This window comes from Pseudomonas sp. 22490, from assembly GCF_052044465.1.
GTDB lineage: Bacteria > Pseudomonadota > Gammaproteobacteria > Pseudomonadales > Pseudomonadaceae > Pseudomonas > Pseudomonas aeruginosa.
In genome coordinates, this window is sequence record NZ_JBQENS010000039.1 from 1 (window position 1) to 53,729 (window position 53,729).

Consider the following 53,729-nt stretch of genomic DNA (forward strand, 5'->3'; position numbering starts at 1 on the left):
CAATGTCATCAACTTTGGAAATTATCCATAAATATCATATAATTAGCGCTCAAATCAGTGCATGGGAGAAGCCCTTTTGACTACCTATACCGCATCGCTTGACACCGCCAGCCAAACCCTGGCTTGAAAATTGTACAAAAAATAACCAGCCCGCTCGATTGTCCCGCCTTCATCGCCGCCCACCGCCAGAATCCTCAAGACTTTACCCGCCGACGCCAGCTCACCTTCAAGAACCTCGTCCTGTTCCTGCTCAATCAGCCGCGCACGGCCCTGCAAACCGAACTCGATCAGTTCTATCGCGTACTCAATCAGGCGTCGACTGAGACGCAAATGGTCACTGCGCAGGCCTTCTGCAAAGCGCGCAAAAAGCTCAACCCCGAGGTATTTGAAAGTCTCAATCGCCTCCTGCAGCAACAAATTGACTGCTTCGGGCTGCGTCAGAAGTGGCGTGGGCTGAGGGTGCTCGCGGTGGATGGCTCGACCGTGCATTTACCCCTGGAGTCGACCATGGCGACCTTCTTTGGCAGTCACTCTGGCTTTCCCATGGCTCGCTTGTCCACACTCTACGAAGTCGCTGACGGTCAAACCTTGCATAGCCTGATCGTGCCCCTGACAGTCGGTGAGCGCGACTGTGCCCATCTGCACCTTGAGCACCTGCCGGCTGACAGCCTGACGCTGTTTGACCGTGGTTACCCTGGGCACTGGTTATTCGCGCTGTTCGCGCAGCAACAGCGGCACTTTCTGATGCGCCTGCCCTGTGGCTATAACGCCCAGGTCAAAGCGTTTCTACACTCTGGCCAAGTTGAAGACACACAGCTTTTCGTGGCCAACCATCCTGAAGCACGTCTGTTCTGCTCCGAGGCTGGCGTTGATCCTGCCAGCCAGATCGAGCTGAGACTGATCCGGGTCGAGTTGGCCAACGGCGAAAGCGAAGTATTGCTGACCTCGCTGCTGGATCGAGAAGCCTTTCCCGCTGAGGTGTTTGCCGAGCTTTACCACCGCCGCTGGGGCATCGAAACCGACTTCCGTCGCCTCAAACAAACCCTGACGCTGGACAACTTCAGCGGCCGCAGCGTGACCGCTGTAAAGCAGGACTTTCATGCCGCTCAACTGTTGAAGAACCTGGCGCTGTTGATGCAGCACCTGCTACAGCCGGTCATCGAACAGCGCCACAAAGGTCGCAAGCTGCGATGGAAAGTCAACTTCACCCAAGGCGTGTCACGGCTCAAAAATACCCTGGTCGAGCTGCTGGTGCGGCACTGTGCTCAGGGGCTGAGCAATGTGCTGGCCTTGATGGCTAAAAGCCTCAGTGCCGTACGCTCAGGCCGTAGCTTTGCGCGCCAACGCAAACGCGCAGCCAGCCGAGGTTGTGAGGGCTACAAACCGACGCGCTGAAGAAACACCACCGCCCAACCTCCGTGCAAAAAAAGCTGGCCACAAGCGGTCGGCATAGGCTCGTCCGGAGGACGAGAAATCTCGCCTAGACAGCCGGAACAGACGATGATCACATCACCGCCAGCCCAGCTAGACCGCCTGATTGAGCGGCAGAGGCCTGGTCATCGCCCGACGGCCATGGCGGCTGGCTGCTTCGGGGGGCTTGCCTTGGGCAGGGCTGCAGCTTAGGTTGATGACATTGAGTTGCACGCTACCCCTTCACCTATGACGAGATAGAGTCAGTGATGGATTCAAAGATTAGGGAAGTCCTATTCCCTAGGTATGAGCGATACCACGATACATGAGTGAGCCCAGCAACTCGATTCACCAGTGATAGCCAAGGATCGGGAGAGAGAACTCTAACTGGACGAGTTCTCACTGAGCATGCGGGCGGGCGGTCAGATCAACTCCCAGAGCTCGCATTACTGCCAGCATGGTTTTCAATGTAGGGTTCCCGCGCTCACTAAACGATTTGTAAAGCTGCTCCCTGGCCAAACCCGTTTCCTTGGCCAACTCCGTCATCCCCTTGGCGCGGGCCACGACTCCCATAGCCTTAGCGATATAGGCGGTGTCTCCAGTATCCAAAGCGTCTGCGATGAACAGAGCCATGGCCTCCGGGCTATCCAGCGCTTGCGCGGGGTCATAATCATAAATTTGCTCGGTCATTGCGGCCTCCACTCATTTGCCAGGCGTTTCGCCATTTCTATATCCCTGGCCTGGCTGCTCTTGTCTCCACCACATAGCAGGATGACGATTTCCGTCCCGCGCTGCTGGAAGTACACCCGATAGCCTGGGCCATAGTGAATCCTCAACTCGCTCACACCCTGGCCGACTGGTGACACATCGCCGGGTAGTCCATTCGCCAATCGGAAGATACGGGCGGCGATCACGGCCTTTGCCCGCCGATCCTTTAGCTTGCTTTCCCATGCCATGAAAGTGGCGGTTTGTTTGACTTCAACCATGGATCAACTGTGACTTATAAATCACAAACAGTCAATCGCTCGCAGCCTTAGCACACGCTTTGTTCCAAATTCTGTTGGCTCCCCTTGAAGCACAATCCTTCGGATAGGCAAAATAAATCCCCTCCCCTGTTGCCGAGTATTTCCTGCTGAAGCATGGCGATTGGCCTGCCATTGTGTGCCCCATCATCAAAGGGGGCCTCAATGACCAGGCAGTTGACCACTCTCACGCTGTGCCTGCTGCTCGCCAGCTGCACGACCCACAAGGCTGAGCCGGCCAGGCCCGCCTTCGACAGCAGCCGCAATCCAGACCTGCTCTCACCGGACCTGTACCCGAATGGCGTACAACCGGAGAAGGAGCCCGTCGTGCGCTACGGGCGCTACACCCTGGTCAGCACCCAGCCGGACGCTGGCCAGCGCGACCTGATGGCACAGATCATCGACGTGACCATCCCGTCGAGCATGAACCCGAGTGTCAAGGATGCCATGCAGTACGTGATGAGCCGCTCGGGTTACTCGCTGTGCCCGGCAGAGGCCGGTCATGTGAACATCCTCTACACCCGGCCGCTGCCGGCGGCTCAGTACAAGCTCGGCCCCATGACCCTGCGCAACACCCTCCAGGTCCTCTCCGGTCCAGCCTGGCAGGTTAAGGTCGACGAAGTGGCGCGGCAGGTCTGCTTCGTGCTTCGCCCGGGCTATCAACTTCCCCCGGCGCCGAGGCCGAAACCAGTCCAGCAACTGTATGCGAAGCCCGCTGCCCCAACTCCAGCGGCGGTAGCGCAACCCTCCTCCACGGAGAAAGTCAGCACGCTGGAGTCGCCCGTCGTGGTCGCCTCGGTGCCAACGCCGGCGCCGATCACAACCAGCCCCGCTCCGACCAAGAAGCCTGAATCCACCACTGTGTTCCCCCCAGCAGCACCGGCCAAGGATGGCCACCCCTCTTCTCCTCCCGCGGCTTTGGCACCGATCAAGCCCTTGGCTTCCGCCGTGAAGTCCATGCCGCCCACTCCGGCCGTGGCTTCCGCCCCTCCGGTCAAGGTGCTCACGCCGGCGGAGCCGAGCCGGCAGTTGGCACAGTCCTGGTCAGCCGAGACGGGATCAACCCTGCGCGACACCTTGGAAGCCTGGGCCAAGCGCGCACGCTGGACGGTCCGCTGGGAGCCGCAGGATCTCAACTATCCGATCGAAGCTCCCCTGAGCTTCCACGGCTCCTTCGAGGACGCGGTATCCGAGCTGTTCCCGCTGTATGACGCTGCCGAACGGCCCTTCCTGGTGAACGCCAGCCGGCCGCAGTCCCTGATCATCATCAAGGAGCGCAAGAACTGATGCGTGCCCCCCTGAAGAACCTCTTGCCTTGCCTCCTGATCCCCGCGCTGGCCAGTTGTTCGGTCACACGGGTGAACGAGTCGGCGGATCGTGTCGAAGCTACGGCAGATTCCGCGTCGACGATCGCAGCACAGATGCGCAACACCCGACCGGATCGCCGCGATACGGTGGTGTTCTCCGACAAACCCTGGGTCAGCACGAAACCCCTGAGCGTTTCGCACACTTTGTCCAGTGACTGCATCGTGACGTGGCGCCCTGCAGGCGCAGCGTCGCTGCAGGAGGCCGCCCAGGAAGTCATCAACCAATGCCACCTGGCGGTCAGTATCACGCCCGACGCGCTGAACCCGGCCGCTTTTGCCCTGCAACCTCAGCAGCGCGCGAGCAACGCCCCGCCGCCCATCCAAGGCGGCCAGGACATGGCCACCATGCTGTTTCCTGCCTCCGTCGCCAACGGCATGTCCCTAGGTGCCGGCGGCAGCATCGGGTCGAGCTTCGGGTCCTACGGCCCGCGGTCTCTGTACAACATCAAATGGAACGGCAAGGTCAGCGGGTTCCTCGATCTCATCGCCGCCCGCGCCGGCGTGTCCTGGCGCTACAACCCAACCGAGAAACGGGTCGAGTTCTACTACCTGGACACTCGGACCTTCCGCATCTACGCCTTTGACGACGTCAACACGGTGGACTCCACCGTGCGTTCCGGTATGACGACGGCCGCCGGCATCAGCGGGGACGGCTCCGGATCCACCGGACAGAATGGCAGCTCCGGCATCAGCGGCGACTCCGGCAGCAAGCAGACCACCAGTTCGGAGCTGAAGACATCGATCCTCAGCGACATCGAGAACAGCATCAACTCGATGCTGACGCCGAGCATGGGACGCATGTCGCTGTCGCGTGCCACGGGCACCCTGACCGTCACCGACCGACCAGAGGTCCTCAACCGCGTCCAGCAGCTGGTCAACCGGGAGAACGAGAGCATCACCAAGCAGGTGCTGCTGAACGTCAACGTGCTCTCGGTCGCCCTGACCGACAAGGATCAACTGGGGATCGACTGGAACCTGGTCTACAAGTCGCTCAACAACAAGTGGGGCATCGGCCTGAAGAACACCATGCCGGGCATCGACCAAAGTGCGATCTCCGGCTCCGTGAGCATCCTGGATACCGCCAACAGCGCCTGGGCAGGATCCAAGGCCATGGTCCAGGCGCTGGCCCAGCAGGGCCGTGTCTCGACCGTCCGCTCCCCGTCCGTGACCACGCTCAACCTTCAGTCGGCGCCGATCCAGATCGGCCGCTACGACAGCTACCTGGCCTCCAGCCAGATCTCCAACGTCGCCCAGGTCGGCAGTACCACCTCGCTGATCCCGGGCGCCGTGACCAGCGGCTACAACATGAGCCTGCTGCCGTTCGTGATGGAAAGCGGCGAGATGCTGCTGAAGATCAACATCAACATGACCTCCCGCCCTACATTTGAAATGCAGACCAGCGGGGACTCCAAAGCCCAGTTCCCTAGCTACGACATCCAGCTGTTCGACCAGAAGGTACGCCTGCGCAGCGGTGAGACCTTGGTGCTCTCCGGCTTCGACCAGACCACCGAGGACACCAACAAGGTCGGCACCGGCGACGCCGGATTCTTCGGCCTTGGCGGCGGGCTGACCCGCAATACCAAACGCGAGGTCATCGTGGTGCTGATCACCCCCGTCGTGCTGGGCTGAACCATGGAGAAGCCTGACATCGGTAGCCGTGGACCAGACGTCTCGATCCTGAGCTACCACGGCAACAAGTTCGTCAGCGGCCTGTTCTGGCGGCCGCTATCCAGCCAGCGGCAGTACATGAAGGAAGCGCGCAAGCTGGGCAAGGAAGAGCATCTGGACATCGTTGCCATCCGCCATTCGCCGACAGTGATCCAGGCCGGCTTCGTTTCGAAGTCGCAAGGCGCAGTCAAGGGCATGTACTCCCTGGCCTCGGCGCTTTCAGGCCAGTTCGAAGGCGACTTCCTGGCCTGCTGGAAGGTCGACGAGGACCGCTACGCACTGGTCGCCACGCTCGATGGCGCGATCGTCCCCGGCCAGGACCTGGTCACCACCTTCGACGAAGCCAGGGACCGGATCAGGAAGCTCTCTACGCGCGGCGTGCTTCGAAACGCACAGGTCTTCGTTCCCGAAGGATTCGAATTCCCCGTCAAGGACTTCGACATCGAGGAACTGCTCGCGCCGAAGCGCCTGCGGCGCGACTACCGCCTCCGGCAACTCACCTTCGGCTTGTCCGCCAGGGAGTGGACGGCAGTGGCCCTGCTCGGTTGCTTGGTAGGCGGGTCGCTAACCGCCTACTACCTATGGAATGCCCACCAGCAAGAGCTCGCCAGACAAGCCGCGCTCCTCGAGGAGCAGAGGCGCCTCGCCGAGCTGGCCGAGAAGAATGCCCAGGCCAAGCAGCCGCTGGACCTGGCGTCATTGCAGAAGCCCTGGACGCTCATGCCTGACCTCGAGGACATGCTACGCGCCTGTAGCAAGGCAACGGGGGTACTGTCGCTGTCGATCCAGGGCTGGCTCTTCGAATCCAGCAAGTGCGACGGCAGGGTCCTGGTCGCCACCTACCACCGTACCGGCAACAGCACGGCAGCCGACCTGACAGCGGCCAGCCAGCACCTGTTCGCCGACCGCCCCGCCTTCGTTATCGACAACGGCAACACCGCGGCCCTGAAGGTCGACCTGAAAGTCGCCATCGGTAGCGATGAGCCGCTGCAGCCAGCCGACGACGCGCTGCAGGCGCTCACCAGCCATCTGTACCGTCAGGGTGTCGAGCCCAAGCTGTCGATCAGCCAGGAGACAACTCCGCCCCTTCCTGGCGCGGAAGCAGCGACGGAGCAGCAAGTGGTGTTGCCTTCCTGGAAGAAATTCACCTTCAGCGCCCAGACCAGGCTCCCGGCAGACCTGACCTTCCAGGGGCTGCCCGCCGCCGGGGTCCGCATCACCAACCTCGAAACCACGCTCAAGGACAGCCAGTTGGACTGGACTGTCACAGGAGAAATCTATGCGAACTGAGCCGATCGGCATGGCCGTGGCCGTGCTCTTCCTCCTCGCGTCCGGCCAGGCCTGCGCCGGCACCGTTGGCGAACTGGCGGAGATCCAGGCCCAGGCCATCCTCACCGAGGCCAAGGTGCGTCTGGCCACGGCGCAGCGGCAACTGGAGGGCAAAGGCGAAACCGGCCAGATCGTCAGCGCCCAGGGGCAGACGTTCGCCATGCCGGTGCCGGCGGCGCCGCCGACGATCACGCAGCCGGTTCCGCCGGTGGTGCGGACCATCTACGGCGCCGGCGGCAAGATGACTGCCACATTCTTGTTCCCGGGCGGGTACGAGATTGACGCCGCCAGCGGCGCGGAGCTGCCGGGCAACTACCGCGTCGAGTCGATCTCCCTGGACCAGGTCGTACTCACCGACAAGGACGGCAACCGCGTGCCCGTGGGCTTCTCCAGCGTTGCCCCCACCCAAGCCGCCTCCTCGGCCCAAGGCGCCTCCGTTCCGCCGGCGCTGCCCGGGGCGGTACCGCAGCCGTTCATCCAGTAGGTACCGCCATGACGAACCTTCAAATTGCCGCGCTTGCACAGCCCTCCATGGTGACCCAACTGCTCACCGCCGACGGTGGCGAGTGGGAGGTCTCGAAACACCTGCAAGAGATCATGGCCCTGGCCGCCGACGGCACGCTCTATCTATCGGAGAGCCACCAGAACGACATTCACGTTCTGTCGTTCATCGACCGTCTCGATCGCCGTGGCTTCCGATACCAGCTCAACCTCACCGACCTGCAGACCATTCACCAGCTCTACCGCGCCGTCGCCATGGACGGCCTGGTCGATAGCGATGGCCAGCGCGCCACCCAGATGCAGGAGCGCGTGGTCAAGATCATTCGTAAGGCCACTGAGCTGCGCGCCAGTGACGTGCATTTCGTCGTGAGTCCCGCCGGCACCGGCAGCAAGATCCGTTTCCGCGTCGACGGCCTGCTGAAGACCGTCGAGCAGTACCGCAGCCAGGAACTGCACGAACTTTGCGCAACCATCTACCAGTCCATGTGCGACGTGGCCGAGCCGCTTTTCAAGCCACAACTTGACCAGGACGCGCGGATGAGCCAGGCCTTCGTCGAGAAGCTGAACCTGTTCGGCGCCCGGATCGCGACCCGCCCGCGCGCCGGTGGGTTCCTGATGATCCTGCGGCTGCTCTACGACGATACCGGCCTCGACAGCCTGGAGCAGCTCGGCTACCTGCCCGAGCAGAACGCGCTGTTCGATCGCATGATGCGCATGCCTTACGGCATCAACATCCTGTCCGGCCCCACCGGGTCAGGGAAGTCGATGACCTTGAAGGTCACCATGGAAGGACTCGATAAGCTGCATGGCGGATCCAAGCATATCCTGACCATCGAGGATCCACCGGAATACCGCATTCGCGGCGAAGGCATCAACCAGACCCCACTGGTCTATGACGCCACTGACCCAGACGCAGAACGCCAGGCCTGGGCCGCAGGCATCGCCAACGGCATGCGCCTGGATCCGGACTACATGATGATCGGCGAAGTGCGCGACCTCTTCGCCGCTGTCGCCGCCTTCCGTGGCGCGATGACCGGGCACGGCCTGTGGTCGACCCTGCACACCAATAGCGCGATCGGCATTGTCCAGCGCCTCAAGGACCTGGGTGTCGACCCCGGCTTGCTGTTCGATCCGGCCCTGCTGACCGGTCTGATCAACCAGAGCCTGCTGCCCAAGCTCTGCCCCCACTGCAAAGTGCGCTTCCAAGACCACCAAGACCAGCTCGCGCCCGATCTGGTCGAACGGGTCCAGCGCTTGACCGATGTTTCCCAGGTGTACGTCAAGGGGCCTGGCTGCCAGGCCTGCCGTGGCTCCGGAGTCAACGGCCGCTCGATCGTCGCCGAGGTGGTGCTGCCCACCCTGGCCTTCATGCGTGTGTTCGCCAAAGGCGGCCCAGCCGAGGCACGCAACTACTGGGTCAAGACCATGCAGGGCATCACCAAGCACGCCCACGCCATCCGCCGCATCAACGAGGGCATGTTCGACCCGCAGATAGTCGAGGATTTCATTGGGCCACTCGACTTCGATGAGCATCTGCTCGACGACAGCTTCTACTCGCAGGAGGCGTGCTGATGGGGGGCTTCTGGGAGCAGTTGCAGTTCGCCTTCTACAGCAAGCAGTTCGGCCGCAAGGAACGCCTGCAGTTCTACGAAAGCATGTCCACCCTGCTCGAAAACGGGGTCCCGTTGAAGGACGCTGTGGCAGAGGTGCACAAGATCTTCGCTCATGAGGGACAGCATCCGTTTCATCCGGTGGCCATCGCCAGTCGCGAAGCGCTGATGGGGCTGTCCAACGGCAAGCGTCTGGCCACCGCCATGGCGCTCTATCTGCCCGCCCAGGAGCGAGCGCTGATCGAGGCCGGCGAGATGAGCGGCAACCTGGTTCAGGCCATGGGCGATGCCGTCTCCCTGGTCGAGGCCCAGGCCAGGATCCGCGCCACCATCTGGCAGGCGCTGCTCTATCCCTCGGCGCTGTCCGCCATGATGGTGTTCCTGCTGTGCATCGTGGCCTATCGCATGGTCCCCAGCCTGGCCAGGCTCTCCGATCCAGTCACGTGGACCGGCCCGCTCGCCACGCTCAACGCCATTGCCAGCTTCGTCACAGGACCTGGTATCTACGTTCTGGTCGCCGTCATCACCCTCACGGTGGTGGTCATCGTCACGTTACCGACCTACCGCTGGAAAGGCCGGGTCTGGCTGGACCGGATGCTGCCGCCCTGGTCCATCTACCGCATGCTCCAGGGCACCACCTTCCTGCTGAACATGGCCGTCATGCTCAACGCCGGCATACGCCCCTACGACAGCCTGGCCAGCATGATCAAGATCTCCCCGCCCTGGCTGAAGCAGCGCTTGGAAGCTGCCCGCTACGGCGTGGGCCTGGGCCAGAACCTGGGAGTCGCCCTTCGCAGCGCCGGTCACGATTTCCCCGACCGACAGGCCATCCAGTACCTGTGCATCCTCGCCAACCGGGGAGGCTTCTCCGAAGCTCTGGTCAAGTTCAGCCGCCGCTGGCAGGAGACCAGCCTCAAGCAGATCGAGCTGGCCGCCGGGCTGGTGAAGAACTTCGCCCTGATCTTCATCGGCGCGCTGATGATCCTGGTCCTGCTCGGCGCCTACCAGGCACAGCAGCTCATCCAATCCATGAACCACTGAAACCTCACCAAGGAGCGCTCCATGAGCACTACGCAACGCACCTCCCGTCCGACGCAGGGCGGTTTCGTTTCCATCGAGATGATCATCGTGCTGATCATCATCGCCATCGGGGTCGGCCTGGGCCTGGCCGCAGCGGCTGGGATGTTCAGTTCGTCCAACGCCAACGAGGAACAGCGCAACATCAGCGTCATTGCGGCCAACGCACGTGCCCTGAAGACCTCTTCGGGCTACGGCTCCAGCGGTACCAACCTGATCCCGAGCCTGATCGCAATCAACGGCGTGCCGAAGAACATGAGTGTCTCCTCCGGCGTCGTCTACAACGTCTACGGCGGATCGGTCACTGTCTCGTCCACCGGCATGGGCTTCTCGATCACCACCAGCAAGCTGCCCAAGGATGCCTGTATCACCCTGGGCACCAAAATCGCGAAGAACACCTTCGAGCAGACCAAGATCAACAGCGGCACCGCTATCACTGGTGAGGTCACCACTGCGGCTGCGACCCAGGCCTGCAGCAGCGATAGCAACAGCATTACCTGGACCTACAGTTCGTGAGTGTGAACCCGATCATTCAGGCTCAGTTCGTCGACCTTTACCTCGGTGAAGGCTTCGCCGACGTGAAGGGCCTGGCCGGCGTCGGCGCGCGCCGAGTCGAGGTGCCTCGCGAGTGGGAGTCGCACGCCCAGGAACTGCTCCAGCTCTGCAGGCAAACGCTGGAGGAGCTGCAGGATCCCGAGTTCGCCATCGTCGTCGACGGTGTGCTGCTGCGCGTCACCCAACTGGAAGATGCTTTCAACGGCGGGAGTGTCTTCGTGCTGCGCCGGTCGACAGCCCAAGTTCGAAGCTTCGAGGATATCGGCTATCCGAGCGAGGTGGTCGCTACGCTCCTGAACCCGCAACTGCAGGGCTTGATCCTGTTCTGTGGCGATATGGCGACCGGCAAGACCAGCTCCGCCGCCTCGCTGATTCTCGCCCGACTGCAGACCCTGGGCGGGGTTGGCTTCACAGTCGAGGATCCACAAGAAACCAATCTCAGCGGCCAACATGGACTCGGCCGCTGTATCCAAGTCAGAACCTCACGACGCTCGGGAGGCTACAGCGAAGCCCTGTTGCGCACCCTGCGTACCGGAGCCGACCTGATATTGATCGGCGAGATCCGCGACGAAGACACCGCCTATCAGGCTTGCAAAGCTTCGCTGAACGGCAACCTGGTCATATCGACCATCCACGCCAAGAACTGCCCGCAAGCCATCGAACGGCTGATCACCCTGGCCAAACCCCTCGCGTCCAATGCCTACGACGTCGTGGCTGAAGGCATTCAGGCCGTGATCTGCCAGGAGTTGGTAAGTGATGGCGGCGCTCGAAGACTGCACGCAGAACCGTTGCTTTTCACCGGAGTGGACTCCGTCGCCATGCGCGATAAGATCCGCCGGCAGCAGATTCATCTACTTGAGGACGATGTGAATCGCCAGGCTCGCAAAAGCCTGTGGGAGCCTATCTATGAATAACCTCAAGCTCAGCCGCGGCTTTATCTCAATTGAATTAATGATCGCCTTGATCGTTATCGCCATCGCGACTACCGGCGGGATTTCAGTCTTGATGAGCTATCTAGACGGCCTGAATGAACAGCACGCGGCCCAGCAGCAACAGCAGGTGGCCAAGGCAGCGGAGAAGTACCTGAAGGACAACTTCAGCACGGTTCTGGCCAGCGCCGGCGCCACGGCCCCGGCGGTGATCACCGTCCCGATGTTGCGCAACACCCGTTACCTGCCCGCAGGCTTCCGCGACACCAACATCTACGGCCAGCAATACCAGGTACTGGCCCGCAAGCCGGCGGCCAACCAGCTCGAAACGCTGATCGTGACCACGGGTGGACAGGTAGCTTCCGAACTCTCGATCCGCCGGATCGCGCAGCTCATGGGAGCCACCGGGGGCTACATCTCGAAAACCAACACCAGTGTCGCCCAGGGCGCCGCCTGGCAGGTGGCCTTGAGCAATTTCGGTAGCGCTCCCGGCGCTGGACACCTGGCGACGGCGCTGTTCTTCCAGGACGGCGCCATTGCCAACGAGTACCTCTACCGCAATGCCGTCCCGGGTCATCCCGAGCTCAACCGGATGAACACGGCATTGAATATGGGCGGCAACAATATCGCCGCAGCCGGAGCGGTCACCGCCAGCGGAAACATCACGACCAGCGCGGACATCAGCGCGCGCAACGTGACAGCCACTGGCACGGTGAAAGCCGGCACTGCTGACGTCGCCGGCGAGACGTACACCGGAGGCTGGTTCAGGACCCGCGGTAACTCAGGTTGGTACAACGAACGGTGGGACGGTGGCTGGTATATGAGTGACAGCACATGGGTCAGGTCGTGGATGAACAAGAACGTTTATACCGGCGGAGAATTGAGAGGGGGAAAGCTCAGCTCCGAAGGTAGAACGACCGTCGGCGAGTACCTTCAGATCAATGGTTTGGCGGCAGAAAATGCAGGATGCGCCCCCAATGGCCTGGTAGGCAGAGACAACAGCGGCCCCCTATTCTGCACCGATGGGCTGTGGAAACGGCCCAGTGGCGTGAATATCGCCACCCCTGTGGTGCTGGCACAGTATCCCGCCGATAACCGACCCCGCACCCACTGCCAAGCGGTATCCAGGGACGCGCTGATCAATGGCTCCGGCCCCGGCGTTCTGCGCCTGGAAGTCGATGGCGTGATCGTTGGTCAAGCGCGCTCCACCGCTGGGCGAAACGCTGACGTAGTTGAAGACGCCTCGATCTCCGCCATGGTGAAAGCCGGACACCGGTTCTGCCTTTACAGCACCGTTGTGCTCGCAGGATTCGGCAACTCCGCCGGCATGCGTGTGACGGCCACCTACCTCAACTAGGGAGTCCTCCAGATATCATGCCGCTGCTCTGGATTGCCCTATTGCTCACCCTGCTCACCGGAACCTGGCTGAGTGTACAAAGCGACCACGCGACCTCGAGCGCCGAACTGGCCGAGGTCGATACCCTGGCCAGGAGCTTGCTGCTCTACCGCTCCAGGCTGGCGGAGTACGCACACGCCAACCCCGGTTTCAGCGGTTCGCCGGCGGACTCCGCTCTTGGTTTACCGGCCTGGTTCCGCAAGCCAGCGCGGCTTCAGGGCTACATCGCCGCCGACACCAGCTACGCCTTCATCGCCTCGCCGCCGGCAGGGCTGGCGGCAGCCGTGGATGCCGGTACGGAATCCGACCTAGTTGGTGTCAGGCGCAACGGCCAGTTAGTCACGCGCCGCCTCGGAGCCACTGCCATTGCGCTCCCTGCGCCCATCCCCGAGGGCGCGGTGGTCGCGGTCAAATAACCTCCAGAGGCCAGTAAACCCCGGCGCTGCTTGATAAACCAGCCTTCTGAACACATAATGCCATCAACTTTGATTTCACCCCGCTGGCTACTGACGGTCATCAGTAGCGCCCTGGTGATGCAGGTTCGCCTCATCTCCAAACCGTAAGCACGCTACAACACCGGGTGGGGCGTGCGGATCTGGTTGAGAATTCTCCCTGTGTCTCCCTGTTCTTTTGCTTGTCATGCAGCCGTCAACTCGTGTCGAGCGAGTTTAAAGGCACATAGGGTTCTCAAGAGGTTCGGTGTTTCCTCGATTTAAGGGTCGTACTGGTGTTACGGCCCCTCCTTTTCCCCTCTCCATGGGTAGCCTGATGCTCCTGCTCCAGGGGCATCAGGCTACCCATCGGGATCCTTCTCCCTGCCGGTGGCCCGCCGGTGATACGCAGGGCTCCCTTTGTACGCGGATGCGTGCCTACTGTTTGCTGGCCAAGCCACGATAATGGCCGGGTGATGGGATCGAGACGATCAATGCCCAGGGATCGACGATTCAACCACAGGTGGCTCACTTGACTCCCCTTCCAGACACGGCTGGGGAAACCTTTGACAGGGTTTCTACCAGCCGCGCTCTTCCGCCCTCGCTCTCCGCCCGCTGTATCCTGCATCCGCTCCCCCTCCTGCTTGACCTTGACACTTTCGCCCCCTGCTTCGATGATGAACGCGTGATCTGCTGACGTTGTCAGCGACATGCCCCCATGCAGCTCGGATCCGAAATGCTGCAGCACAGCCCACCGTGTTGATCCAACCCAAGACCGCATAGCTTCTGGTAGCGCGGTCGGTCGGCCTCGGTCGATAGAAGCTCCCTTCCGCAACCCAGCGGGGAATCCACTTCCCCGCCAGGGCCAGTGTTTTCTCCGCACCCTCAACCTGCAGGAGAAACACCATGTCCAAGCAATCCACCAGCTTCGAAATCGGCTTTGCCCTCGGCAGTGTTGTGCGTGAGTTCCGCAGAGCGCTCAGGCGCCCTCCGGTCGTAGTGCAAGCACAAGCGCCGGTTGCGTTGAGCGTCCAGCGCATCGATCCTGCCTTCCTGGCCGGCCCGACCGCTGGCGAGCTAGAACACATCAGCGACATCCCAGCCATCGTCCGGCTGAAGAATGTCAACCTGAATGACTGGTATCTAGCCAATACGCGCGAGGTGCAAAAGCCCAAGCGCGCACGCAAACCCAAGCCGGCCAAGGCGACCGCCAAAGCTGAAACGCCAGTCAGGAAGGAGCTCAAGATGGGTTCCCTCGACCATTTGATTGCACCCAACTCCGAAAGCGAAATGGGGAGGCCCCCTCTCCAGTTAGAGTCCCTGAACGATCATGAGATTGCTCTTTTGCCAGCACCTCCTGGTAGCGCAGTCTCTTGGGAACTCCATCGGCGTACTCAGGAGCAATACCACCAACGCTGGCAGGACTACTTGTCCACCATGACGGATGAACAAGTAGCTGCTCTCGGCCGCTAATAGCCACTGCTACCACCCCCAACCCTGCCGGGAACCATCCCGCAGGGTGGTTTTCCGGCATTTTTCGAGGAAAACCATGGGTTCCGCAAAACTTTCCGCAATCGCAGAAGATCTACGCAAGATTGGAACCACGGCGGTAGCCGCTGGTTTGATCGGTATTTTTCTCGGCGAGCATCGCATCCTGACTGCCCTTGCGCTGTCGGTAGGTGTGGTAATCTGGTCTACAGGTATCTACCTGACTCAGGAGGAATCTTGAGATGAGCCAAACGACTTTCGGCGTGATCATGCTGACCGCCTTGCTTGTAGTGTGCTTGTCGATGGCGGCCTGGGCCGATTGGCCCAACCTCAAGCGCAAGCTTACGAAGTTTAACCATCGGCACCGCCCGCACTGACCTCAAGCCCCTCCGTGTGAGGGGCTTTTTCATTCGCGGGGGCTTGACAACTGCAACAGGCCTTTTCATTCTTTGCACCGTGAGCTGCTGACGTTGTCGGCAATCCTCCCCCAGTAGTCATGATCTGAAAGACTACGACACGGATTTCCGTGTAGATCGAACCCAAGATCGCACCAGCTTCCGGTAGCGCGATCAATCAACCACAGGTTGATGGAAGCCCTCTCCCTCAGATTTACCTCCCAATACCGACCCATGCGGGGAATACTTTTCCCTGACGGGCAAGGTGTTTCTCCGCTTTCGCTTACGAAACTGGAGAACCATCATGAGCAACAACACCCAAGCCCAAGAAGCCAAATATTTCGACCTGCACACCACCGGTATCGGCTACCTCAATCGCATCCGCGAAGTACCGATCCGCCGAGGTGAACCGTTCCTCGCCGCTACTGTTGCTGCCCTCCATGGCGCGGCAGACAGCGTGGAATACTCCTACATCGATTGCAAAGTGGTCGGCGCCCAAGCTGAAAAGCTTGTCCGCCGTTGCAAGGAAGCAGTCGAGGCCGAGAAGAAGGTGCTGATTTCTTTCCGTATCGGCGACATCTGGGCGGATCCCTTCACCTACGAGAAAGGCGAGAAAAAAGGCCAGTCCGGCGCAAGCCTCAAAGGCCGGCTGCTCTTCATCTCCTGGATCAAAGTGGATGGCACCACCGTCTACGATGCGAAGGAAGAAGCTGAGAAAGCCCAGCAAGGCCAAGGCGAACCGCAAGGTGAACCCGCAGCCCCCGCTGAGCACGCTGAACAAGCCGCTGCTTGAGCACGGCTTGATCGAATACCGGCCCTCATCCCGAGGGCCTTTCACTACCTACGCTATGCGCCACTCTTCATCGCATACCCACCCGGGGGGCACCATCTCCCCCAGGGCGTGGTGTTCTCCATTATCTGGAGATCATCATGAGCAATATCCAAATCGTAGATCTGCCCGCCCTGCCGGAAGTAGAGGAGGTTAGCCTCAGCGACGTCGAGGACGAGCTGCTGCTCAGCAGTCAGTTCTGCAACTTCGCCTGGCTGTTCCTAGCCAGCAACAATGCCCAGGTATCTGCCTTGGCCTAACCGCCAGACATTTCCCATTTAGGGGACCTCAGTCCCCTTGGGACTGGTGTTTCCTACCGAAAGGAGAATCACCATGCAATACGGAAAGCGGGCACTCGCCCATCTTCGTCTCGAACTGCCGCTGCAGGTTCTTATGTCCAACGCCGGCTTTTATATCGGCACCCTTGATGAAGAAGGACCAGCTTCGCGCGAGTCGGTTGAATACTACCCCTCCCGCGAACTTGCCCAACAGGCATTAGACAACGGCACGTGGTCGCAACGGGAATATTAAGTTTTACCCTTTTGCCTATGTGCCTCTGCTAATTCAACCCAGACGGGGTCATCCCCCTGTCGGGTGGTGACTTCTCCGAATTGCGTTAACCGCAACGACTCTACATCACCAGGGCGCTTCGGCGCCCCTTACTTCCCCTGGAGGTCCATAGTCTCTAAGGGCATGGGCTTCCCGGCTACTGGAGATACCCCATGACTCAATATAATCCGTTTATCCACGGCTATACTGACTTCAGAATCGAGCGAACGCTACAGATAACATACGAAGATGATTGCCCCCCCTGCTATCGCGCGTTGCATCCATCGCAGCAAATCCTCTCCGATACTCAACTACAGTGCTTTCCATGCATCTTCAATGACGACTTCGCCCTAGTTACTGAAGGTCGAGAGATCGATACTGCACTTTCTGACCGCTGTCCTTACAACGGTCTGGTGCGCAATGTGCTCTACGGCATCCTTGCCGAGCAGGACGGTCAGCAAAAGCACATAGGCGATCTGTATTCCTTGGCCGAAGCCCAGAGTGTCGTTCGTCACCTTTCGTTCGGTGGCGGTTACAACCGCTGCTGGGAGATCAGAAAAACACATCTACCCATCAGCGCGTGGAATAGCCTCTACGAAAGGTTCTCGACCAAGATGCCAATCCGCTTGCCCTCGGTGTTGGTATCGCTCTTCTGGTGTAACGAGCACGGTGCGGTGGGCTTTCGCTTGCACAACACCCCTTGGACGGATGAGTGTCTGGAGATCCTGGAGATGACCGCAGCCGCTCTTCGACAAGAACAGCTTGCCTTCGGCCTCGACGAACACCTGGTCGATCTACTTCACCTCGCGGGACAAGCAGACATTCGGTTCCTGGTACTCGATCCATTCGCGCCCACGCTTAAGGGCCTGCCACTTTATGACGATTGAGCAATCCGGCCGGCGGGACATCCCGCCAGCCCTCGAATTCGAATTGGCTCGCTGTCGTTGACAGCGCCTCCCAAGGAGCCAGGGTTTAAGGCTCCGGCGCGCAAGCGCTAACCCACCCAAGACCGCCACAGCACTCGGCAGCGCGGTCGCATCACGCAAGTGATGGAGTGCATCCTACCCACCCACGCGGGGACCTCATCCCCGCGGGAGAGGCCTGCGTATTCGGAGACCTCTCATGACCTCTCTCAACAACCACTCCAGCGCAGGCCACACTGCTGCGTACCTCAAACTCCCGATCGTTCTCACCAACGCGGCCTGGCTGCGCCTGGTCTATCTCGCCAACCCTGCCAGGGTCGACGAGATGGGCACCCGGCTGGCCAGTGTCGTTCAAACCGCCTGGCAGGAGCTTTCGCTCCAGCCGACCGCGAAGCACATCCAATTCCACCTGTACCACAAGGAGGAAGAGGGGCAGGACCGCGCGCTCGCGCTGCTGGTCCTCTCGATAGTCGAGCCGTCCGATGAGCCTTCCTACCTGCGCATCGAGCTGCAGGAAGAAAGCCTCCCGGGCAACCCGGATACCGAGTAGTTCTCCCCTCACCACGATCCCGCTTCGGCGGGATCATCCTTTTCGCAGGTCACGCCATGATCAACATACCCGGCCAGTTGGCCATTCGAACCATCAACGGTCGCAATGGCGAGTTCAACGTGGGAAAGCTCTCGACCTCGATCGGGGAGTTCGTCATCAAGGACGCTCTCCTGGACCAGCACATCGAAGGCAAGTACCGCGGTGATTTCGCCATCACCGAGATCCGTCCCTCCTACTACACCACCGGCGGCCGGCTGGTCGTCGAGATCCGCGCAAAGCTGGACAGCATGACGCTGGACGACGTGGACAACCTCAGCGACGAGGAGGCAGAGCGTCTCTCTGGCAATGAGGTGGATCCGCTCGACGAAGTGCCCGCGATCCAGCAGCCCACAGTAGCCCCGGCGGTACCGCCGAAGTCGCCCCAGAAACCGAAGCCTCTGCGCCCCGCTGCAACAGGGGAGGACGCGCCTTTCGGTATGTCCCCTCCGGCTCCTGCAGAGCAGGCCGCCACTCCGGACACAGACGCAGATGCAGAGCTGTTCGGGACGGTCTGGCCGCTAGGCGAAATCGTCAAGCTGGACACCACGGTCGACCGCAAGCGGCTACGTCAACAGTGCGTGCGGCTCGGCGCGCTGGGCTATGAGCTCGACTTCAAACAACAAGTGTGGACCCGCAAGGAGGCCGCATGAAATCGATCTACAACACCCCAGGCTTCAGCGAGGAGTTGTTGCTGGTTTGCGCCTCGCTGCGCGAGGTCGGACTGGACAATCTGGCTGACCAGTTCCGCGATGCAGTGTTCGACCGATCCGTCGTCGACCAGGCCATCATCGCACTGCGTGAGCGGGTGAAGACCCCTTCGCCGGAGCATGCGGCCGACAACGAGCCATGGCTGTACTGCGACTGGCAGGCCAGGCAAACAGCTTACCGGCTCCTCCAGCGCCTTGAGCGCGCAACACGCTGAAGCATCACCCTACCCACCCCTGCCGGGTTCTCCCGTCAGGGAGACCTGGCCAACCACAGGAGCACACCTATGGGATGGCTTTTCTCACATCAGACGAAGGAAGACCTGCTGCGTGAGCTGCTGGCCCCAACCAGTACTTTCGCAGGCAGCACCAAGGTGCTGGCACACGCAGTCTCCGGCAATGAACTTTGGACTGTCGTAAAACGAACCTTCCACCTTGCCGGATTCTATTTCGGCAAGCCGGCCGGTCACTCGATCACCATGATCGAGCTGCACTTGCTGGACTGCTCGGCCGGGCAATGGGGCTACAAGACCATTCCAGAAAGTGCCGGCCCGTTCTACTACGGCTGTCCGCTGGAGTTCCTGGACCTGGCTCACGATGAGGTCAACCAGGAGTGGCGTGAACGTCTGACGCACGAACACCAAGCCTGACCGCACCAACCACTTCCCTTGAGGGGCGCCCTCGAGGGCGCTCCTCGTCTACCACCAGGAGCGCACCATGAACCCGCTGTTCACCAACCTCACCCAGGAAACCCTCGCTTACCTCGAGGACCAACTGTCCAACAACGACGTCGCCGGCGACGACGAGCTCATCGACCTGTTCATCGAGGAGCTGTCGCTGACCTTGGAGCAGGCGGAAGCGGCTGTCGCGCTACGCGATCAGTACCTCTGCCAGGTCTTCCTGGTCGGCCAAGGGCCGCTGCACCGTCCTGAAGCCGATGGGCTCAGCTTCGACCCTCACACCAAGAGCGTTCGGTGACCACCACGCTCCCCTGCACCAGTTGGACTACACCCCCGAGGGGCTTCACCGCCCCTCGAGGGCGGCGTGGCTCCTCCTTCAAGGAGGTTCCTATGCCCAGTCCCACCCCGCTCTACCAGATCGAAGAATGCCCAGACCTGTACGTTGACGCCTGCGTGTGCGACGAGCAGCGCAACCTGGTCTTTCTTTCGGCCTGGGGCCGCGACACCGTGACACAAGAGTTCCTGGCCAGGCTGACGCTGGACCGGGAAGAAAATGGCATCGACCATTTCCACATTATCGTGGACGGCCGGCGCTTACCTGTCTTCCCAAACCAGGATCTCCTGGAGAAACGCACCACCCGCCAGTTCCGCGGCACGTTGTTCGGCAGCCTGCTCAACCTCTGGCTGTTCGATCGGCGCGCCTCGGCGCCCGACCGAGGCAATCACCTCGCCTTCGCACTCCTGCAGCGCGATGAGGATCCACACCAAAGGCTCTGGCCGCTGGTGATGGAGACCTGTCCGCTCCCCCTCCTGCAGCACTGGCGCGAGCCAGTGATGGAGGTCCTCACCCAGCACCAGATGTTGACCGCCCTGCCAGGGACGATCGGCAACGTCTGCGCCTGGCGACTCGCCCTGCGGGTCGACGTGCTCGAGCCCACCCTCGGTGAGCTGATCCGCGAAAGCATTCTTACCACCGATGCTCAGGCACAAGCCTGAGCCATCCCTCTCAGACTCAAGGAGGCCCCATGGCCCTCATGTTCCCGCGCTTGGCGCGCAACTTTGCACGCAACGGCTACTTCCCTACCGATGAGGTCACCCTCGAACGCGCTCTGCAAGCCCTCGCTCCCGCCCCGTCGGGCAGGATGAGGATCTGTGATCCCTGCGCCGGTGAGGGGGTTGCCCTGGCTGAGGCAGCACACATCCTCGGCCGCGACAAGGTCCAAGCCCTCGCTGTCGAGTACGACCGCGAGCGCGCCGACCATGCTCGAGGCTTGCTTGAGCGAGTGCTGCACAGTGACCTTTTCGACACCATGATCAGCAGGCAGTCGTTCGGACTGCTCTGGCTCAACCCGCCTTATGGCGACCTGGTGGCGGACCACTCCGGTGCGTCGCAGTACCAGGGCAGCGGCCGCAGGCGTCTGGAGAAAGCGTTCTACCAGCGCTGCCTGCCGTTGCTGCAGTACGGCGGCGTCATGGTCCTGATTGTTCCTCACTACGTCTTGGACGATGAGCTGACCGGTTGGTTGAGCAACCACTTCACCGGCCTGCGCATCTACGCAGCCGCGGATCCTACCTTCAAACAGGTGGTGATCTTCGGCATCCGGGTCCGTCGACAGGACCTGGCCCGGGCGGACGCCAATCAGGTGAGGTCTCGCCTGCAGGCGATCGGCGCGGGCCAGGAAAAGGCCGAGGAAATTCCAGCGGCTTGGCCGTGGGAACCCTATGTGGTTCTGCCGGCCACCAGCGAGCTGGAGCACTTCTATCGAGTAACCCTGGAGCCGGAGCAGTTCGCCGGCGAGATCCAGCGGCTGCGAGGTCTCTGGCCTGACTTCAACCTGCACTTCGCGCAAGCGGGGCTGCAGCCCCGCCCACCAGTCCGCGAGCTGTCTCGCTGGCACCTGGCCCTGGCCTTGGCCGCCGGCGCGATTTCCGGCGTCGTGCGCTCGAAGTCGGGCCGGATCCTGGTCGTGAAGGGTGACACCTACAAGGACAAGGCCCGCAAGACCGAATTCACCGAAGACGAAGACGGCAACATCACCGAGGTGAGGATCCTCACAGACCGTTTCATCCCGATCATCCGGGCATGGGAAATGACACCCTCCTCGGTCAATCAGGGCCGCGTGCTGACCATCAGCTCGTCGGCTGCGACCACGGAAGAGGCTGAAGAGCCCCAACCTGAGCCGGCCCCCGAACCGCTGCTGTTCAGCCCTGGCCAAGTCGTAATGACCGCTGCCGTGAGCCACCTGGTGGAAACCGGTCAACTCAACCCAGCGCCTTTGCTGAACCGCCATCTGGCGGGAGATTGGGGGACGCTGGACCAGGAAGACTGGAACACCAACCAGAGAGCCCTGAAGTTCGGCGATAGGCTGCTGTCGTCCTACGACATCGATGCCGGCGGCGAATCCAGGCTCTGGATCATCACCGAGGCAGACCGCAGCTCAACCACGCTTTTGCTCCCTAGCGACTACTGACCTCGCCCCCACGGCGATTCCTTCCACTCCACCCTGCAGGGTATGGCGATACCCGAAAGGGACGTGCATGCCCTGCTTTCTTCCTTCACCTGCAGGAGATGCACATGAACGCTCAGACCCAACCGGCCGCCCTGGCCGCCTCCTCCCTGAACATCAACCTGACCGACTTCATCGACGAGTTCGGCGACGAGCTCCTGGAGTCGCTCAATCGCTCCAACCCCCCGGTCTATACCGGCTCCGACAACGCTCACCGCCAGTTGGTGATGGACCGACTCAAGCGCAAGCCCTTCGCGGCCCAGGCCGAGGTCGTCCAGGCCATCACCGCCCTGCTGCTGGACCGTAACGAGCAGGCCGGGATCATCAACGCCGAGATGGGCACCGGGAAAACCATGATGGCCATCGCTGTCGCAGCGGTCATGCACGCGGCCGGCTATCGCCGGACCCTGGTTGTCTCTCCGCCGCACCTGGTCTACAAGTGGCGCCGCGAGATTCTGGAGACCATCCCAGCCGCCCGCGTCTGGGTACTCAATGGCCCAGATACTCTGCTCAAGCTGCTCAAGCTACGAGATCAGATGGGCGACGCCTACGACGGACGCCAGGAGTTCTTCATCCTCGGCCGCGTGCGGATGCGGATGGGTTTCCATTGGCGGCTCGCCTGCTGGAAGAAGCGCGCCGCCGGCGGCCAATTGCTCGCTGCGTGCCCGGATTGCGGCCAGGTCCTCGAGGACCTGGAAGGCAACCTGGTCACGGTGGAGGAGTTCGAGCGTGGTGACCGTCGACGTACCTGTTCCTCCTGTCGTGGGGCGCTCTGGACGCTGATCCGGCCAGGCAAGCCTGACGGCGGCAACCGGCGCGCAACGATCCTCAAGTCGATGTGTCGGATTCCAACCATCGGCCCGGTCAGGGCGGAGCGCCTGCTGAACGACTTCGGCGAGGACTTCCTGGCCACGATGTTGGTGGACAACGTCTCGGAGTTCATCAACCTGATGGACGCCAAGGGCGACTTCGTCTTCAGCGATCGGCAGGCCAAACGCATGGAGCGATCGATGGCGAACATCGAGTTCGGCTTCGGCGAAGGCGGCTACCAACCGACCGAGTTCATAAAAAGACAACTTCCCAACGGCTACTTCGATCTGTTGGTGGTGGATGAGGGGCATGAGTACAAGAACAGCGGTTCGGCCCAGGGCCAGGCCATGGGCGTTCTCGCAGCCAAGGCACGGAAAACCGTGCTGCTGACCGGAACGCTCATGGGCGGCTACGCCGACGACCTGTTCTACCTCCTGTTCCGCATCCTCACCCAGCGCATGATCGAGGACGGCTACCGGCCCAACGCGCGTGGCAGCATGGCTCCAGCAGCCATGTCGTTCATGCGCGACCACGGCGTGCTCAAGGACATCTACACCGAACGCGATGGTGACTCGCACAAGACAGCCCGGGGCAAGAAGCTCTCGGTACGCACGGTGAAGGCTCCCGGCTTCGGCCCGAAGGGCATCCACCGCTTCGTATTGCCGTTCACCGTGTTCCTGAAGCTCAAGGATATCGGTGGCAACGTACTGCCCGACTACCAGGAGGAGTTCGTCGACGTGCCGATGGCGCCTGATCAGGCTTCGGCCTATCAGCGCCTGGCGGCCACGCTGACAGCGGAGCTCCGCCAGGCTCTGGCGCGACGAGATACCACGCTCCTGGGCGTGGTCCTCAACGTGCTGCTGGCTTGGCCGGACTGCTGTTTCCGACCGGAGATCGTCAAGCATCCGCGAAGCCGGGACACACTGGCCTTCGTGCCAGCGATCTTCGGCGACGAGCAGTTGATGCCCAAGGAGCAGGCGCTGGTGGACCTCTGCCTCGAGGAGAAAGCGAAGGGCCGCAAGGTTCTGGCATACACCGTCTACAGCGGGACGCGCGACACCACGTCCAGGCTGAAGAAAGTGCTCGAGCAATCCGGGCTGAAGGTGGCAGTGCTACGTGCTTCGGTCGATACCGCTCGACGCGAGGATTGGATCCTCGACCAGGTCGATCGCGGCATCGATGTGCTGATCACCAACCCGGAGCTGGTGAAGACCGGGCTGGACCTGCTGGACTTCCCGACCATCGCGTTCCTGCAGACGGGGTACAACGTGTACACCTTGCAGCAGGCCGCGCGGCGGTCGTGGCGGATCGGGCAGAAGCACCCGGTGCGGGTGGTGTTCTTCGGCTACGCCGGCAGCTCGCAGATCACCTGCTTGCAGTTGATGGCGAAGAAGATCGCTGTGGCTCAGAGCACGTCGGGAGACGTTCCCGAGTCAGGTCTCGATTCGTTGAACCAGGACGGGGACTCGGTGGAGATGGCGTTGGCACGACAACTCATTGCAGCATGAACTCATAGGCCACCTTCGGGTGGCCTTTTTTTATATCAGCTTGGACGTACAGCGCCCTTGAGTAACTGCCAAGACAGTAAGACAGCATCATCCGCCCCAACCTCCTTTGCCGCCCAGCGCTGGACTGCCTCAATGTCAGTGTCGTATTCGATGGGGAATTCAATGTCTATTTGTCTCGTATGCCTGTTGGAAAGCCCCTTCCCCTGGCGCACGGACATGAAATGGACGTGGTATCGCGGCATGGCCCTTTTCTCTCCTACCTAGTGACCGTTTTATATTCAGCGAATAGATCGCCAGCAAACTCACGTCGCTTCCCTCAATCAGTTTGCCGCTGCTGGCGATGGTATGCGCCGGTATTTTTCGGCCTCGTCCAGCTGTTTGGCCAGGAGCATAACATCGGCCTCATACTCTGCGATTACCTTGTCACGCACGGCCACCGGGCCGAACCACAAGATAGCGAACGTGAAAATACAACCCAGGACGAAGGCCGGCATTGCGACCATGAAAACCCAAGCCTGGCGGCTTGGCTCTTGGTTCTTATTTTCCGTGAGCCTGGGGTAGAACTGCTTAGTCATGAGCATTTTCCTCGGTAATCAGACCTTTGCCAACTCGCCCTCCAGAACTCGCAAATGAGTGGGTCGATGAGGCAACCACGCCCGAACGGGCAGAGCAGATGGTACTGCAGGAAAGTGAGGCTCCAGAAGTGTTCACCTGGTATCGCGTCGACCGCGCGGTCGGCAATGTTCGCAATCAAGGGGTACACCTCATAGAGCCTCAGCGGACCGGGTAGGCTTAGTTCAACTATCGGCTGCCAGGAATTGCAGGAGGAAGTATCTGGCGATGAATCGGGGCGTTATCCTTCCCCTGTCGCCAGCGACGAAGGTCCTCGCTCACCCAATCATTCAGTGAGGCCGCGGACAAGGTTCCCCCATTCTTCAGGTAATATGCAACCTCCGCCATAGCTTGGTGATAGCCGCGCCGGTAAGTACCCTCTATTTGTGAATCGGCAGGACCAATATCTGAGCCTGGCCCCAACTTACCATTAACCATCCTCTCGAGAAGACTGTTTTCACCACTCATAATAACCCCCTATGGTTATAAATCAGTTTTACAAGCTTGATACAACCAAGGAACCTTAACCATTTTTCTCAATGTTCTTCAAGTGCATCAAGGGAGCAATTCGTCATAGCTTAATTCCTAGGAATAGCCTTTCAGTCAACCTATAGGCAACTGGCCGAGCACCAAAAGCGTGCTCAGTGCATGGTAGCGAGCCAGGTATTCGCTCCATGCCTCATCGACGTGCGCGCTCTCAATCCCTGCCTCCCTCTTGCGATAAAAAGCAGCCACGGCGGCCAGTTCCTGGCGCGCTATATCGATGATGGTTTGTTCGAGCTGGGGAAGGTCTGTATTCATGGCCTAGGGCTTCCTCGAAGCAGTGTTAACCAGAAATGACGCAGCCTGGATGCGTGTGAAGGGCACCCAGAGTCGACTGATCTTCGCATAGCGAATCAGGCCCGGCGATTCGCCAGAATCCTATCCAAAAAAATCCCACCCCCACTCACCGAGTATTTCCTACTGCCTCAATGGGGGCAGTCTGAGAGGGTGTCTCTGGCTTCGCGCGAGGACACTCATGAAACGCCCATCCCCTGCATCAATGATTCTTGGCCTCTGCTTGACAGCAATGGCCGGCCTGCTGGGCTACCAGCAGTACCAACTCATTCAGCTCCGATCAGGCGTGGACAGTGCCGCGGAAAAGACCTCGCTAGAGGCGATCCTGGCGCGCTTGAATCGAGTCGACGAGCGCCTCGACGCCGTGGATGGACAGCACCTGGTCAGCAACGAGGACTTCCGCTCAGGCCAGCAGGCGCTGTCCAACCGCATTGACGCCGCGCAGGCCTTCGCCAAGCAGGCCTCCGACGCCGTCGAGAACCTGGCTCAAACCACCGCCTCGGCCGGCGATCTCCTGGTGCTCAAGGCAACAGTGGAGACGCTGGACGGTTCTGTCCGCACGCTGCAAGAGAAGCAAGCCAAGGCTCCGCCGCTGATCGTGCCTCCACCGAAGCGCGGTGCCTTCCCTGTCAAGCCCAAGCCGAAACCCAAGCCGATCGAGCCTCCGCCCTTCTCAATCCTCGGCGTGGAGTATCGCGGGGGCGAACGGTTTCTGTCGGTTGCACCTCCGGGATCCACCCAGCTCAGCCAGATCTACCTCATTCGCCAGGGCGATGCCGTCGCCGGCACGACCTGGCGCCTGACCGACCTTGACGATCGTACCGCGCACTTCGACGTCGCCGGCGCCTCGCGCAGCGTCCGCATCCAACCATAGGACCCCGCACATGAACAGAACCGTATCGCTCCTGTCCGGCCTGGTGCTGCTGAGTTATCCCGCAGTCGGTCAGGAGGCTGCGGCAAGCCGAGAGACCAGCAGCCAGCTGTCCGGTAGCCAACTCGGCACGCTGAAACAGCAGACATCTCAGAGCGACCTGGCCCAGGAGTGGGGACTGAACCAACAGGAATGGACCCGCTACCAGACGCTCATGCAAGGCCCCAGGGGCGTGTACTCGCCTGGCATTGACCCGCTGACTGCGCTGGGCATCGAGGCGCGATCGGCAGAGGAACGGCGGCGGTATGCCGATCTACAGGTCCAGGCCGAACGGCGCCGGGTCGAGAAGGAACTCGCCTACCAGCGCGCATACGACGAAGCCTTCGCCCGCGCCTATCCAGGCGAGGGGGTGATCCGCCTCACCGAAAGCAGCACGGCCAACCCGTCGGGCACCCCGAACATGAGCCCAGCGTTGCAGAGCAGCGGGCGCCTGGCCCTGTTCGTCCAGGACAATTGCACCGCCTGCATCCAGCGGGTCCGCGACCTGCAGCAGCAGAACAAGGAGTTCGACCTCTACTTCGTCGGTAGCCAGAACGACGCAGAGCGAGTGCGGCATTGGGCAATCCTCGCCGGCGTCGACCCGAAGAAGGTTCGCAGCAAGCAGATCACGCTCAATCATGACGAGGGCCGCTGGATGGCCCTGGGACTGGGCGGGGCCCTTCCCGCCCTGGTCCAGGAGGTGAACGGCCGATGGCAACGTCTGTAATCCGCGCCCTCCAACTGGCCGCCCTGCTGGTCCTGGCCAACATCGCTCAGGCCGCCGTGGATCCACCGCCGGCGTATAAGCAGATCGCCCTGCCCAAAGGGGTTCCGGCCGAGGTGCTCTACTCGGTCGCGCTGACCGAGAGCAAGGTCCTGCTGCGCGGCGAATACGTTCCCTGGCCTTGGACATTGAACGTCGCCGGGAAATCCTACTACTACGCGACCCGCACCGCCGCCTGCACCGCGCTACTCGCGGCGATCAACCTCTACGGGGCCAAGAGCGTCGATTCCGGCCTCGGCCAGGTCAACATCGGCTGGAACGGACATCGTTTCTCCAGCCCCTGCGAGTCCCTGGATCCGTACAAGAACCTGGACGCCACCTCCGACATCCTGATCGAGCAGCGGGACGCCCTGTATGCATCCGCCCCGGGAAGACCGGTGGACTGGATCCAAGTTGCCGGCCGCTACCACCGCCCCGCCGGCGGCGCGCCTGCCGCCAAATACCGTAGGACGGTATCCCGCCACCTTAGCCAAGTCCTCGGCGTCAACCTACTGGTGACCAATCCATGAAGAAGATCCTTGCCACGCTGGCATTTTGCACGGCGTTCGCGACTCAAGCCTGGGCCGCCGGGCTGATCGTTGTCGAAGACCTGGGCGGCGCCTCGGCGCTCCCCTACTACCAAGGCCTGGATCCGCAGCCATCCGCTGCCGCACCAGGACCTGGCGACCTGGGCGTCCGTGGCTCAGGTGCGTTTCCAGTTCGCTCCGCCCGTCTTTCGCCAGGACAGGTCCAGGGGCGCGCCATCAACGCTCCAGGCCTGCAACCGCTGTTCCTGGTCGGCGACGACACGCTGTCTCAAACCTGGCTGAAAGAGCGAGGCGACGAGCTCCGAGACCTCCAAGCCGTGGGCCTGGCAGTGAACGTGGCCAGCGAAGCGCGCCTGACGGAGATCCGGGCCTGGGGGAAAGGACTTCAGATATTGCCGGCGCCGGCGGACGACCTGGTCGACCGGCTAGGGCTGCAGCATTACCCCGCCCTCATCACATCCACCGCCATCCAGCAGTAGGAGTCCTCATGACTACTCATCTGATCACCCTGGTCATCAAGCAGCCGAGCGACGCTCAGGCACGCCAACTCATGTACCAGGAGTTGCTCGGCCTGATCTCACGCTACGGCGGTGAGGTGACGTCCAAGGCCTTGGAGGACGAGTCGACCCTCTGCGAGCTGCTGGAACAGATGCTGCCTGATGATGAGGTAGAGCAAGCCAGGAAACAGGTGCTGGAACTTCATGCCAAGCGCCGCCAACCGGGCCGCCTGGACTCGCCGGCGAGCCTGAAGGTGTAACCCATGGCTGGCCAGTACCCGCTGGAAGCGCTCTTGCGGCCGGCCGTGGAGCTCTACACCACCACCGTGTGCTTCACCGCGGCCGCGCTCTGTATCGTCGCGCCGTGGACGTTCGCCCTCACTCCGCTGTTCGGCATCGTGGCCGCACTGGGCTTCGCCTGGCTGGGTATCGTGCGGCTGAAGCAGGCCGGCGTGGTGCTCCGCTACCGGCGGAACATCCGCCGACTGCCGAAGTACACGATGACCAGTGCCGAAATGCCGGTCAGCAACGAACACTTGTTCATCGGCAAGGGCTTTCGCTGGACGCAGAAGCATACGCAGCGCCTGGTAGATACCTACCTGCCCCAGTTCGCCTCCTACGTCGAGCCCTCGCCGCTCTACGAGCGCGCGCGCCGGCTGGAGAAGCAGCTTGAGTTCGCCCCCTTCCCTCTGAAGCTGGTCGCCAAAGCCACTGCCTGGGACGTGGCCTGGAACCCCGCACGGCCGCTGCCGCCCGTGGGCGGTTTGCCTCGGCTCCATGGCATCGAGCCGCGCGAACAGGACGTAGGCCTGCAACTGGGCGAGCGCGTCGGCCACACACTGGTACTCGGCACTACGAGGGTGGGTAAGACGCGACTCGCGGAGCTGTTCATCACCCAGGATATTCGCCGTACCCACTGCCGGGGCCGACGCCGGCGGGCGAAGATGGGCCGGCGGACCCAGACGGTTCACCACGGCCACCGGCGCCGGCGCGCAGAGGAGCAGCCGGACTACGAGGTGGTGATCGTCTTCGACCCGAAAGGCGACGCTGACTTGCTGAAGCGTATGTACGTGGAATGCGAACGTGCCGGCCGCCTCGATGAGTTCTACGTGTTCCACCTCGGCCACCCTGACCTGTCGGCACGCTACAACGCCGTCGGCCGGTTCGGCCGGATCTCCGAGGTCGCCACCCGCGTCGCCGGCCAGCTCTCCGGCGAAGGCAACAGCGCGGCGTTCCGCGAGTTCGCCTGGCGGTTCGTCAACATCATCGCCCGCGCGCTGCACGCGCTGGGTATCCGCCCGGACTACCAGCAGATCCTCCGGCACGTCGTGAACATCGATGCGTTATTCGTCGAGTATGCCCAGAAGTACATCAGCGAGCACGACCCGAGGGCCTGGGACACCATCATCCACATCGAGGGCAAGCTCAACGACAAGAACGTGCCATTCAACATGAAAGGGCGGCCCTTCCGTGTCGTGGCCATCGACCAGTACCTGACACAGAAACGCATCGCCGACCCGGTCATGGAAGGCCTGAAGAGCGCCGTGCGCTACGACAAGACCTACTTCGACAAGATCGTGGCCTCGCTGCTGCCGCTACTGGAGAAACTCACTACCGGGCGGATCTCGGAGCTTCTTTCGCCCAACTACGCGGACCTCAACGATCCGCGACCGATCTTCGACTGGATGCAGGTCATCCGCAAGCGCGCCGTGGTCTACGTCGGCCTCGACGCACTATCGGATACCGAGGTCGCCGCCGCGGTGGGCAACTCCATGTTCAGCGACCTGGTCTCGGTGGCGGGTCACATCTACAAGCATGGAGTCGATGACGGCCTGCCCGGCTCACTCGCCGGCGGCAAGGTCCGCATCAACCTGCATGCCGACGAGTTCAACGAGCTGATTGGCGACGAGTTCATCCCCATGGTCAACAAAGCGGGCGGCGCCGGTGTGCAAGTGACGGCCTACACCCAGACCATGAGCGACATCGAGGCCAAGATCGGCTCCCGCGCGAAGGCCGGTCAGATCATCGGCAACTTCAACAACCTGTTCATGCTGCGGGTGCGCGAGACCGCCACGGCCGAACTTCTGACCAACCAGCTCCCCAAAGTCCAGATCTACACCAGCACGCCAGCGAGCGGCGCCAACGACGCGATCAACAACAAGAAGGCAGCCTTCACCTCCAGCTCACACGACCAGGTGCAGATGACCAGCGTGCCGATGCTCGAGCCGGCCCACATCGTTGGTCTGCCCAAAGGACAAGCGTTCGCGCTACTCGAGGGCGGCAATCTCTGGAAGATCCGAATGCCGCTGCCGGCGGTCGATCCCGACGAGGTGATGCCGAAAAGCCTGCAGGAGCTGGCTGCCGGTATGCGCAAGGGCCAGGCCGCAAACAGCGAGTGGTGGGAGGCACCGGGATACTCCGCCCTGCAGGATGGTCTGCCCCAGGACCTGGTCGACGATTTCCGTCACCTCGGCGCCGGTGAGGATGCCGCCTGATGGCTGAAGTCACTCAACGTGCAGAGCAGCAACAAGAGAGCCAGAAGACCCTTGTCGGCACCATCATCAGTACGCCCTTCCAATTTCTCGGCGTGATGTTCGGTTCGCTGGTCGGCGCAATCATCGTGGAGTGGGTTTGCCTGTATTTCTTCTGGCCTGACGCGGGCTGGAAGCATGCCCAGGCCATGTTCGAGTACGAACTCAGTTGGCTGTCGCAGGGGCTGCTACACAGCGTCGTCGTGCAGGAGCCAGGTCGAACCGCCACCTGGCTGGCCCAGTTGGCCTATGACTGGTTGTTCGTGAAGACCGGGATAGTCGACTGGATGACCAACATGACCACCATCGCGCAGGCAGGGCCACGGAGCCCTCTGGACGTTCGCTATCTCACCGCCCAGGGTGTCTCCACGCTGCAGAACTACGGCCTGGCCGCGCTGTACACGGTGCTGACATTCGTCGTGCGCCTGGTGATTCTGGTCATGACGATCCCGTTGTTCCTGATGGCCGCGTTCACCGGCCTGGTGGACGGCCTGGTGCGCCGGGACCTGCGCAAGTTCGGCGCCGGCCGGGAGTCCAGCTACCTCTACCACAAGGCGCGCGGCAGCATCATTCCGCTAGCGGTCGTCCCTTGGACCCTCTACCTGGCGATCCCCATCAGCATCAACCCCTTGCTCATCCTGCTGCCCTGCGCCGCGCTGCTCGGCGTAGCGGTGTGCATCACAGCATCCACCTTCAAGAAATACCTCTAGTCCTCGAGGAGACGCTCATGGCCCTACCGCTGAAACACCTCTTGCCTTCGCGCGACACGGCTCTACACGCCAGTTGGATCACGCTGACTGTCCTTGTACTGCTGCTTTCAGCGGCTGTACTCATGACGATGGGCAGGCTCAAGGAGGCCGGCACGTATTGGCAAGTTCTCGTTGAAGTCGCCCTGGTATTGCTGTCAGTCCAATGGTTGCTCACCGCAGCCTGGGTTCGAGTTGGTACTCGTCGTGGTCCATGGACCAGACAGGCCGTTTTAACTCCGCTCGCCTGGCTCAGCGTGACCTCGGTTCTATACGTCTATGCCGTGGCACAGGTGATAAATCGGTTGATTCCAACAATGGAGACGATAGTCCCCCACGCTACTACAGGGGCCGCCGAGGGTGCGGCATTTCTCACGCTATGTGCCGGATTTTCACTATGCCTGGCGACTATGACAATGGTCATTACGCACCTTTGCTACCTGTGTATTCGTCACCGGCGCACTATCGGTTGAGCACCTCGAACCAGTGAATCAACCAAGGCACAGCATGTGATCTCAACTCGCTAGATGAGAACCACGCGACAGCAAAAAGCAGAATCAAAAAGATCAACGCAAATCGCCAAATTTTCATTTCGATGCCTTCAGGGAGACGAACGACAAATGATGCCATGCCCTGACTAGCTCCACAGCCACAGCCCCCTGTTTAACCAGACACCTACCAATCTGGAAGCCCTCGTATCTCCGGAGACACCTATGCAGTGGACTCACGAACAGTCACCGATCATCCAGTCGAAGGCATCGAAGATCCTGGTGCGGGCCTTCGCCGGCACTGGCAAGACGACCACCCTGGTGGGCTTTGCCAAGGCGAACCCTACCCTGAGAATCCTCTATCTCTGCTACAACAGCTCGGTGGAGAAAGCCGCGAAGGGCAAGTTTCCCCGCAACGTAGTGTGCAAGACCGCCCACAGCCTGGCTCATGCGGTGTACGGCATCCAGTACGCCCACAAGAAGACGAAGAACCTGCGTCTGACCGATATCGCCCGCGGACTCGATACCCAAGACTGGGAGTTGGTACGTGACGTGCTGGCCACGCTGAACAACTACATGGCCAGCGCCGACGCGGAACTCGGCCGACCGCACTTCCCGCGCTTCCGCGACAAGGCGTTCCTCACCAGTGCCCAGGAACGCTTCCTCAAGCAGGGCCTGGACATGGCGCGAGTAGTCTGGAGGCGCATGGTAGATCTCCAGGACACCGGCATGCTGATGCCCCATGACGGCTACCTGAAGCTGTATCAACTGAGCAAGCCCGATTTGAGCCAGCGCTTCGACTGCATGCTCCTGGACGAGGGACAGGACATCAACCCAGTGATCGCGGACATTGCCCACTGGCAGCGCATCAGAATGGCTATCGTCGGCGATCCCCACCAGCAGCTCTACCGGTTCAGAGGCGCGGAAGATGCCCTGAACAGCGACTGGATGGTCGGCGCCGAGGAGCACTACCTGACCCAGAGCTGGCGGTTCGGCCCCGCGATTGCGCACGTGGCCAACATCATCCTCTCCTACAAGGGCGAGACACGGAAACTTCAAGGATTGGGCCCGCAGACGCTGGTGAAAAAGTCCCTCCCGGCGGACCTTCCTCACCGCACTTTCATTCACCGCACCGTTATCGGCGTCATCGAGAATGCCCTGCAGCTGGTCCGCAATCATCCGGAGCCCAAATTCCACTGGGTAGGCGGTATCGACAGTTACTCGCTGCGCGACCTGGAGGATCTGTACGCATTCAGCCGAGGCCTACGCCAAAACGTCCAGAACAAGAAACTGCTCCGTGACTACCGCGACTACACCCAGTACGTGGAGATCGCCGAGATCAGCCAGGACGGTGAGATGCTTCGCTCGATCAAGATCATATCGACCTACCCTGATCTGCCTGCGCGGATCCTTGAGCTTCGCTCACTGACCCTTGACGATGAGCTGGACGCAACAATCACCCTGACCACCGCACACAAGGCCAAGGGGCTGGAATGGGATTTCGTTTGCCTGTACGACGACTTCAACGCGGACCCGCTGTCCCCCGACACCGACCCAGGCAAGCGCGACGATGAGTTGAACCTGATCTACGTCGCAGTGACCCGAGCGATGAAGATCCTCGCCATCAACAGCTTGGTGCTGTCGATCATGCAGCGGTACGTGGACGACAGACAACTGAAGGAGCAGATAGCTATCTGTAAAAAATGACTCAAAAAATGATATTGGTCACAGCGAATGCCTGATATTGACATAAGGCAAAGAGATTTGTAACCAACTCATTCAGCCTAGGAAGTACTCACACCAAGACTTTAACGTTAGGTCACAGCGGAGCATTGAGATGAAACTTATCCTTGATTTCGACGGACGCCTTCTAAATCCAAGCAACATGCTAGAGGCCCTATCAAAAGCAGGAAAGAATACAAGCATCAGCATAAGCAACGCGCAAGCACTAAATATAGACACTCTTCTCAAGGCAACAACCGCTGCAGAAAACACAAAAAACCTCTCAACAACTTTCAACGGCGCAGAGCTGACTGCTAACAACCTTCAGCAAGTCATAAACTCAGCAGGATCACTAACCAGAGTATCCACAATAGCCGCACAAGCCATCAATATAAACACACTTCTTTCCGCAATATCTACAGCAGGCAACTCAAAGAGTTTTAGCGCAGAATTCAATGGAGCCCAACTCAGCAGCGACAACCTACTTAGAGCAGTAAATGCGGCAGGAACAAACACTAGCATAAGCGTCAACACCGCACAAGCGGCAAATATAACCGCCCTTCTTCAGACTATTCATGCAGCAGGTAACACAAAAACATTCAGCGCAGAGTTCAACGGCGCTCAACTTACTTCAAACAACATTCAACAAGCTTTAGACGCCGCAGGAACCCGAACATCCATTAGCGTCAACACTGCTCAGGCGGTTAATATAAGCACCCTGCTAGCCCTCATCAATTCTGCCAAAGACACGAAAAAATTTAGCGCCGACTTCAATGGTGCACAACTAACAGCAGACAACCTTCAGCAAGCGATCAGCGCTGCGGCCTCGGGAACCAGTATCAGCGTCAACACCGCTCAAGCGGCGAATATATCCACCCTTTTACAGGCCATCAACATCGCGGGCAACACTAAAAGATTCAGCGCCAACTTTAATGGTGCCCAACTCACTTCAAACAACATCCAGCAGGCGCTCCGAGCGGCAGGATCAAACACATCAATCAGCATGAACTCCGCACAATCCGCCAACCAAAGCACTCTACTTGAACTTCTAGACATAGCAAGTTCCAGCAAGCAATTCCAAGCCAATTACAACGGCGGCATGTCTAATCCGAGCAACCTACAACAGATAGTTTCTCGTGCAGGCGCTAGTACAACCGTGTTTATTTCCGACGCACAAGGCCTACCAATCGCAAATATCCTTACCCTTATATCATCTGCCGGATGAGACTTATAGCCGTGGATGAAAAACACACCATCCACGGCTATACCCTAGTCCATACTGCCTTTTATCTGAACTAGCCTTCCATCGACAAACCTAAGCTTCTGGTACCAACCATTCCTTGGTCCGTATACCCAGTTTTCGACAGTAGCAGCCCCCCGCACTATATAGCCACTACCATCCACTGCGGGCCCTTCAACTTTACGGCTATCAGGGTTGCCGCACTTCCTAAGCACATCATCAATCAAGTCACCCTCACTAACAATTGCCGACCCGCATCGTAATGTAGCGGCAGCCACCCCATAACTGTCCAACATAGCAGCCATGGCTAGCAAAACTCCAATAGAGATGTTTCTAAGCATCAGCCGTCTCCCTTAGAAATATATATGAAATATACACCCAGACGTCCATACGTGTCTCTAAACCCGCCAACCACCAGAAATTCACTGGTGCTAGGCCTAGTATTTTCGGTTGAGGCCCTCCTCCTGCTCTTGAAACCGTGCGGTTCGACCCGAACCGCTCCAGGAGCACGTCATGAAGCAGACCTTCGAATACCATGTCGAGAACATCGATATTCCCTACAAAACTCTCACCAAGGGCGTCGCGATGTTCAAACACAAAGAAGAGACCTTGGAACCCGACGACCACGCCTTGCTCAACCCTCTGCGCTGGGCCGAGGTCGTGCGTCTGGGCCGGGAAGGCTGGGAGCTGGTGAGCGTTCAGCCACTCATGCGGGGCGTAACCGAGATCGGCAATCAAAACGCCCAGGGCTGGGCCTGGGGCATCGCTCTGCCCGTCAGCTACCTGCTGTTTTTCAAGCGCGCAACCTCATAAAAAAATACCCCGGACCCGCGCCGAGTATTTCTTGCGGAATGGAATCAGGGCGATCGGCAAGCTGATCGCACCCTGATCTGCAAGAGATTCGCCGTGAACACTCCACATCAACCCCTTCGCCGAACCTGCCTGGCCGTATTGGCCTGCGGTGCGCTGGTCGCACAGGGAGCCTTCGCAGCGAGCGCCTCCGAGCAGGCGAACCTGGCGGTGATGATCCGGCAGCTCAATGCCCTTGAGGACACCGCCCGCCGCAGTGCCCAGGGCGCCGATGAGCCCGGACAGCGCTTCTACTTCGACTACTCGCGCCTGGCCGCTGACCTGCAGCGCATCCGCCAAGGCCTGCAGGACTACATGACCCCCAGCCGCGCCCAACCGCGTGACCCTTCAGACCTATCTGGGAATTACACCCTGCGCGGAGGGCCGATGCCGTGAGCATGAGCGGAGCCCAGACATCAGCGTTCCAGGCCGCCGCTGGCTTTCCTCCATCGGCCGGCGAGGGGCTGTTCATTGGAGCAGCGATGACCTTCCTTCTGCTGTGGTCCGCCTGGGCGATGTACAGCACCTGGCGCGGCTGGGCCACCAACAACCTCGACAGCGCCACTGCCGGCGCTTCCGCGATACGGATCTTGGTCCTCCTCGGCATCACCTCCTTCATCCTCCTCAGCTGACCCATACGGAGACACTCATGCTGAAATTCACCCTCCAGAAACTGTCCACCCTCTGCCGGCGCCTGGCAGCCATCTCTTTGGCATTCCCAGGTGTCGCCTTGGCTGCACTCCCCAAACCCGAGGCACCTACCCGTGGGGAGGGCTCGGGGATCATGCAAACCATCCAGAACTTCGGCTATGACGGAGCAATGCTCCTCGCGCTACTCATCTGCGTGGCTGTCTTTCTGGGAGTCTCCTGGCATACCTACGGCACCTATCACGCCATCCATGATGGGAAGAAGAAGTGGTCGGATCTCGGGGCAGGCGTGGCCGTAGGCATCGGCCTGCTGATCTTGATCATTTATCTCGTCACCAAAGCCACCACCATCATGTAAGGGCCTTCCCATGCCCGAAGAACATCTGTTTCAGGATGGGACCCTCAGCTTCCTGCCGACCCGTTTGAACCGGCAACCGGTGGTCATCGGCGGCCTGACCGCAGACGAAATGTGGATCACGGTCTTCACCAGCGGAGCAGCCGGGTTCGCTCTTGGCATTCCAGCTGCCTTGGTCGTAGGTAACGCTGCCTGCATTCCACTGGGCGCGCTGCTGGTTGGCGCCCTCGGCCTGGGTATCGGCAGCCGCGTCCTGCGGCGGATGAAGCGGGGGCGGCCTGACACCTGGTTCTATCGCCAGGTGGAGCTGGCCCTCTCGCTGCGCTTTCCCGTCTTCGGCAACCGTCACCTGGTGACGCGCTCCGGCGCCTGGACCAGTCGACGCACGGAGTCCCCATGAGTTTCAGAAAACACACCGCGCAACAGCAGGCTCACATCAACACGTTCCGGTTCATCACCGGCTTCTTGTGCATGGTCATCGTGGTGCTGGCCTACTGCGTCTGGGAAGCCCGCAAGGACCTCTGGATCCACATTCCGCCCGACTTGCGTTCAGGGAGCACCCGGTTGTGGTGGGACATTCCGCCGGAGAGTGTCTATGCATTCGGCCTCTACATCTTCCAGCAGGTACAGCGTTGGCCCAAGGACGGCGAGGTGGACTACAAGGGAAACCTGTTCCGCTACGCCGCCTACCTCACTCCCTCCTGCAAAGTCTTCCTGGAGAAAGACTTCGAGTTTCGTCGTAACGCCGGCGAGCTCAGGGGGCGCGAGCGCACCACCTCGGAAATCCCCGGTCGGGGCATTGGCGAGAGCGATGGCCGCGTGATCCAGCACTCGATCAATGACTGGACCGTCAACCTGGACATGGACAGCACGGAGTATTACGCCGGCGAGAAGATCAAGCGGGCGCTGGCCCGCTACCCGTTGCACGTCATCCGCGCCGACGTCGACCCGGAGACCAATCCCTTCGGCCTGCAGTGGGACTGCTACTCCGACACGCCTCAACGTATCGAACTCGAGGAGCCGGCCGCCCCCACCAAGCGGGAGGGAGGTCTATGATCCGGAAGTCGACAGGCTCGCTCTTGCTAATGCTTGCCCTACCCACACTGGCCCACGCGATGGAGATTCTGCGCTGGGAGCGCATTCCGTTGGCCATTCCATTGACGGTCGGCCAGGAACGCATTGTCTTTGTCGACAGAAACGTGCGAGTTGGCGTTCCTCGGGATCTGCAGGGCAAGCTGCGCGTCCAGAGTACCGGCGGCGCACTCTACCTGCTCGCCAACGAGCCGATTCCTCCAGCGCGCCTGCGCCTGCAGGACGCGACCAATGGCGAGCAGATGCTCATCGATATCGCCGCCTCCGAGGCAGCGGCCGATCAACAGCCGCGCGAGCCGGTCAGGATCGTCGCCGGCGAGCCCGTGGCTCCGCACTATGGCCAGCCCCGGGAAGCCCAGCCATCGGCAGCAGCGAAACAGACCGCGCAGGCAGAAGCACCGAAGGCCGTGCCGCGCGAAACGCCCGTCCCCGTGGTTCTGACGCGCTATGCGGCGCAGATGCTCTATGCCCCACTTCGCACGGTGGAACCGGTGGATGGAGTCGGTCAGGTGCGCGTCAAGCGACAGCTCGACCTGAATACCCTGCTCCCCAGTCTGCCCATCACGGCTACCGCCTTGGGCGCCTGGCGGCTGGACGACTACTACGTCACGGCGGTGAAGCTGCAGAACGCCAGCGCCCAGCACCTGGCCCTGGATCCCAGGGACCTGATGGGCAATTTCATCGCCGCAACCTTCCAGCACCCGTACTTGGGACCCCGGGGCGACGCTTCCGACACCACCACCGTGTATCTGGTGACGCGCGGCCGCGGCCTTGCCGACGCGCTCCTGCCCTCCGCCATCAGCCAGATCGATCCCAAAGGAGGCCGTCGTGGCGCTGACCGGTAATCCCCTCCTGAAATTGCTGGTCATCCCCGTCGTGATCGGCGCCATCCTGATCGGCGTGAGCATGATGGGCAAGAAGGAAAGCGCGCAATCACAAGGCGCCGCAACCCCGACGGTAACGTCGGAAGAAGCGGCAACCCTGGGCATCGACGGCGACACACCCGCCGACACACTACGCACCATCGTGGCGGAAAGCCGGCAGCTCAAGGACCAGATCAGCAAGGTCATCCAGGAGAATGACTCGCTCAAAGCTGCCAATGAGAACCTGCAGGGCCGCCTGCGCAGCATCGATCAGAACATCGAGCAGAAGCTCAACAACACCGCCCAGGAGCTGCAGCAACAGCAGGAGAACCGTAGCCAGACGATCCTGGACCAGGTACAGAAACGGCTCGAGAACCTAACCCACGTTCCCGAGGCCGGCGACACCGACCTGCCCGTAGGATTCGGCGTGCGACCAGAGGATGGCCAGCACTTTCAGGGAGCGGGCTCGTCTTCATCGGACATCGTCTGGATCGAGCCCCAGGACGCCCGCGCAGTCGATGCCAATGGCCAGCCGCTGGCCGCCGGCTCCACCACCCAACCGAGCGGATTCAGCTTCCCGACCTCCTTCGGCAATGCGGTCGATCGCGGCCAGAACGCGCTGGAGCGGATCGATGACGGGCTGCACCCCGTCGGCCAACAGCGATCCGACCTCGAGAACCGCAAGCTCGTCCGCAAGACCTACACGCTGCCGCAGAACTCGACGCTCATGGGCTCGGTGGCCATGTCTGCGCTGATCGGTCGTGTGCCGGTCGACGGGACGGTCAATGATCCTTACCCGTTCAAAATCCTCATAGGCCCGGACAACCTCACCGCCAACGGCATCGAGCTGCCGGACGTCGCCGGCGCGGTAGCCAGCGGGACCGCCTCGGGCGACTGGACACTCTCCTGCGTGCGTGGGCAGATCCGCAGCCTCACGTTCGTGTTCAACGACGGGACCGTGCGCACCTTCCCGGCGCCGGCCGAGGAGGTGAATGACAACCAGAGCAACAACAACCAGACCGCCAGCGCCGACCAGAAAACCATCCAGGGCGGCCTCGGCTGGATCAGCGACCCCTACGGCATCCCCTGCATCGCCGGTGATCGCCGATCCAATGCCAAGGAGTACCTGGGCAATCAGAGCCTACTCACGGCTGCCGGGGCCGGCATCGCCAAGCTCCTGGACGCCGACGAGAACAACACCAGTACCGTCTTCAGCGGCAACGGCACCAGCTTCGGGACGACCGGAACCAACAGCAACTCGGCCCTCAACAGCATCCTCTCCGGCGGCGTCGGCGATATCCGGCAGTGGATGAACAAGTTGTACGGGGAGGCCTTCGCCGCCGTCTACGTGCAGCCAGGTGCGCGGGTCGCCGTGCATCTCGATCAGCAACTGGCGATCGACTATGAACTCAAGGGCCGCAAGGTCGATTACAGCTCTGGAGCCGCTCATGCAACAGCAGACTTGGACTAACCCCCTTCTTCGTCTCTGCGCCGGCCTGGCCTGCGCGCTGGTTCTGGCAGCGTGCTCCACCAGCAAGGAGGAGATGCTGCCCCACGGCGAGGCCAACATGCTCGACGTCTGGGAGCGAGGTGCGACCAGCTCGATAGGCAACAGCCGTGGCCGGCTGCTCCTCGATGCCAGGCAAACGCTGCGGCGCCCAATCGATCCGCAGCAGGCTGCCTCCGCGAATGACCAGGCCGACTACACCCGCACGGCCAGCAACGAGATCCACAGCCAGTTCAAACGACTGCCCAATCCCGACCTGGTCATGTATGTGTTCCCGCACCTGGCCGGCAGCGATCCCGCCCCGGTCCCGGGCTACACCACCGTGTTCCCCTTCTACCAGCGAGTCCAGTACGCCATGCCGGGCGAGCGCACGGAGGCCTACTGATGGAATTGCTTCAATTTTTTCGCCGCCGCGCCCAAGGACATGACGCGGCTATTCAGGAAGGGCAGAACACCGCTCCACAAGAAGCCAAAGTCCAAGACGCACTACGGGAAGAAGCCACCGAGCGCTATCTGGCGCGACTGGCCGCCATGGGTATTCCTCTGCCCAACACCGGGAGCAAGAATGGCGCCACGCAGGCTGAAGCGTCACGCCTCTACGATCACGACCCATCGTTCGTCGACCTGCTGCCCTGGGCTGAGTACCTGCCCGACGAACAGGTGATGCTCCTGGAAGATGGGCGTTCGCGTGCCGTCTTCTTCGAGCTGGTGCCCTTGGGCACCGAGGGCCGCGACCCCAATTGGATGCAGAACGCCCGGGACGCATTGAAAGAAGCCCTGCAGAACTCCTTCGACGAGCACGAAACCTCGCCCTGGATCGTCCAGTTCTACGCCCAGGACGAGATCAGCTGGGACAATTTCCAGGAGCAGTTGAGGCAGTACGTCCATCCTCGAGCGCGAGGATCGGCCTTCAGCGAGATGTACCTGGCGCTCATGAAGCATCACCTGGAGGGCATTTCGAAGCCGGGCGGACTGTTCGTCGACACCGCCGTCAGCAAGCTGCCCTGGCGAGGACAACAGCGGCGCGTGCGGATGGTCGTCTACCGCCGGATCCGCAAGGCGGATGCGCAGATTCGCGGACAGGACCCGACGGCATATCTGAAATCCATCTGCGAGCGTATCCAAGGCGGCCTGGCGAACGCCGGCATCGTCGCTTCGCGCATGAGCGGCCAGGACGTCAGGAACTGGTTGATTCGCTGGTTCAACCCGCACCCGGATCACCTCGGCAAGACCGATGCGGATCTACGTCGCTTCTACGAACTGGTATGCCGGCCGGACGAACCGATCCTGCAGGACGAGTTGCCGCTGGCCGACGGCACCGACTTCTCCCAGAACCTGTTCTATCGGCAGCCTGTTTCCGATGCCACCCAGGGCGTATGGCTCTTCGATGCCATGCCGCACCGTGTGATCGTGGTCGACCAGTTGAACAAGGCGCCGCTGACAGGCCACTTCACTGGCGAGACGCTCAAAGGCGATGGCCTGAACGCCCTGTTCGATCGCATGCCCGAGGACACGCTGCTGTGTATCACCATGGTGGTGACGCCGCAGGACATGCTGGAAGGGCATCTGCAGCAGCTCTCGAAAAAGGCCGTTGGTGACACCCAGGCCTCGATCCACACCCGCGAGGACGTGGCCACCGTTCGCCGCCTGATCGGCCGGGAGCACAAGCTCTATCGCGGTTCGATCGCTCTGTTCGTGCGCGGCCGCGACCATACCCAGCTGGAGGAGCGCTGCATCACCCTGAGCAACGTGCTGCTCGGCGCCGGCCTTGTGCCGGTCGAACCGCAGAACGAAGTCGGACCGCTGAACAGCTACCTGCGCTGGCTGCCCTGCAATTTCGATCCGAACGAGAAGCGAGCCCTGGAGTGGTACACCCAGATGATGTTCGCGCAGCACATCGCCAACCTGTCGCCCATCTGGGGGCGCACCACCGGTACCGGGCACCCTGGCTTCACGCTGTTCAACCGTGGCGGTGCGCCGTTGACCTTCGACCCGTTCAACAAGCTGGACCGGCAGATGAATGCCCACGGCTTCATCTTCGGGCCAACCGGGTCCGGCAAGTCAGCGTCCCTGACCAACCTCATCAGCCAGATGCTCGCCATGTACCTGCCACGGATGTTCGTCGCGGAAGCGGGCAACAGTTTCGGCCTGCTGGCCGACTTCGCCAAGCGGTTTGGCCTCTCGGTCCACCGGGTCCGCCTCGCCCCGGGCTCCGGGGTCAGCCTGGCGCCGTACGCGGACGCCATCAAGCTGGTCGAGAGTCCCGACCAGGTGAAGGTCCTGGATGCCGAAGACATCGAGGCCTCGGACTCGGTCCAGGGCAGCAAGGCCGACCTCGAGGACGACCAGCGAGACATCCTGGGCGAGATGGAGATCGTCGCCCGCCTGATGATCACCGGCGGCGAGGAAAAGGAAGACGCGCGCCTGACCCGTGCCGATCGCAGCGCCATCCGCCAGGCGATTCTGGCGGCGGCCAGGACCTGCGCCGCCGCGAACCGCACGGTGCTGACCCAGGATGTGCGCGATGCGCTCTACCAGGCCTCCAGGAGCGATGGCTCCGCGCCAGAACGCCGCGCGCGCCTGGCCGAAATGGCGGAAGCCATGCAGATGTTCTGCATGGGTGCCGACGGCGAGATGTTCAATCGCGAAGGCACGCCCTGGCCTGAAGCCGACCTCACCGTGGTGGATTTCGCGACTTACGCGCGCGAAGGCTACGCCGCCCAGCTCGGGATCGCCTACATCTCGCTGCTGAACACCGTGAACAACATCGCCGAACGCGACCAGTTCAAGGGCCGGCCCATCGTCAAGATCACCGATGAGGGGCACATCATCACCAAGCACCCGCTGCTGCTGCCCTACGCCATGAAGATCACCAAGATGTGGCGGAAACTGGGCGCCTGGTTCTGGCTCGCCACCCAGAACATCGACGACATCCCAGCCTCCGGGGCGCCGATGCTTAACATGATCGAGTGGTGGCTGTGCCTGAACATGCCCCCCGACGAGGTAGAGAAGATCTCCAGGTTCCGCGAGCTGTCGCCGGCGCAGAAGTCGATGATGCTCTCGGCCCGCAAGGAAAGCGGCAAATTCACCGAGGGCGTGCTCCTGGCCAAGGGCAAGGAGTACCTCTTCCGTGTGGTTCCCCCGAGTCTCTACTTAGCCCTGGCCATGACCGAAAACGAAGAAAAGAACCAGCGCTACAACATCATGCAAGCCACCGGCTGCGACGAGCTCGAGGCGGCCTTGCAGGTCGCAGCGGATCTCGACAAGGCGCGCGGCCTGCCACCCTTCCCCATTATTTTCCCAGACCAACCGGCAGTGGAGTGCCAGGACGAATGAGAGCTCTGAATTCGCTGACCCAGAACCTGATCGACAACCTGACCCAGATCCTGCAGAACCCCGAAGAAGATGCCCTGCAAACGCTCAGGATATGCGCTCCTGTACTGATCGAGGAGCTGCAGCAGATACAACTGAGGGCGGTCGATCGCCGAGACATAGTCCCGCAGATAAAGCAGCTCCTGGATGAATGGCTGCAACAGCATCCACAGCCTGATACGGCCCAACAGGCGCTCATCGAGGCCGTGGACCGCGCGGAAATCCTACAGCGGAGGCAAGCGTGAGACTGTTGAAGGGCGGCTGGGCAGCGAAACGATTTCAAGGTCCTGCCCTGCCCTGGGCGGGGCTGCTGCTGGTCTTGCTGGCTGCATCCGCCGTAGCGGTAGAGCTTCTGGTGAAGGGGCTGCCAGCCAACCACAGCCTCTACGGCGATGCGAAAGCGCGCTGGACGATCAATGAATACGCCGACCTGGAGTGCCCCTTCTGCAAGGTCTACACCCCGCGGCTCAAGCGCTGGGTAGACAGCCATCCGGACGTGAACCTGGTTTGGCGCCATCTTCCCCTGCAGATGCATGGCGAGGCGGCCCGCCACCAGGCTCGCCTGGTGGAGTGCGCAGGGATCCAAGGCGGCGCCAAAGCCTTCTGGAGCGCTATCGATGCGATCTTCGCTCAGTCGGCCGGCAACGGGGGCGGGCTGCCTGGCGGCACATTGGACTTTCCTGAATTGGACCAGTCTCGACTGGAGAAATGTGCAAAAGACAACGAGCTGGTTGACTCATCCATCAAGTCGGACATCGACATTGCACGGTCGAAGGGCATTACAGCGACCCCTAGCCTGATTATCCAAGACAACCAGACGAAACGAAGCGTGAAGCTGGAGGGCATGGCCGACGAAACCACCTTGCTGTCGGCGATAGACTGGTTGATCCATAGTGGAGATTAACTCACTGTCAAACTCGTCCCTCAACTATAACTACTCAAGAGTTATCTATGCGACTCCACCGACAGAGTGCTCAAGATACAGCTTAGCGAGAAAATTTTGCATTTCCTCTATACTCAATGGCTCACCGTCAGACACAAAAACATTTGTGTGCAATAACGAAAGTTCCTTACTTACAAAATAGTCACTTCCAACAATCTGCTTGGCCGCGTCAGCCAAGTGCTCCCTGAGCTTAGGATCATTACTAGTCAAGGCCGACTTAAGAAAGAATCCAGCAACAACTTTTCTGCCAGCACCTGAGTTATCTACAATGACCACCCCATAGAGATAAGGCAGCAGTCTATATTCATCAATATTGTACCCGCGCCGATCATTATAATCGATATCACCAGAGTTGAACTTACAATCATACACCATAATCGAGGGTTTAGTCATAATCTCCGCGGATTCCCTCATAACCCTTTCAAGAACCCCTACCCCCTGAAGCGCATTAAACGTGTAGCCAATAAAGCTGGGAACATCCTCTCTACGAATAACTACAGTTTTAAGATCCCCAGTATTCTTAAATATCAAACTAAGGACCAACCCTCCATCTAACATCCTACTAACAACATGGCTAACGACGGTATCAAGACTTGGATTCTCTAACATAGAACGAGGCATCACCCCCTCATTCCTTTTAAACTCTCTCTCCGCCTCCGGTGACTCGCTAACCCCTCCTACTTCGACTAAGTAACCTTGAAACAACGAAGCCAACTGTGCACATACCATCTCACCCATACTCACCGAAAGAGAGCTGCCATCGCTAAACTTGAGATTATAGATTAAAGCAGCAAATTGACCTTTGTAATTAATGCACCCTACAGCGGTACCAACCAGCCTCACAGTCATACAGTCCTACCCCGGCCAAAGAAAAAGTAGATATCGATACCTCACAGCAAAGAATTTGAAAACTACTATAACTGATAGTTTTTAATGCATAGCGAGTCGGCGCATTGCCAGGCTTGCCTGGCGGGGTGTGCGGGGATCAAGGCGGCACCAAAGCATTCTGCAGCGCTTGTACGCAATCTTCGCTCAGTCGGCCGGCAACGGGGGCGGGTTGCCTAGCGGCACATTAGACTTTCCTGAACTGGACCAGTCTCGACTGGAGAAATGTGCGAAAGACATGGACCTGGAGGACCAGTTGATCAAGACGGACATCGACACTGCACGGTCGAAGAGCATTACAGCGACCCCGACCCTAGTCATCCGGGACAACCAGACGGGACGAAGCGTGAAGCTAGAGGGCATCGCCGACGAAACCACGTTGCTGTCGGCGATAGACTGGCTAGCCAAGGATCACTAGCGTCGCGCCAAGAGACTCTTGGCTAAGAAATCAGCGAGGATTCCAACATCCCTCTTTTGGGCCTCCAGGATGCCCTGCACTTCACCTGGCAGAACCTCGACCTCCTCCCCATCCACAATCTTTACAATTCTCTTGCGGCCGGAGCTGGTGAGGCTAAGCCTCAACTCCATTGCCGGCCGGGCATTGATGTAAATGCTCTCGAGCAAGCGCTCCATGACTTCGACTACTCCTTAATATCAATTAGCCAGCTACATACAGGAATTATGCTACCCAGGACATGCAGGCGTCACCCCTACTTATGTACGCAGCAGCGCTCGATCACGGCTCGAAAAAATACACCACCTACGAGTTGATGATTTCCTGCTGCCCCATCGGAAGTGATCCTGTCTGCTGTCTGTACCTTCCTCGAACCGGTACAGACCCATGCCTCTTCATCACTCTCCCCCTGGCTGGCGGCCACAAAAGCTGGTCGTTGGCTTACTACTGGTACTGCTGAGCGGCGCGAGCCAGGCCGAAACCTGGGTCATCACCGACAAGGCTCATCCGGTCACTGCCACCGGATCATCGCGAGTCCTGCTCCTGGATGCCCAGCAGCACCTTGAGGAGCAGCTGACTGACGCTCTACCCAAGGATCCTCAACAAGCTCAGGCAGCATTTCAGCAGTTACTACAAAGCCCTGCGGGGCGACGCCTGCAGGCAGAACTGGTTAAGGCACAACAAGACGTCGCCGATGCGTGGAGTCTCGGTGTCGAGAAGATCCCTGCCGTAGTAGTCGACAGGCAGTACGTGGTCTACGGCGAACCGGATGTTTCGCGCGCGCTTGAGCTGATCGCCAAGGCCAGGAGGTCGCGCTGATGACCAGCCACAACCTCCGCCGCCTGGCAGCGGCGGCCGCCACCTTCAGCCTCTCGTTCACGGCCTCGGCCGCGATCAACAGCGCGGCCATCGTCTCCTCCACCCTTTCCCCTCAGTGCCTCGAATACAAGGTCGTCGGGATCTGTTACTGGCTGCTATGCGGCCCGCATGGCTGCAAAGTGAAGACGTCGGTCAAGGTCCGCCACTACGTGCCTGACGCAGTCGTCTCCAGCTACGCGAATACAGGGAGCAACCCCTGGACCGAGGTGTCGGCGCTGGGTACACCGAATCCACTCGCCCAGGCCGGCAATGACGCGACCACCAACTACAAGGCCGAGAACAGCATCGGCCGCTTCAAGGAAGCGGATGTGATCGGCCATCCTGGCGGGGCCACGTTCAGCCGGTTCGCCAGCGCCTCTGGGTACGTTTGCCCTGGTGCCACCTTCCCGCTGGTGCCGTACTTCCTCAGCACACTGGACGCCATTGGCTGGCGGCATGGAATTCCCGAGCAGGTGTACCCCGAAGCGTTGGTCCCAGGGCTGCGCGAGGTGGGGGGAGTCTTCTCCGGCGACATGTGGGGGAACCTCTATCCGCGCAGCGGATTCCTGCACCAGACCGACGACTACAAGACGGCAGCCGTCATCGCCCAGCGCGCCGGCGACATCACCACGCGAGTCGGCCAACTCCACGTCTACCTTCCCATGCGCGCAGCCCCCAAGGACGGCTACTGGCCGGCGGGCGAGCTGAAAGAGGGCGATGCCTCGACCGGGAAATGGCAGGAGCTGACCCCGTCCCTGAGCCTCAACTGCGCGGTGTTTCCCAACTCAGGGCCGAAGACGCAAGCCGTCGACGGCGATTACGCCTGGGCGCTCTGGCGTCCCTACTCCTGCTGCCAGCGCAAGGGGCAGATCTTCCTCGGCAGTACCGACTTCCAATAAGGACACGGAGACGAATCATGCGAATGAACATCACCTCGGTCGCGCTGACGTGCCTGCTCGCAGCGCAACTTGCCCAGGCCGACGACCCGATCAATGTGTCCAAGACCGGCACGGTTCTCAGCGACGAGGTCCTCTACAGCATTGGCGGCGGCAGTGCGGTGAGCATGGGCAGCGCCGGCCAGATGGACTCGATCGGCGTCGGCTTCGGCTGGAACAACGACCTTATGTGCGGAAACATGAACCTGAGCACCACCCTGGAGAACCAGCTCAACGGTGCCACACAGGGTTTCCAGAACATCATGGGCTCAGTCATCCAGAACGCGACCGGCGCAGTCATGTCGCTGCCGGCGTTGATCATCCAGCGCGCGAACCCTCAGCTCTACAACCTGATCACCAATGGCATCCTGCAGGCGCGGATCGACTACGACCGCTCGAAAGGGACTTGCAGAGCGATCGCCGAGAAGATGGCTGACATCGCTGGCGAGCAGACCGGCTGGGGGAAAATCGCCGAAGGCCAGGCCCTGGGTGCCACACTGGCCTCTGGCGGGAAAGACGCCGTATCCGCCCTCGAAGCAGTGGAGAAGAAGGGCGGCAACGATGGCATAACCTGGGTCGGTGGAGACAAGGCCGGCGGCTCCGGCCAGAAGCCCATTCGCATCGTCAACGACGTGACCCGGGCGGGCTACAACCTGTTGACCAGCCGCTCAGTGAATGACTCGTCGAGCGTGCCTTCCGCCACTTGCAACAACGGCCTGGTCTGCAACACCTGGTCCTCCCCCCAGGAAGCCGCCGCGTTCGCCACCCGGGTTCTGGGCGAACAACAGCAACAGACCTGTGAAGGCTGTCAGAAGACGGTGACGGCGGCAGGCGTCGGCCTGACCCCGCTGATCCAAGAGACCTACGACAAGAAGCTCCAGTCGCTGCAGGAGCTGCTGTCGAAAAGTAAGCCACTGACCGCCGAGAACCTGGCTGCGGCCGGCACCGATGCCTTGCCGATCACCCGCGGCGTCATCGAGGCGCTGCGCGACGAGCGTGACCAGGACGTCCTGGCGCGCCGCCTGGCGTCCGATGTCTCCCTGATGGACGTGCTCAGCAAGGCCCTGTTGTTGCAGCGCCTGATGTTCGCCGGCGCCAAGGAGCCCAACGTCGCCGCCAACGGCCTGGCCACCCAAGCCGTCGATCAGCAGACCAGCCTCCTGCAGCAGGAGATCTCCAATCTCAAGACCGAACTGGAACTCCGTCGCGAGTTGGCCAGCAATTCGCCCATGCGGGTCATCGAGCGCGGGCAACAGCGCGCCTCAGGGTCCAGTGGCGTGTTCGAGTCGGCGCCCGATGCCGATCGCCTCGATCGCCTGCAGGCCCCCTCTGCCGCCGACGGCAAGACGGGAGGGAGACCGTGATGGCAGATACGCTCACCACCCGAAAGCTCCTCGGCCAGCTACTGGTCGGAGTGCTGATCGTCGTCGGCCTGGCAGTGGTCGGTACGCTGCTCAGCCTCTTCGCCCTGAACCACTTCGGTGGCATCCAGGGCCTGGAGGCCTGGCGGCAAAGCAACTACTGGAGTTTGTTCGCCTGGCGGGCGCTGCTGTACTGCGCCCTGGCCATCGCCTGGTTCCGGCTCAAGCAGCGCAAGGAACTGAGCGCGCATGAGCGGCAGCGCATTCGGCGGATCGAGATCCTGGTGCTGTTGCTGGTCCTGCTCATCGAATTCAGCAAAGCCTACTTCCGCACGGGAGGCGCAGCATGACCTTCATGACCAATGACTACCTGGAGTATTACCTCACCCTCCTCGGTTGGATCATCAACAACGGGATCTGGAACATGATCTCGGATACAGGGCTGTTCGCGGTGCCCTTCGTGGCCATTGTGATGCGTGAGTGGCTGAAAGTTCGCGGGGAAGGCGCCGACGAGGGCAACAAAGGCGTGCTGTCTCTGGCCCGCATCGAGACGCATATCTACGTCGGATACATCGTGGTCGCCCTGGCGGGAATCCCGGTCGTCAACGTGAGCTTCGACACCATCGAGTTCGACCAGGCCCGCGCCCAGCAGTGCCAGTACAACCTGCCGGCGCCGGCAGACACCGGCTGGTCGACCTCCTTCAGCAGCCTGGCCGGCAAGAGTGCGCAGATGCCGCTCTGGTGGGCGATGATGCACGCCCTGTCCAAGGGCTTCACCGCCGGCGCGGTCGCGGCCATTCCGTGCGGCACGGATCTGCGGCAGATGCGAATGGAAGTGGACAATACGCGCGTGAACAACCCGCTGCTGGCACAAGAAATCGCTGACTTTTCCAGGGACTGCTACGGACCTTCCCGTGCGCGGCTGTTCATGCGGCAACCCGATCTGGGCTCCATCGCCGAGGACAACAAGGCGCTGCAGGACCTGAACTGGATCGGCTCCCGATTCCTGTTGAACACCCCGGGGTACTACGACACCGACTACTCGAAGAGTCCCCGTCAGTCGTGGCCCTACAACGCCACCCGCGACGCCGGGCTGCCCCAGGTGGGCGGTGGTGGTGGCTACCCAACCTGCAAGCAGTGGTGGGCTGACTCAGGGATCGGCTTGCGTGATCGGATCAAGGGCCAGGTGGATCCGGACCTGATGACCAGCTTCCTCAAGTGGGCGAAATGGCTGAACCAGGACGAGGTAACCGAGGCAGTCATTCGCCAGGTGATCTCCCCCTCCAGCCAGGTCAAGGGCAACGTCTATACCGATTACGGCGGGCAGGTTGGCGGCACCGTCTGGAACGGCATCGCGAGAACCGCAGGAACCTTCGGCGTTGCCCTGGGCAGCCTGGCCTATTTCCCGGCGATGGATATGGTCCGCCAAGCGCTGCCGATGGTGATGTCGTTCCTCAAGATGGCCATGGTCATCTGCATTCCGATGGTCCTGGTCATCGGCACCTATCAACTGAAAGTTGCCATGACGATGACGGTCGTCTTCTTTGCGATGATGTTCGTCGATTTCTGGTTTCAGTTAGCCAGATATATCGATAGCACGATACTTGATGCCTTCTATGGTTCGGGATCACCGCATCTTTCATTTGACCCAGTCATGGGGCTGAATACGGCTACTCAAGATGCGATCTTGAACTTCGTTATGGGTTCTATGTTCATTGTTTTACCACTACTGTGGATGACAGCGATCGGCTGGTCCGGAATTCAAGCAGGGTCTGTTCTGAACGGATTGAGCAGAGGGACTGAAGGAGTTCAAGCCGCCGGCAAGGAAGCAGGAAATAGAGTTAAAAACGCAGTTTGAGAAAGTATAAAGCCATTACCGGGTTCTAGTCCCGGTAATGGTGTGCTGCCTGATAGTCAAACAGCTCTGCTACAGATTCAGTTTCAGCTTGTGAAGTCATAGTTGAGACATCTCGACTTGGAGACCCTTTAGAGACGGAGATGTCCCCTTTAACCAAGGCAAATCCCACCAGAAAGACACACAGTAGAGTCATTGATACCCCAGCAAGCCACATAAAATTCTGTGACACTACAAGAGCCGCTAACAAGAATAGGCTAACTCGCTTAACCCAACGTAGAGCTGGACGGCGATCATGCAGGCAGAAACGCACAAGCATACCCAGACCAAAACCGATCCGGGAGGCAAAACCTTTGTTGGTGTGCGCGTTCATCATCAATCTCCTGGCTCCCAAAGGGAGGCATCCTGCTATCACCTATACGCCGAAAAAGATGATTTGGCAAGCCTTATGGCATATTATGCCACTAGCTATCTGCCGACTGGAGTACCTCATGGCAACGCGAAACGTCGTCCTTCCCGATCCGCTGGAGCAGGATATCAACGAGCTGGTGGAGACCGGCCGCTATCAGAATCGCAGCGAAGTCATCCGGGCAGGATTGCGCCTGCTGCTGCAACAGGAAGCCCAGAATAGCGCCAAGCTCGAAGCTCTCCGCAACGCGACATCCAGTGGGCTGATGCAATTGGAGCGCGGTGAATACGACGAGATCACCAGCGACGACCTGACCCAATACCTCGACGAGCTCGGCCACCAGGCGAGCCACTGAAGGATGGCCAAGTACCGAATATCCCATGATGCTCAGGCGGACATCATCGACATCTTGCGCTTCACCCAAAACCGATTCGGCGATGCCGCGCGCCGACGTTACCAGGCGCTCATAGGGGCGGCGCTGGAAGCAGTTGCGACAGACCCACAACAGGTAGGCAGCATCAGCCGTGAAGAATTGGGAGCTGGCCTGCGCAGCATCCACCTCGTTTACTGCCGCTCGATGCCCAACGTCGGTAAGGTTGTTCGGCCCAGGCACTTCGTCTTCTACCGGGTTGCGACAGACCAGGTGCTCGAGGTGGTTCGCGTGCTTCACGACTCGATGGAGCTTGAGCGTCACCTGGCTCGCAACCGATTACGTTGAAGCCAAATATCATCGTTCGCCGGGCAGCAAGTCACCCAGCACCCTCCGCGCCGCCTCGACCAAGCTACGGTCTCTACGCGGATGATCCTCGGGCAAAGCAATCAAACGCTGGAAATACTGACGGTTAAATACAATCGACTTCTTATATATGTCGATAGCCTTTCCTTTCCGCTCTGTGGAAACCAGCATCTCCATCCCCTCGATCAACTCACCCTCAAGGCTGTCCTTACGAAACCGGTGCTTCACAAAGCACATATTGAGATCGAAATACTCCTTCCTCCCTGACGCATCCACCTTCGAGGAAACTCGGCCATATTCATCAATCGAGGCTGCTGACACTTCAGTGGAGACTGCCTTGATAAGCTCATCATCAAGTAAAAGCTGTCCGAAAAGACTCTGAGAATCAGCCATATAGGCAAATATCCAGGGGATATTGGTCAGCGTTGCCCCAGTATAAAGATATCCTTTCTCCCTTCTGTACTGTTCCAGCATCCGGATAGCCAGGTTTTGAGAGATATTCACACCCAGTTCTTTCCGCAGCAGGTAGACAACCCTGTCGAACTGCTCGATCAGTATTTTTAGTATTTTCAGAGGCGTGCCGTCTACCGAGGCTTTTCGCTCTGTCTTTTGGTGTACCCTTGGTTTGAAATAAGGGCAGTTCTCTCGCGCCTCCTCATCCGCTTCGGCAAGATCTCGAACCGAACGAGCGTAATGACGCCCATAAGGACGAGTCACATTGGCGGGCAAATGATAAAGACCTATGATTTGTACTGGATTGTCGCAGGCGGGACAGACAGCGAAATGTCCCTCCGTACCATTTTCAGAGGTGGAGAACCAAGGCTCCTGGCGTCGCGTTTCTTCTTCGAAACGTTCGCGCTCGATTGGTCGCTCATCGGTTTCCTCTGGCTTCAACTTGTAGACATCCATAGCGCACCGCTCTCCATGAAAATAATCAATTCAGCCTGTATCGATTAGCCATCCGGCTCCACCAGCCCTCGGGAAGTTCGGGGACCACCCCTTCATGCTCGGCCATTTTCAAGCACTGAAGAACGGTGCTCAAGCCAAGGGAGAAGGCGTGATGTTTATCCTGCAGCGCAAAGATGAGCTCGTCATGGCACAGGCTCCCGCTGTCATCCCCGTTTTGCTCTTGGAGTAGCTCCGCCCGGTTATTCAGTATGTCGTCATGATTCATCGTATCCATCTCCTGTCTGACTCGGCCAGATTGGCCAGGTCCGCAACGAGAAAGTGCCCGGTTACAGGGTGCGGCGCCTCGAAAAAAACAAACCTGCCCCATGAAGTATTTTTCCGGCGACACCGGAGCACAAATGGCCAAAGGGTGAAATGGGCTTGAAGGGCGAAGGGAATGGTTCACAAGGGTAAAAGCCCTACCCGAAAGGGCCTGCCGGAAGGCAGAAAGGGCTGCGTTCGCGCCGGCGAACACGAAAAGGCTACGG

65 protein-coding genes and 2 pseudogenes are annotated in these 53,729 nt (G+C 60.5%); 57 read left to right on the forward strand and 10 right to left on the reverse strand.

Annotated features, from left to right (window positions below; all coding sequences use genetic code 11):
- The first annotated feature begins 123 nt into the window (after positions 1-123).
- Complete coding sequence (locus tag ACTJJX_RS29905) at positions 124-1,395, forward strand: IS4-like element ISPa1635 family transposase (protein WP_004423958.1); 1,272 nt, start codon at positions 124-126, stop codon at positions 1,393-1,395.
- 414 nt (positions 1,396-1,809) lie between these two features.
- Here ACTJJX_RS29905 and ACTJJX_RS29910 read toward each other — a convergent pair whose 3' ends face one another.
- Complete coding sequence (locus tag ACTJJX_RS29910) at positions 1,810-2,100, reverse strand: addiction module antidote protein (protein WP_003448662.1); 291 nt, start codon at positions 2,098-2,100, stop codon at positions 1,810-1,812.
- Positions 2,097-2,396 (reverse strand): type II toxin-antitoxin system RelE/ParE family toxin, encoded by a 300-nt coding sequence (locus tag ACTJJX_RS29915; protein ID WP_003120987.1) that lies wholly within the window; start codon positions 2,394-2,396, stop codon positions 2,097-2,099. The genes ACTJJX_RS29910 and ACTJJX_RS29915 overlap by 4 nt, the downstream gene beginning before the upstream one ends.
- A gap of 201 nt (positions 2,397-2,597) precedes the next feature.
- Between ACTJJX_RS29915 and ACTJJX_RS29920 the strand changes: the two genes are divergently transcribed.
- The 25 genes from ACTJJX_RS29920 to ACTJJX_RS30040 all read left to right on the forward strand — a co-directional run bounded on the left by ACTJJX_RS29920 (position 2,598) and on the right by ACTJJX_RS30040 (position 24,277).
- Positions 2,598-3,719, forward strand: a complete 1,122-nt coding sequence (locus tag ACTJJX_RS29920; RefSeq protein WP_003448658.1) for a TcpQ domain-containing protein — start codon at positions 2,598-2,600, stop codon at positions 3,717-3,719.
- Entirely contained in the window at positions 3,719-5,428 is a 1,710-nt protein-coding gene (locus tag ACTJJX_RS29925) for a PilN family type IVB pilus formation outer membrane protein (protein WP_010792227.1), read from the forward strand. The genes ACTJJX_RS29920 and ACTJJX_RS29925 overlap by 1 nt, the downstream gene beginning before the upstream one ends.
- A gap of 3 nt (positions 5,429-5,431) precedes the next feature.
- Positions 5,432-6,757 carry a type 4b pilus protein PilO2 gene (pilO2, locus tag ACTJJX_RS29930; RefSeq protein ID WP_003120992.1) on the forward strand — a complete coding sequence of 442 codons (1,326 nt, stop codon included), beginning with the start codon at positions 5,432-5,434 and terminating at the stop codon, positions 6,755-6,757.
- The gene (gene pilP / locus ACTJJX_RS29935; RefSeq protein ID WP_003120993.1) at positions 6,747-7,280 is read left to right on the forward strand and encodes a type IV pilus biogenesis protein PilP; all 534 of its coding nucleotides are present in this window, start codon (positions 6,747-6,749) and stop codon (positions 7,278-7,280) included. The genes pilO2 and pilP overlap by 11 nt, the downstream gene beginning before the upstream one ends.
- Before the next feature lie 8 nt (positions 7,281-7,288).
- A complete protein-coding gene (locus ACTJJX_RS29940) occupies positions 7,289-8,869 on the forward strand; it encodes a GspE/PulE family protein (protein WP_003120994.1) in 1,581 nt (526 codons plus the stop codon).
- Positions 8,869-9,948: a type II secretion system F family protein gene (locus ACTJJX_RS29945; RefSeq protein ID WP_003123335.1), complete on the forward strand. Its 1,080-nt coding sequence runs from the start codon at positions 8,869-8,871 to the stop codon at positions 9,946-9,948. The genes ACTJJX_RS29940 and ACTJJX_RS29945 overlap by 1 nt, the downstream gene beginning before the upstream one ends.
- Positions 9,949-9,969: 21 nt before the next feature.
- Entirely contained in the window at positions 9,970-10,500 is a 531-nt protein-coding gene (locus ACTJJX_RS29950) for a type 4 pilus major pilin (protein WP_003120996.1), read from the forward strand.
- A complete protein-coding gene (locus ACTJJX_RS29955; protein ID WP_003448639.1) occupies positions 10,497-11,453 on the forward strand; it encodes an ATPase, T2SS/T4P/T4SS family in 957 nt (318 codons plus the stop codon). Before ACTJJX_RS29950 ends, ACTJJX_RS29955 begins: the two co-directional genes overlap by 4 nt.
- Positions 11,446-12,825 (forward strand): shufflon system plasmid conjugative transfer pilus tip adhesin PilV, encoded by a 1,380-nt coding sequence (pilV, locus tag ACTJJX_RS29960; protein ID WP_003099769.1) that lies wholly within the window; start codon positions 11,446-11,448, stop codon positions 12,823-12,825. Before ACTJJX_RS29955 ends, pilV begins: the two co-directional genes overlap by 8 nt.
- Positions 12,826-12,842: 17 nt before the next feature.
- On the forward strand, positions 12,843-13,280 hold the full coding sequence (gene pilM, locus ACTJJX_RS29965) for a type IV pilus biogenesis protein PilM (RefSeq protein WP_003120998.1): 438 nt from the start codon (positions 12,843-12,845) through the stop codon (positions 13,278-13,280).
- Positions 13,281-14,201: 921 nt separating this feature from the next.
- Positions 14,202-14,768 carry a hypothetical protein gene (locus ACTJJX_RS29970; protein WP_003120999.1) on the forward strand — a complete coding sequence of 189 codons (567 nt, stop codon included), beginning with the start codon at positions 14,202-14,204 and terminating at the stop codon, positions 14,766-14,768.
- 76 nt (positions 14,769-14,844) lie between these two features.
- Positions 14,845-15,024, forward strand: a complete 180-nt coding sequence (locus ACTJJX_RS29975; protein WP_004347955.1) for a hypothetical protein — start codon at positions 14,845-14,847, stop codon at positions 15,022-15,024.
- A gap of 1 nt (position 15,025) precedes the next feature.
- Positions 15,026-15,160, forward strand: a complete 135-nt coding sequence (locus ACTJJX_RS29980) for a hypothetical protein (RefSeq protein ID WP_003121000.1) — start codon at positions 15,026-15,028, stop codon at positions 15,158-15,160.
- A gap of 322 nt (positions 15,161-15,482) precedes the next feature.
- On the forward strand, positions 15,483-15,971 hold the full coding sequence (locus tag ACTJJX_RS29985; protein WP_003448595.1) for an STY4534 family ICE replication protein: 489 nt from the start codon (positions 15,483-15,485) through the stop codon (positions 15,969-15,971).
- Between the two features lie 137 nt (positions 15,972-16,108).
- Complete coding sequence (locus ACTJJX_RS29990; protein WP_003121002.1) at positions 16,109-16,267, forward strand: hypothetical protein; 159 nt, start codon at positions 16,109-16,111, stop codon at positions 16,265-16,267.
- Between the two features lie 73 nt (positions 16,268-16,340).
- Complete coding sequence (locus tag ACTJJX_RS29995) at positions 16,341-16,538, forward strand: hypothetical protein (RefSeq protein WP_003448593.1); 198 nt, start codon at positions 16,341-16,343, stop codon at positions 16,536-16,538.
- A 191-nt stretch (positions 16,539-16,729) separates the two neighbouring features.
- On the forward strand, positions 16,730-17,443 hold the full coding sequence (locus ACTJJX_RS30000) for a hypothetical protein (RefSeq protein ID WP_003121003.1): 714 nt from the start codon (positions 16,730-16,732) through the stop codon (positions 17,441-17,443).
- 235 nt (positions 17,444-17,678) lie between these two features.
- Positions 17,679-18,029, forward strand: a complete 351-nt coding sequence (locus ACTJJX_RS30005; protein WP_003099791.1) for a hypothetical protein — start codon at positions 17,679-17,681, stop codon at positions 18,027-18,029.
- 56 nt (positions 18,030-18,085) lie between these two features.
- A complete protein-coding gene (locus tag ACTJJX_RS30010; RefSeq protein ID WP_003099792.1) occupies positions 18,086-18,718 on the forward strand; it encodes a DUF3275 family protein in 633 nt (210 codons plus the stop codon).
- Positions 18,715-18,990: a hypothetical protein gene (locus tag ACTJJX_RS30015; protein ID WP_003099794.1), complete on the forward strand. Its 276-nt coding sequence runs from the start codon at positions 18,715-18,717 to the stop codon at positions 18,988-18,990. Before ACTJJX_RS30010 ends, ACTJJX_RS30015 begins: the two co-directional genes overlap by 4 nt.
- 69 nt (positions 18,991-19,059) lie before the next feature.
- Complete coding sequence (locus ACTJJX_RS30020; protein WP_003099795.1) at positions 19,060-19,422, forward strand: hypothetical protein; 363 nt, start codon at positions 19,060-19,062, stop codon at positions 19,420-19,422.
- A gap of 67 nt (positions 19,423-19,489) precedes the next feature.
- On the forward strand, positions 19,490-19,750 hold the full coding sequence (locus tag ACTJJX_RS30025; protein WP_003099797.1) for a hypothetical protein: 261 nt from the start codon (positions 19,490-19,492) through the stop codon (positions 19,748-19,750).
- Positions 19,751-19,842: 92 nt separating this feature from the next.
- The gene (locus ACTJJX_RS30030; protein ID WP_003099799.1) at positions 19,843-20,448 is read left to right on the forward strand and encodes a hypothetical protein; all 606 of its coding nucleotides are present in this window, start codon (positions 19,843-19,845) and stop codon (positions 20,446-20,448) included.
- Positions 20,449-20,477: 29 nt separating this feature from the next.
- On the forward strand, positions 20,478-21,923 hold the full coding sequence (locus ACTJJX_RS30035) for a DUF6094 domain-containing protein (protein ID WP_003099801.1): 1,446 nt from the start codon (positions 20,478-20,480) through the stop codon (positions 21,921-21,923).
- Positions 21,924-22,027: 104 nt separating this feature from the next.
- Positions 22,028-24,277: a DEAD/DEAH box helicase gene (locus ACTJJX_RS30040; RefSeq protein WP_003099803.1), complete on the forward strand. Its 2,250-nt coding sequence runs from the start codon at positions 22,028-22,030 to the stop codon at positions 24,275-24,277.
- A gap of 320 nt (positions 24,278-24,597) precedes the next feature.
- On the opposite strand, the gene ACTJJX_RS30045 is transcribed toward ACTJJX_RS30040, so the two are convergent.
- Complete coding sequence (locus tag ACTJJX_RS30045) at positions 24,598-24,852, reverse strand: hypothetical protein (RefSeq protein ID WP_003099808.1); 255 nt, start codon at positions 24,850-24,852, stop codon at positions 24,598-24,600.
- 41 nt (positions 24,853-24,893) lie between these two features.
- Between ACTJJX_RS30045 and ACTJJX_RS30050 the strand changes: the two are divergent.
- Positions 24,894-25,067, forward strand: a pseudogene (locus tag ACTJJX_RS30050) (DUF159 family protein); the annotation flags it as partial.
- A gap of 425 nt (positions 25,068-25,492) precedes the next feature.
- Here ACTJJX_RS30050 and ACTJJX_RS30055 read toward each other — a convergent pair.
- Entirely contained in the window at positions 25,493-25,690 is a 198-nt protein-coding gene (locus ACTJJX_RS30055; protein WP_003099811.1) for a hypothetical protein, read from the reverse strand.
- A 217-nt stretch (positions 25,691-25,907) separates the two neighbouring features.
- Between ACTJJX_RS30055 and ACTJJX_RS30060 the strand changes: the two genes are divergently transcribed.
- From ACTJJX_RS30060 to ACTJJX_RS30105, 10 genes are all read left to right on the forward strand, one after another.
- The gene (locus ACTJJX_RS30060; protein ID WP_003123350.1) at positions 25,908-26,600 is read left to right on the forward strand and encodes a hypothetical protein; all 693 of its coding nucleotides are present in this window, start codon (positions 25,908-25,910) and stop codon (positions 26,598-26,600) included.
- Positions 26,601-26,610: 10 nt separating this feature from the next.
- Positions 26,611-27,363, forward strand: coding sequence for a TIGR03759 family integrating conjugative element protein (locus ACTJJX_RS30065; protein ID WP_003121010.1), 753 nt, complete (start codon positions 26,611-26,613; stop codon positions 27,361-27,363).
- The gene (locus ACTJJX_RS30070) at positions 27,348-27,929 is read left to right on the forward strand and encodes a hypothetical protein (protein WP_003121011.1); all 582 of its coding nucleotides are present in this window, start codon (positions 27,348-27,350) and stop codon (positions 27,927-27,929) included. The genes ACTJJX_RS30065 and ACTJJX_RS30070 overlap by 16 nt, the downstream gene beginning before the upstream one ends.
- Positions 27,926-28,426, forward strand: a complete 501-nt coding sequence (locus tag ACTJJX_RS30075) for an integrating conjugative element protein (RefSeq protein WP_003121012.1) — start codon at positions 27,926-27,928, stop codon at positions 28,424-28,426. Before ACTJJX_RS30070 ends, ACTJJX_RS30075 begins: the two co-directional genes overlap by 4 nt.
- Before the next feature lie 8 nt (positions 28,427-28,434).
- Entirely contained in the window at positions 28,435-28,704 is a 270-nt protein-coding gene (locus ACTJJX_RS30080; RefSeq protein ID WP_023082675.1) for a hypothetical protein, read from the forward strand.
- 3 nt (positions 28,705-28,707) lie between these two features.
- A complete protein-coding gene (gene traD / locus ACTJJX_RS30085) occupies positions 28,708-30,939 on the forward strand; it encodes a type IV conjugative transfer system coupling protein TraD (RefSeq protein ID WP_023082676.1) in 2,232 nt (743 codons plus the stop codon).
- The gene (locus ACTJJX_RS30090; RefSeq protein ID WP_009316301.1) at positions 30,939-31,685 is read left to right on the forward strand and encodes a TIGR03747 family integrating conjugative element membrane protein; all 747 of its coding nucleotides are present in this window, start codon (positions 30,939-30,941) and stop codon (positions 31,683-31,685) included. Before traD ends, ACTJJX_RS30090 begins: the two co-directional genes overlap by 1 nt.
- 17 nt (positions 31,686-31,702) lie before the next feature.
- Entirely contained in the window at positions 31,703-32,194 is a 492-nt protein-coding gene (locus tag ACTJJX_RS30095; RefSeq protein ID WP_023980742.1) for a hypothetical protein, read from the forward strand.
- Between the two features lie 240 nt (positions 32,195-32,434).
- Positions 32,435-33,916, forward strand: coding sequence for a UvrD-helicase domain-containing protein (locus tag ACTJJX_RS30100; protein WP_012076865.1), 1,482 nt, complete (start codon positions 32,435-32,437; stop codon positions 33,914-33,916).
- 130 nt (positions 33,917-34,046) lie between these two features.
- Positions 34,047-35,156, forward strand: a complete 1,110-nt coding sequence (locus ACTJJX_RS30105) for a hypothetical protein (RefSeq protein ID WP_012076866.1) — start codon at positions 34,047-34,049, stop codon at positions 35,154-35,156.
- 44 nt (positions 35,157-35,200) lie between these two features.
- Here the strand turns inward: ACTJJX_RS30105 and ACTJJX_RS30110 are convergent, their stop codons facing one another.
- Positions 35,201-35,512: a DUF2845 domain-containing protein gene (locus ACTJJX_RS30110; protein WP_003117074.1), complete on the reverse strand. Its 312-nt coding sequence runs from the start codon at positions 35,510-35,512 to the stop codon at positions 35,201-35,203.
- Positions 35,513-35,684: 172 nt separating this feature from the next.
- Between ACTJJX_RS30110 and ACTJJX_RS30115 the strand changes: the two genes are divergently transcribed.
- From ACTJJX_RS30115 to ACTJJX_RS30170, 12 genes are all read left to right on the forward strand, one after another.
- Positions 35,685-35,984: a hypothetical protein gene (locus ACTJJX_RS30115; protein ID WP_012076867.1), complete on the forward strand. Its 300-nt coding sequence runs from the start codon at positions 35,685-35,687 to the stop codon at positions 35,982-35,984.
- A gap of 93 nt (positions 35,985-36,077) precedes the next feature.
- A complete protein-coding gene (locus ACTJJX_RS30120; RefSeq protein WP_012076868.1) occupies positions 36,078-36,416 on the forward strand; it encodes an RAQPRD family integrative conjugative element protein in 339 nt (112 codons plus the stop codon).
- Positions 36,413-36,652, forward strand: coding sequence for a TIGR03758 family integrating conjugative element protein (locus ACTJJX_RS30125; RefSeq protein WP_012076869.1), 240 nt, complete (start codon positions 36,413-36,415; stop codon positions 36,650-36,652). Before ACTJJX_RS30120 ends, ACTJJX_RS30125 begins: the two co-directional genes overlap by 4 nt.
- Positions 36,653-36,669: 17 nt before the next feature.
- Complete coding sequence (locus tag ACTJJX_RS30130) at positions 36,670-37,026, forward strand: TIGR03745 family integrating conjugative element membrane protein (RefSeq protein WP_012076870.1); 357 nt, start codon at positions 36,670-36,672, stop codon at positions 37,024-37,026.
- A 10-nt stretch (positions 37,027-37,036) separates the two neighbouring features.
- Entirely contained in the window at positions 37,037-37,423 is a 387-nt protein-coding gene (locus tag ACTJJX_RS30135; RefSeq protein WP_012076871.1) for a TIGR03750 family conjugal transfer protein, read from the forward strand.
- Positions 37,420-38,079 carry a PFL_4703 family integrating conjugative element protein gene (locus ACTJJX_RS30140; RefSeq protein WP_003156959.1) on the forward strand — a complete coding sequence of 220 codons (660 nt, stop codon included), beginning with the start codon at positions 37,420-37,422 and terminating at the stop codon, positions 38,077-38,079. The genes ACTJJX_RS30135 and ACTJJX_RS30140 overlap by 4 nt, the downstream gene beginning before the upstream one ends.
- Positions 38,076-38,960: a TIGR03749 family integrating conjugative element protein gene (locus tag ACTJJX_RS30145; RefSeq protein WP_320535527.1), complete on the forward strand. Its 885-nt coding sequence runs from the start codon at positions 38,076-38,078 to the stop codon at positions 38,958-38,960. The genes ACTJJX_RS30140 and ACTJJX_RS30145 overlap by 4 nt, the downstream gene beginning before the upstream one ends.
- A complete protein-coding gene (locus ACTJJX_RS30150) occupies positions 38,944-40,449 on the forward strand; it encodes a TIGR03752 family integrating conjugative element protein (protein WP_012076873.1) in 1,506 nt (501 codons plus the stop codon). The genes ACTJJX_RS30145 and ACTJJX_RS30150 overlap by 17 nt, the downstream gene beginning before the upstream one ends.
- Positions 40,427-40,870, forward strand: coding sequence for a TIGR03751 family conjugal transfer lipoprotein (locus ACTJJX_RS30155; protein WP_012076874.1), 444 nt, complete (start codon positions 40,427-40,429; stop codon positions 40,868-40,870). The genes ACTJJX_RS30150 and ACTJJX_RS30155 overlap by 23 nt, the downstream gene beginning before the upstream one ends.
- Positions 40,871-41,016: 146 nt before the next feature.
- Complete coding sequence (locus tag ACTJJX_RS30160; RefSeq protein ID WP_025297860.1) at positions 41,017-43,821, forward strand: conjugative transfer ATPase; 2,805 nt, start codon at positions 41,017-41,019, stop codon at positions 43,819-43,821.
- A complete protein-coding gene (locus tag ACTJJX_RS30165) occupies positions 43,818-44,102 on the forward strand; it encodes a hypothetical protein (RefSeq protein ID WP_003086159.1) in 285 nt (94 codons plus the stop codon). Before ACTJJX_RS30160 ends, ACTJJX_RS30165 begins: the two co-directional genes overlap by 4 nt.
- Positions 44,099-44,761, forward strand: coding sequence for a DsbA family protein (locus tag ACTJJX_RS30170; protein ID WP_023082678.1), 663 nt, complete (start codon positions 44,099-44,101; stop codon positions 44,759-44,761). Before ACTJJX_RS30165 ends, ACTJJX_RS30170 begins: the two co-directional genes overlap by 4 nt.
- 45 nt (positions 44,762-44,806) lie before the next feature.
- Here the strand turns inward: ACTJJX_RS30170 and ACTJJX_RS30175 are convergent, their stop codons facing one another.
- Positions 44,807-45,649, reverse strand: coding sequence for a hypothetical protein (locus ACTJJX_RS30175; RefSeq protein WP_023082679.1), 843 nt, complete (start codon positions 45,647-45,649; stop codon positions 44,807-44,809).
- Positions 45,650-45,733: 84 nt separating this feature from the next.
- On the opposite strand from ACTJJX_RS30175, the pseudogene ACTJJX_RS30180 reads away from it, so the two are divergent.
- Positions 45,734-46,103: pseudogene (locus tag ACTJJX_RS30180) on the forward strand (DsbA family protein); the annotation flags it as partial.
- Here the strand turns inward: ACTJJX_RS30180 and ACTJJX_RS30185 are convergent.
- On the reverse strand, positions 46,100-46,318 hold the full coding sequence (locus tag ACTJJX_RS30185; protein WP_023082680.1) for a hypothetical protein: 219 nt from the start codon (positions 46,316-46,318) through the stop codon (positions 46,100-46,102). The pseudogene ACTJJX_RS30180 and the gene ACTJJX_RS30185 sit on opposite strands and share 4 nt — an antisense overlap.
- Positions 46,319-46,526: 208 nt before the next feature.
- Here ACTJJX_RS30185 and ACTJJX_RS30190 point away from each other — a divergent pair, with 208 nt between their 5' ends.
- From ACTJJX_RS30190 to ACTJJX_RS30210, 5 genes are read left to right on the forward strand one after another with little or no spacing between them, the layout of a single operon-like run.
- Complete coding sequence (locus ACTJJX_RS30190) at positions 46,527-46,958, forward strand: TIGR03757 family integrating conjugative element protein (RefSeq protein ID WP_025297859.1); 432 nt, start codon at positions 46,527-46,529, stop codon at positions 46,956-46,958.
- Positions 46,958-47,896 carry a TIGR03756 family integrating conjugative element protein gene (locus ACTJJX_RS30195; protein WP_012076879.1) on the forward strand — a complete coding sequence of 313 codons (939 nt, stop codon included), beginning with the start codon at positions 46,958-46,960 and terminating at the stop codon, positions 47,894-47,896. The genes ACTJJX_RS30190 and ACTJJX_RS30195 overlap by 1 nt, the downstream gene beginning before the upstream one ends.
- 17 nt (positions 47,897-47,913) lie before the next feature.
- Positions 47,914-49,296: an integrating conjugative element protein gene (locus tag ACTJJX_RS30200; RefSeq protein WP_012076880.1), complete on the forward strand. Its 1,383-nt coding sequence runs from the start codon at positions 47,914-47,916 to the stop codon at positions 49,294-49,296.
- Positions 49,296-49,643 (forward strand): hypothetical protein, encoded by a 348-nt coding sequence (locus ACTJJX_RS30205; RefSeq protein WP_012076881.1) that lies wholly within the window; start codon positions 49,296-49,298, stop codon positions 49,641-49,643. The genes ACTJJX_RS30200 and ACTJJX_RS30205 overlap by 1 nt, the downstream gene beginning before the upstream one ends.
- A complete protein-coding gene (locus tag ACTJJX_RS30210; RefSeq protein ID WP_012076882.1) occupies positions 49,640-51,151 on the forward strand; it encodes a conjugal transfer protein TraG N-terminal domain-containing protein in 1,512 nt (503 codons plus the stop codon). The genes ACTJJX_RS30205 and ACTJJX_RS30210 overlap by 4 nt, the downstream gene beginning before the upstream one ends.
- 25 nt (positions 51,152-51,176) lie before the next feature.
- On the opposite strand, the gene ACTJJX_RS30215 is transcribed toward ACTJJX_RS30210, so the two are convergent.
- On the reverse strand, positions 51,177-51,521 hold the full coding sequence (locus ACTJJX_RS30215; protein WP_071537188.1) for a hypothetical protein: 345 nt from the start codon (positions 51,519-51,521) through the stop codon (positions 51,177-51,179).
- 118 nt (positions 51,522-51,639) lie between these two features.
- On the opposite strand from ACTJJX_RS30215, the gene ACTJJX_RS30220 reads away from it, so the two are divergent.
- On the forward strand, positions 51,640-51,912 hold the full coding sequence (locus ACTJJX_RS30220; protein WP_012076883.1) for a type II toxin-antitoxin system ParD family antitoxin: 273 nt from the start codon (positions 51,640-51,642) through the stop codon (positions 51,910-51,912).
- Between the two features lie 3 nt (positions 51,913-51,915).
- The gene (locus ACTJJX_RS30225) at positions 51,916-52,275 is read left to right on the forward strand and encodes a type II toxin-antitoxin system RelE/ParE family toxin (protein WP_012076884.1); all 360 of its coding nucleotides are present in this window, start codon (positions 51,916-51,918) and stop codon (positions 52,273-52,275) included.
- Between the two features lie 9 nt (positions 52,276-52,284).
- Here the strand turns inward: ACTJJX_RS30225 and ACTJJX_RS30230 are convergent, their stop codons facing one another.
- Together ACTJJX_RS30230 and ACTJJX_RS30235 are read right to left on the reverse strand one after the other, a co-directional pair.
- Positions 52,285-53,202: a hypothetical protein gene (locus ACTJJX_RS30230; protein ID WP_023082681.1), complete on the reverse strand. Its 918-nt coding sequence runs from the start codon at positions 53,200-53,202 to the stop codon at positions 52,285-52,287.
- A gap of 25 nt (positions 53,203-53,227) precedes the next feature.
- Positions 53,228-53,467, reverse strand: a complete 240-nt coding sequence (locus ACTJJX_RS30235) for a hypothetical protein (RefSeq protein ID WP_023082682.1) — start codon at positions 53,465-53,467, stop codon at positions 53,228-53,230.
- Between the last annotated feature and the right edge of the window lie 262 nt (positions 53,468-53,729).

Excerpts from the sequence above, each read along its gene's own strand:
- ACTJJX_RS30155 (WP_012076874.1), top strand. The coding sequence starts at position 40,427 with ATGCAACAGCAGACTTGGACTAACCCCCTTCTTCGTCTCTGCGCCGGC.
- ACTJJX_RS30035 (WP_003099801.1), top strand. The coding sequence starts at position 20,478 with ATGGCCCTCATGTTCCCGCGCTTGGCGCGCAACTTTGCACGCAACGGC.
- ACTJJX_RS30165 (WP_003086159.1), top strand. The coding sequence starts at position 43,818 with ATGAGAGCTCTGAATTCGCTGACCCAGAACCTGATCGACAACCTGACC.
- ACTJJX_RS30065 (WP_003121010.1), top strand. The coding sequence starts at position 26,611 with ATGAACAGAACCGTATCGCTCCTGTCCGGCCTGGTGCTGCTGAGTTAT.
- ACTJJX_RS30055 (WP_003099811.1), bottom strand. The coding sequence starts at position 25,690 with ATGAATACAGACCTTCCCCAGCTCGAACAAACCATCATCGATATAGCG.
- ACTJJX_RS29975 (WP_004347955.1), top strand. The coding sequence starts at position 14,845 with ATGGGTTCCGCAAAACTTTCCGCAATCGCAGAAGATCTACGCAAGATT.
- pilO2 (WP_003120992.1), top strand. The coding sequence starts at position 5,432 with ATGGAGAAGCCTGACATCGGTAGCCGTGGACCAGACGTCTCGATCCTG.
- ACTJJX_RS30060 (WP_003123350.1), top strand. The coding sequence starts at position 25,908 with ATGAAACGCCCATCCCCTGCATCAATGATTCTTGGCCTCTGCTTGACA.
- ACTJJX_RS29920 (WP_003448658.1), top strand. The coding sequence starts at position 2,598 with ATGACCAGGCAGTTGACCACTCTCACGCTGTGCCTGCTGCTCGCCAGC.
- ACTJJX_RS30205 (WP_012076881.1), top strand. The coding sequence starts at position 49,296 with ATGGCAGATACGCTCACCACCCGAAAGCTCCTCGGCCAGCTACTGGTC.
- ACTJJX_RS30100 (WP_012076865.1), top strand. The coding sequence starts at position 32,435 with ATGCAGTGGACTCACGAACAGTCACCGATCATCCAGTCGAAGGCATCG.
- ACTJJX_RS30115 (WP_012076867.1), top strand. The coding sequence starts at position 35,685 with ATGAAGCAGACCTTCGAATACCATGTCGAGAACATCGATATTCCCTAC.
- ACTJJX_RS30195 (WP_012076879.1), top strand. The coding sequence starts at position 46,958 with ATGACCAGCCACAACCTCCGCCGCCTGGCAGCGGCGGCCGCCACCTTC.
- ACTJJX_RS29950 (WP_003120996.1), top strand. The coding sequence starts at position 9,970 with ATGAGCACTACGCAACGCACCTCCCGTCCGACGCAGGGCGGTTTCGTT.
- ACTJJX_RS30075 (WP_003121012.1), top strand. The coding sequence starts at position 27,926 with ATGAAGAAGATCCTTGCCACGCTGGCATTTTGCACGGCGTTCGCGACT.
- ACTJJX_RS30010 (WP_003099792.1), top strand. The coding sequence starts at position 18,086 with ATGATCAACATACCCGGCCAGTTGGCCATTCGAACCATCAACGGTCGC.
- ACTJJX_RS30070 (WP_003121011.1), top strand. The coding sequence starts at position 27,348 with ATGGCAACGTCTGTAATCCGCGCCCTCCAACTGGCCGCCCTGCTGGTC.
- ACTJJX_RS29980 (WP_003121000.1), top strand. The coding sequence starts at position 15,026 with ATGAGCCAAACGACTTTCGGCGTGATCATGCTGACCGCCTTGCTTGTA.
- ACTJJX_RS29915 (WP_003120987.1), bottom strand. The coding sequence starts at position 2,396 with ATGGTTGAAGTCAAACAAACCGCCACTTTCATGGCATGGGAAAGCAAG.
- ACTJJX_RS29925 (WP_010792227.1), top strand. The coding sequence starts at position 3,719 with ATGCGTGCCCCCCTGAAGAACCTCTTGCCTTGCCTCCTGATCCCCGCG.
- ACTJJX_RS30220 (WP_012076883.1), top strand. The coding sequence starts at position 51,640 with ATGGCAACGCGAAACGTCGTCCTTCCCGATCCGCTGGAGCAGGATATC.
- ACTJJX_RS30235 (WP_023082682.1), bottom strand. The coding sequence starts at position 53,467 with ATGAATCATGACGACATACTGAATAACCGGGCGGAGCTACTCCAAGAG.
- ACTJJX_RS30045 (WP_003099808.1), bottom strand. The coding sequence starts at position 24,852 with ATGACTAAGCAGTTCTACCCCAGGCTCACGGAAAATAAGAACCAAGAG.
- ACTJJX_RS30225 (WP_012076884.1), top strand. The coding sequence starts at position 51,916 with ATGGCCAAGTACCGAATATCCCATGATGCTCAGGCGGACATCATCGAC.
- pilV (WP_003099769.1), top strand. The coding sequence starts at position 11,446 with ATGAATAACCTCAAGCTCAGCCGCGGCTTTATCTCAATTGAATTAATG.
- ACTJJX_RS30105 (WP_012076866.1), top strand. The coding sequence starts at position 34,047 with ATGAAACTTATCCTTGATTTCGACGGACGCCTTCTAAATCCAAGCAAC.
- ACTJJX_RS30140 (WP_003156959.1), top strand. The coding sequence starts at position 37,420 with ATGAGTTTCAGAAAACACACCGCGCAACAGCAGGCTCACATCAACACG.
- ACTJJX_RS29995 (WP_003448593.1), top strand. The coding sequence starts at position 16,341 with ATGCAATACGGAAAGCGGGCACTCGCCCATCTTCGTCTCGAACTGCCG.
- ACTJJX_RS30200 (WP_012076880.1), top strand. The coding sequence starts at position 47,914 with ATGCGAATGAACATCACCTCGGTCGCGCTGACGTGCCTGCTCGCAGCG.
- ACTJJX_RS30185 (WP_023082680.1), bottom strand. The coding sequence starts at position 46,318 with ATGGAGCGCTTGCTCGAGAGCATTTACATCAATGCCCGGCCGGCAATG.
- ACTJJX_RS29990 (WP_003121002.1), top strand. The coding sequence starts at position 16,109 with ATGAGCAATATCCAAATCGTAGATCTGCCCGCCCTGCCGGAAGTAGAG.
- ACTJJX_RS29940 (WP_003120994.1), top strand. The coding sequence starts at position 7,289 with ATGACGAACCTTCAAATTGCCGCGCTTGCACAGCCCTCCATGGTGACC.
- ACTJJX_RS30015 (WP_003099794.1), top strand. The coding sequence starts at position 18,715 with ATGAAATCGATCTACAACACCCCAGGCTTCAGCGAGGAGTTGTTGCTG.
- ACTJJX_RS30210 (WP_012076882.1), top strand. The coding sequence starts at position 49,640 with ATGACCTTCATGACCAATGACTACCTGGAGTATTACCTCACCCTCCTC.
- ACTJJX_RS30080 (WP_023082675.1), top strand. The coding sequence starts at position 28,435 with ATGACTACTCATCTGATCACCCTGGTCATCAAGCAGCCGAGCGACGCT.
- ACTJJX_RS30040 (WP_003099803.1), top strand. The coding sequence starts at position 22,028 with ATGAACGCTCAGACCCAACCGGCCGCCCTGGCCGCCTCCTCCCTGAAC.
- ACTJJX_RS29910 (WP_003448662.1), bottom strand. The coding sequence starts at position 2,100 with ATGACCGAGCAAATTTATGATTATGACCCCGCGCAAGCGCTGGATAGC.
- ACTJJX_RS30160 (WP_025297860.1), top strand. The coding sequence starts at position 41,017 with ATGGGTATTCCTCTGCCCAACACCGGGAGCAAGAATGGCGCCACGCAG.
- ACTJJX_RS30215 (WP_071537188.1), bottom strand. The coding sequence starts at position 51,521 with ATGAACGCGCACACCAACAAAGGTTTTGCCTCCCGGATCGGTTTTGGT.
- pilM (WP_003120998.1), top strand. The coding sequence starts at position 12,843 with ATGCCGCTGCTCTGGATTGCCCTATTGCTCACCCTGCTCACCGGAACC.
- ACTJJX_RS30000 (WP_003121003.1), top strand. The coding sequence starts at position 16,730 with ATGACTCAATATAATCCGTTTATCCACGGCTATACTGACTTCAGAATC.
- ACTJJX_RS30130 (WP_012076870.1), top strand. The coding sequence starts at position 36,670 with ATGCTGAAATTCACCCTCCAGAAACTGTCCACCCTCTGCCGGCGCCTG.
- ACTJJX_RS30020 (WP_003099795.1), top strand. The coding sequence starts at position 19,060 with ATGGGATGGCTTTTCTCACATCAGACGAAGGAAGACCTGCTGCGTGAG.
- ACTJJX_RS29945 (WP_003123335.1), top strand. The coding sequence starts at position 8,869 with ATGGGGGGCTTCTGGGAGCAGTTGCAGTTCGCCTTCTACAGCAAGCAG.
- ACTJJX_RS30090 (WP_009316301.1), top strand. The coding sequence starts at position 30,939 with ATGGCTGAAGTCACTCAACGTGCAGAGCAGCAACAAGAGAGCCAGAAG.
- ACTJJX_RS30175 (WP_023082679.1), bottom strand. The coding sequence starts at position 45,649 with ATGACTGTGAGGCTGGTTGGTACCGCTGTAGGGTGCATTAATTACAAA.
- ACTJJX_RS30230 (WP_023082681.1), bottom strand. The coding sequence starts at position 53,202 with ATGGATGTCTACAAGTTGAAGCCAGAGGAAACCGATGAGCGACCAATC.
- ACTJJX_RS30110 (WP_003117074.1), bottom strand. The coding sequence starts at position 35,512 with ATGCTTAGAAACATCTCTATTGGAGTTTTGCTAGCCATGGCTGCTATG.
- ACTJJX_RS30190 (WP_025297859.1), top strand. The coding sequence starts at position 46,527 with ATGCCTCTTCATCACTCTCCCCCTGGCTGGCGGCCACAAAAGCTGGTC.
- ACTJJX_RS30025 (WP_003099797.1), top strand. The coding sequence starts at position 19,490 with ATGAACCCGCTGTTCACCAACCTCACCCAGGAAACCCTCGCTTACCTC.
- ACTJJX_RS29970 (WP_003120999.1), top strand. The coding sequence starts at position 14,202 with ATGTCCAAGCAATCCACCAGCTTCGAAATCGGCTTTGCCCTCGGCAGT.
- ACTJJX_RS30135 (WP_012076871.1), top strand. The coding sequence starts at position 37,037 with ATGCCCGAAGAACATCTGTTTCAGGATGGGACCCTCAGCTTCCTGCCG.
- ACTJJX_RS30145 (WP_320535527.1), top strand. The coding sequence starts at position 38,076 with ATGATCCGGAAGTCGACAGGCTCGCTCTTGCTAATGCTTGCCCTACCC.
- pilP (WP_003120993.1), top strand. The coding sequence starts at position 6,747 with ATGCGAACTGAGCCGATCGGCATGGCCGTGGCCGTGCTCTTCCTCCTC.
- traD (WP_023082676.1), top strand. The coding sequence starts at position 28,708 with ATGGCTGGCCAGTACCCGCTGGAAGCGCTCTTGCGGCCGGCCGTGGAG.
- ACTJJX_RS30030 (WP_003099799.1), top strand. The coding sequence starts at position 19,843 with ATGCCCAGTCCCACCCCGCTCTACCAGATCGAAGAATGCCCAGACCTG.
- ACTJJX_RS29985 (WP_003448595.1), top strand. The coding sequence starts at position 15,483 with ATGAGCAACAACACCCAAGCCCAAGAAGCCAAATATTTCGACCTGCAC.
- ACTJJX_RS30095 (WP_023980742.1), top strand. The coding sequence starts at position 31,703 with ATGGCCCTACCGCTGAAACACCTCTTGCCTTCGCGCGACACGGCTCTA.
- ACTJJX_RS30005 (WP_003099791.1), top strand. The coding sequence starts at position 17,679 with ATGACCTCTCTCAACAACCACTCCAGCGCAGGCCACACTGCTGCGTAC.